General features: G+C 63.7%; 48 protein-coding genes (1 of these 48 running past the window's edge). 26 read left to right on the plus strand and 22 right to left on the minus strand.

Going from position 1 to position 57671, the window contains the following annotated elements; translation table 11 throughout:
- The 6 genes from hrpA to AWB72_RS05830 form a co-directional block, all read left to right on the plus strand.
- Positions 1–4445, plus strand: the 3' portion of a protein-coding gene (hrpA, locus tag AWB72_RS05805; RefSeq protein ID WP_084592723.1) for an ATP-dependent RNA helicase HrpA. It extends 280 nt beyond the left edge of the window; the window shows 4445 of its 4725 coding nt (coding positions 281–4725); its start codon lies off the left edge, out of view; the stop codon is at positions 4443–4445.
- A gap of 146 nt (positions 4446–4591) precedes the next feature.
- On the plus strand, positions 4592–5614 hold the full coding sequence (locus AWB72_RS05810; RefSeq protein WP_040048805.1) for a YVTN family beta-propeller repeat protein: 1023 nt from the start codon (positions 4592–4594) through the stop codon (positions 5612–5614).
- Positions 5615–5748: 134 nt separating this feature from the next.
- Positions 5749–6765 carry a sterol desaturase family protein gene (locus AWB72_RS05815; RefSeq protein WP_040048804.1) on the plus strand — a complete coding sequence of 339 codons (1017 nt, stop codon included), beginning with the start codon at positions 5749–5751 and terminating at the stop codon, positions 6763–6765.
- Positions 6766–6855: 90 nt separating this feature from the next.
- Entirely contained in the window at positions 6856–7713 is an 858-nt protein-coding gene (locus tag AWB72_RS05820; RefSeq protein ID WP_087127897.1) for an EI24 domain-containing protein, read from the plus strand.
- A 10-nt stretch (positions 7714–7723) separates the two neighbouring features.
- Positions 7724–8542 (plus strand): competence/damage-inducible protein A, encoded by an 819-nt coding sequence (locus tag AWB72_RS05825; protein ID WP_040048802.1) that lies wholly within the window; start codon positions 7724–7726, stop codon positions 8540–8542.
- Complete coding sequence (locus AWB72_RS05830) at positions 8539–9234, plus strand: copper homeostasis protein CutC (protein ID WP_040048801.1); 696 nt, start codon at positions 8539–8541, stop codon at positions 9232–9234. The genes AWB72_RS05825 and AWB72_RS05830 overlap by 4 nt, the downstream gene beginning before the upstream one ends.
- 15 nt (positions 9235–9249) lie before the next feature.
- On the opposite strand, the gene AWB72_RS05835 is transcribed toward AWB72_RS05830, so the two are convergent.
- The gene (locus tag AWB72_RS05835; protein WP_040048800.1) at positions 9250–9714 is read right to left on the minus strand and encodes a rhodanese-like domain-containing protein; all 465 of its coding nucleotides are present in this window, start codon (positions 9712–9714) and stop codon (positions 9250–9252) included.
- 370 nt (positions 9715–10084) lie between these two features.
- Between AWB72_RS05835 and glnA the strand changes: the two genes are divergently transcribed.
- The 3 genes from glnA (at position 10085) to ntrC (ending at position 14454) form a co-directional block, all read left to right on the plus strand.
- Positions 10085–11500, plus strand: a complete 1416-nt coding sequence (gene glnA / locus AWB72_RS05840; RefSeq protein WP_040048799.1) for a type I glutamate--ammonia ligase — start codon at positions 10085–10087, stop codon at positions 11498–11500.
- A 206-nt stretch (positions 11501–11706) separates the two neighbouring features.
- A complete protein-coding gene (gene glnL / locus AWB72_RS05845) occupies positions 11707–12849 on the plus strand; it encodes a nitrogen regulation protein NR(II) (protein ID WP_040048798.1) in 1143 nt (380 codons plus the stop codon).
- A gap of 120 nt (positions 12850–12969) precedes the next feature.
- Positions 12970–14454, plus strand: coding sequence for a nitrogen regulation protein NR(I) (ntrC, locus tag AWB72_RS05850; protein WP_040048797.1), 1485 nt, complete (start codon positions 12970–12972; stop codon positions 14452–14454).
- Between the two features lie 11 nt (positions 14455–14465).
- Here ntrC and xth read toward each other — a convergent pair whose 3' ends face one another.
- Positions 14466–15245, minus strand: a complete 780-nt coding sequence (xth, locus tag AWB72_RS05855; protein WP_040048796.1) for an exodeoxyribonuclease III — start codon at positions 15243–15245, stop codon at positions 14466–14468.
- A 367-nt stretch (positions 15246–15612) separates the two neighbouring features.
- On the opposite strand from xth, the gene AWB72_RS05860 reads away from it, so the two are divergent.
- The 3 genes from AWB72_RS05860 to AWB72_RS05870 all read left to right on the plus strand — a co-directional run bounded on the left by AWB72_RS05860 (position 15613) and on the right by AWB72_RS05870 (position 18803).
- Positions 15613–16767, plus strand: coding sequence for a polysaccharide deacetylase family protein (locus tag AWB72_RS05860; RefSeq protein WP_052449691.1), 1155 nt, complete (start codon positions 15613–15615; stop codon positions 16765–16767).
- Between the two features lie 51 nt (positions 16768–16818).
- Positions 16819–17457, plus strand: coding sequence for a YidX family protein (locus AWB72_RS05865; protein ID WP_143754579.1), 639 nt, complete (start codon positions 16819–16821; stop codon positions 17455–17457).
- Positions 17458–17528: 71 nt separating this feature from the next.
- Complete coding sequence (locus tag AWB72_RS05870) at positions 17529–18803, plus strand: amidohydrolase family protein (RefSeq protein WP_040048794.1); 1275 nt, start codon at positions 17529–17531, stop codon at positions 18801–18803.
- Positions 18804–18846: 43 nt separating this feature from the next.
- On the opposite strand, the gene AWB72_RS05875 is transcribed toward AWB72_RS05870, so the two are convergent.
- From AWB72_RS05875 to fixL, 6 genes are all read right to left on the minus strand, one after another.
- Complete coding sequence (locus tag AWB72_RS05875; RefSeq protein WP_040048793.1) at positions 18847–20964, minus strand: M3 family metallopeptidase; 2118 nt, start codon at positions 20962–20964, stop codon at positions 18847–18849.
- A 139-nt stretch (positions 20965–21103) separates the two neighbouring features.
- The gene (gene folD, locus AWB72_RS05880; protein WP_040048792.1) at positions 21104–21973 is read right to left on the minus strand and encodes a bifunctional methylenetetrahydrofolate dehydrogenase/methenyltetrahydrofolate cyclohydrolase FolD; all 870 of its coding nucleotides are present in this window, start codon (positions 21971–21973) and stop codon (positions 21104–21106) included.
- A 160-nt stretch (positions 21974–22133) separates the two neighbouring features.
- Positions 22134–23048 (minus strand): DUF2950 domain-containing protein, encoded by a 915-nt coding sequence (locus tag AWB72_RS05885; protein ID WP_143754580.1) that lies wholly within the window; start codon positions 23046–23048, stop codon positions 22134–22136.
- Between the two features lie 45 nt (positions 23049–23093).
- Complete coding sequence (locus AWB72_RS05890; RefSeq protein ID WP_084592729.1) at positions 23094–24317, minus strand: DUF3300 domain-containing protein; 1224 nt, start codon at positions 24315–24317, stop codon at positions 23094–23096.
- Positions 24318–24794: 477 nt separating this feature from the next.
- Positions 24795–25433 (minus strand): oxygen response regulator transcription factor FixJ, encoded by a 639-nt coding sequence (gene fixJ, locus AWB72_RS05895; protein WP_035961041.1) that lies wholly within the window; start codon positions 25431–25433, stop codon positions 24795–24797.
- A complete protein-coding gene (gene fixL, locus AWB72_RS05900) occupies positions 25430–27973 on the minus strand; it encodes an oxygen sensor histidine kinase FixL (RefSeq protein WP_040048791.1) in 2544 nt (847 codons plus the stop codon). Before fixL ends, fixJ begins: the two co-directional genes overlap by 4 nt.
- Positions 27974–28262: 289 nt before the next feature.
- Here fixL and aceE point away from each other — a divergent pair, with 289 nt between their 5' ends.
- The 3 genes from aceE (at position 28263) to lpdA (ending at position 34839) form a co-directional block, all read left to right on the plus strand.
- Positions 28263–30956 (plus strand): pyruvate dehydrogenase (acetyl-transferring), homodimeric type, encoded by a 2694-nt coding sequence (aceE, locus tag AWB72_RS05905; protein ID WP_040048790.1) that lies wholly within the window; start codon positions 28263–28265, stop codon positions 30954–30956.
- 80 nt (positions 30957–31036) lie between these two features.
- Positions 31037–32701: a dihydrolipoyllysine-residue acetyltransferase gene (aceF, locus tag AWB72_RS05910; RefSeq protein ID WP_040048789.1), complete on the plus strand. Its 1665-nt coding sequence runs from the start codon at positions 31037–31039 to the stop codon at positions 32699–32701.
- Between the two features lie 74 nt (positions 32702–32775).
- Positions 32776–34839: a dihydrolipoyl dehydrogenase gene (gene lpdA / locus AWB72_RS05915; protein WP_084592722.1), complete on the plus strand. Its 2064-nt coding sequence runs from the start codon at positions 32776–32778 to the stop codon at positions 34837–34839.
- A gap of 151 nt (positions 34840–34990) precedes the next feature.
- Here the strand turns inward: lpdA and AWB72_RS05920 are convergent, their stop codons facing one another.
- A complete protein-coding gene (locus tag AWB72_RS05920; protein WP_040048788.1) occupies positions 34991–35578 on the minus strand; it encodes a phasin family protein in 588 nt (195 codons plus the stop codon).
- A 688-nt stretch (positions 35579–36266) separates the two neighbouring features.
- On the opposite strand from AWB72_RS05920, the gene pbpG reads away from it, so the two are divergent.
- Positions 36267–37451, plus strand: coding sequence for a D-alanyl-D-alanine endopeptidase (pbpG, locus tag AWB72_RS05925; protein ID WP_040048787.1), 1185 nt, complete (start codon positions 36267–36269; stop codon positions 37449–37451).
- Between the two features lie 87 nt (positions 37452–37538).
- On the opposite strand, the gene AWB72_RS05930 is transcribed toward pbpG, so the two are convergent.
- Positions 37539–38357 carry an IclR family transcriptional regulator gene (locus AWB72_RS05930; RefSeq protein WP_040048786.1) on the minus strand — a complete coding sequence of 273 codons (819 nt, stop codon included), beginning with the start codon at positions 38355–38357 and terminating at the stop codon, positions 37539–37541.
- A 146-nt stretch (positions 38358–38503) separates the two neighbouring features.
- Here AWB72_RS05930 and AWB72_RS05935 point away from each other — a divergent pair, with 146 nt between their 5' ends.
- Positions 38504–39241: a (Fe-S)-binding protein gene (locus tag AWB72_RS05935; protein ID WP_040048785.1), complete on the plus strand. Its 738-nt coding sequence runs from the start codon at positions 38504–38506 to the stop codon at positions 39239–39241.
- 10 nt (positions 39242–39251) lie between these two features.
- The gene (locus AWB72_RS05940) at positions 39252–40664 is read left to right on the plus strand and encodes a lactate utilization protein B (protein WP_040048784.1); all 1413 of its coding nucleotides are present in this window, start codon (positions 39252–39254) and stop codon (positions 40662–40664) included.
- Positions 40665–40745: 81 nt separating this feature from the next.
- On the opposite strand, the gene AWB72_RS05945 is transcribed toward AWB72_RS05940, so the two are convergent.
- A complete protein-coding gene (locus AWB72_RS05945) occupies positions 40746–41258 on the minus strand; it encodes a hypothetical protein (protein ID WP_040048783.1) in 513 nt (170 codons plus the stop codon).
- Between the two features lie 261 nt (positions 41259–41519).
- On the opposite strand from AWB72_RS05945, the gene AWB72_RS05950 reads away from it, so the two are divergent.
- A complete protein-coding gene (locus AWB72_RS05950) occupies positions 41520–41741 on the plus strand; it encodes a hypothetical protein (protein WP_040048782.1) in 222 nt (73 codons plus the stop codon).
- Between the two features lie 100 nt (positions 41742–41841).
- Here AWB72_RS05950 and AWB72_RS05955 read toward each other — a convergent pair whose 3' ends face one another.
- Entirely contained in the window at positions 41842–43041 is a 1200-nt protein-coding gene (locus AWB72_RS05955; RefSeq protein ID WP_040048781.1) for an amino acid aminotransferase, read from the minus strand.
- Between the two features lie 419 nt (positions 43042–43460).
- On the opposite strand from AWB72_RS05955, the gene uvrB reads away from it, so the two are divergent.
- From uvrB to AWB72_RS05985, 6 genes are all read left to right on the plus strand, one after another.
- Positions 43461–45557: an excinuclease ABC subunit UvrB gene (uvrB, locus tag AWB72_RS05960; RefSeq protein ID WP_040048780.1), complete on the plus strand. Its 2097-nt coding sequence runs from the start codon at positions 43461–43463 to the stop codon at positions 45555–45557.
- Between the two features lie 344 nt (positions 45558–45901).
- Positions 45902–46447, plus strand: a complete 546-nt coding sequence (locus AWB72_RS05965; protein ID WP_040048779.1) for an iron transporter — start codon at positions 45902–45904, stop codon at positions 46445–46447.
- A gap of 74 nt (positions 46448–46521) precedes the next feature.
- Positions 46522–46860, plus strand: coding sequence for a cupredoxin domain-containing protein (locus tag AWB72_RS05970; RefSeq protein ID WP_040048911.1), 339 nt, complete (start codon positions 46522–46524; stop codon positions 46858–46860).
- 64 nt (positions 46861–46924) lie between these two features.
- Complete coding sequence (locus tag AWB72_RS05975) at positions 46925–47776, plus strand: FTR1 family iron permease (protein ID WP_040048778.1); 852 nt, start codon at positions 46925–46927, stop codon at positions 47774–47776.
- 8 nt (positions 47777–47784) lie between these two features.
- On the plus strand, positions 47785–49188 hold the full coding sequence (locus tag AWB72_RS05980) for a 4Fe-4S binding protein (protein ID WP_374728863.1): 1404 nt from the start codon (positions 47785–47787) through the stop codon (positions 49186–49188).
- Positions 49189–49208: 20 nt separating this feature from the next.
- Positions 49209–49622 carry a GlcG/HbpS family heme-binding protein gene (locus AWB72_RS05985; protein ID WP_040048776.1) on the plus strand — a complete coding sequence of 138 codons (414 nt, stop codon included), beginning with the start codon at positions 49209–49211 and terminating at the stop codon, positions 49620–49622.
- Between the two features lie 262 nt (positions 49623–49884).
- Here AWB72_RS05985 and hemP read toward each other — a convergent pair whose 3' ends face one another.
- The 4 genes from hemP to AWB72_RS06005 form a co-directional block, all read right to left on the minus strand.
- Entirely contained in the window at positions 49885–50124 is a 240-nt protein-coding gene (gene hemP, locus AWB72_RS05990) for a hemin uptake protein HemP (RefSeq protein WP_040048775.1), read from the minus strand.
- A gap of 117 nt (positions 50125–50241) precedes the next feature.
- The gene (locus tag AWB72_RS05995) at positions 50242–50730 is read right to left on the minus strand and encodes an SRPBCC family protein (RefSeq protein ID WP_040048910.1); all 489 of its coding nucleotides are present in this window, start codon (positions 50728–50730) and stop codon (positions 50242–50244) included.
- A gap of 43 nt (positions 50731–50773) precedes the next feature.
- The gene (locus AWB72_RS06000; protein ID WP_040048774.1) at positions 50774–51172 is read right to left on the minus strand and encodes an OsmC family protein; all 399 of its coding nucleotides are present in this window, start codon (positions 51170–51172) and stop codon (positions 50774–50776) included.
- 117 nt (positions 51173–51289) lie between these two features.
- Positions 51290–52156, minus strand: coding sequence for a pirin family protein (locus tag AWB72_RS06005; RefSeq protein WP_040048909.1), 867 nt, complete (start codon positions 52154–52156; stop codon positions 51290–51292).
- A gap of 174 nt (positions 52157–52330) precedes the next feature.
- On the opposite strand from AWB72_RS06005, the gene AWB72_RS06010 reads away from it, so the two are divergent.
- Positions 52331–53293: a LysR family transcriptional regulator gene (locus AWB72_RS06010; protein WP_040048773.1), complete on the plus strand. Its 963-nt coding sequence runs from the start codon at positions 52331–52333 to the stop codon at positions 53291–53293.
- A gap of 344 nt (positions 53294–53637) precedes the next feature.
- Here the strand turns inward: AWB72_RS06010 and AWB72_RS06015 are convergent, their stop codons facing one another.
- The 6 genes from AWB72_RS06015 to bfr form a co-directional block, all read right to left on the minus strand.
- Positions 53638–54060: an ExbD/TolR family protein gene (locus AWB72_RS06015; protein ID WP_040048772.1), complete on the minus strand. Its 423-nt coding sequence runs from the start codon at positions 54058–54060 to the stop codon at positions 53638–53640.
- A 12-nt stretch (positions 54061–54072) separates the two neighbouring features.
- Positions 54073–54819, minus strand: a complete 747-nt coding sequence (locus AWB72_RS06020) for a MotA/TolQ/ExbB proton channel family protein (protein WP_040048771.1) — start codon at positions 54817–54819, stop codon at positions 54073–54075.
- 26 nt (positions 54820–54845) lie between these two features.
- The gene (locus AWB72_RS06025) at positions 54846–55574 is read right to left on the minus strand and encodes an energy transducer TonB (protein ID WP_040048770.1); all 729 of its coding nucleotides are present in this window, start codon (positions 55572–55574) and stop codon (positions 54846–54848) included.
- A 289-nt stretch (positions 55575–55863) separates the two neighbouring features.
- Positions 55864–56106: a (2Fe-2S)-binding protein gene (locus tag AWB72_RS06030; RefSeq protein ID WP_040048769.1), complete on the minus strand. Its 243-nt coding sequence runs from the start codon at positions 56104–56106 to the stop codon at positions 55864–55866.
- A gap of 175 nt (positions 56107–56281) precedes the next feature.
- On the minus strand, positions 56282–57169 hold the full coding sequence (gene murI / locus AWB72_RS06035; RefSeq protein ID WP_040048768.1) for a glutamate racemase: 888 nt from the start codon (positions 57167–57169) through the stop codon (positions 56282–56284).
- Between the two features lie 13 nt (positions 57170–57182).
- Positions 57183–57656 carry a bacterioferritin gene (gene bfr, locus AWB72_RS06040; protein ID WP_040048767.1) on the minus strand — a complete coding sequence of 158 codons (474 nt, stop codon included), beginning with the start codon at positions 57654–57656 and terminating at the stop codon, positions 57183–57185.
- Positions 57657–57671 lie beyond the last annotated feature (15 nt).

Raw genomic sequence — 57671 nt, forward strand, 5'->3', positions numbered from 1 at the left:
TGATTCCCGGCGAGACGAGCGGACGCGCGCAGTCGCACGAAAGCCGTGGCAAGTCATCTGTGCAGAATCGCGATTCGCGCACCGATCGCAATGCGTCGCAAGCGAAAGATTCGTCACAGCGAAGCGCTGAAGTATCGAACCGCGATACGCGTAGCCAACCGACCCAAGCCGCCGACGCGCCGCGCACGCAAGCGAACGTCGATCGCAAGCAGGAAGCACCGCAACGACGCGACCGCAGCCAGCGTACTGCCAACTCCGCGCAGGAAACTTCCCGCGCGCCCAACCGCGATAAGCAATCGTCCGACGCGCGACGCACCGAGGCGAGCGTCGATCGCAACGATAAGGCTGACCGAAGCCCGCGCGCCCCACGCCCCGACGCCGCCGCGCAGCAAACTGCCCGCGCGCCGAACCGCGATACGCGCAGCGCGCAGGCGCATTCGTCCGAAGCGAGACGCTCGAAACCCGAAAACGACCGCAGCGAGCGCGCGGAACGTGTCGCGGTTCCGGGCCAGCGCCGTCAGCCACGCACCGACGACTCCACGCCGGAAAGGGCCCGCGCATCGAACCGCGATGCGCCCGCTCGCCGCCCCCGCGAGCCACGCGTCGTTACCCCGAACCCGATCCCGCCGATCAGCTTCCCGGAAGCGCTGCCCGTCTCTGGCCGACGCGAGGAAATCGCGCGCGCGATCGACGCGAATCAGGTCGTGATCGTCAGCGGTGAAACCGGCTCGGGCAAGACCACGCAGCTTCCGAAAATCTGCCTTGCGCTCGGACGCGGCCTCGGCGCGGGCGGCAGCGGCCTGATCGGTCATACGCAGCCGCGCCGCATCGCGGCATCGGCGACGGGCCGGCGCATCGCGGAAGAACTCGGCACGCCGTTCGGCGAAGTCGTCGGCTACAAGGTGCGTTTCACGGACAACCTCGCGCCGGGCGCATCGGTCAAGCTGATGACGGACGGCATCCTGCTCGCGGAAACGCAAACCGATCCGCTGCTGAACGCCTACGACACGATCATCATCGACGAGGCGCACGAACGCAGCCTCAACATCGACTTTCTGCTCGGCTATCTGAAGGAAATCCTGCCGAAGCGCCCCGATCTGAAGCTGATCGTCACGTCCGCGACCATCGACGCCGAGCGTTTCGCGCGCCATTTCGGCAGCGATGAAAAGCCCGCGCCGGTGATCGAGGTGAGCGGGCGGCTGTATCCGGTGGAAGTCCGCTACCGGCCGATCGAAGAGGAAAGCGAGGCCGTCAAGAACGCGCAGGGCACGGCGCAGAAACGCAACGACCGCAAGACGGACCGCGATCTGATGGAAGGCATCGTCGATGCCGTCGATGAACTCTGCCGCGTCGGTCCCGGCGATGTGCTCGTGTTCCTGCCCGGCGAGCGCGAAATTCGCGACGCGGCGGAAGCGCTGCGCAAGCATCATCCGCCGCACACGGAGATTCTGCCGCTCTTCGCGCGCCTCTCCGCGCAGGAGCAGGAGCGCGTGTTCAGGCCGTCGAACGCGCGGCGAATCGTGCTTGCTACCAACGTCGCGGAAACGTCGCTGACGGTGCCGGGCATCCGCTATGTCGTGGACACAGGCATGGCGCGCGTGAAGCGTTATTCGTATCGCAACAAGGTCGAGCAGTTGCAGATCGAGCCGGTGTCGCAGGCGGCGGCGAACCAGCGCGCGGGCCGCTGCGGGCGTGTGGCGGACGGCGTGTGCATCCGTCTCTACGACGAAGCCGATTTCCAGGCGCGGCCGCGCTTCACCGATCCCGAAATCTTGCGTTCGTCGCTCGCGGCGGTCATTCTGCGCATGAAGTCGCTGCATCTGACGGCGATCGAAACGTTCCCGTTCATCGAGCCGCCGCCGGGACGCGCGATCGCGGACGGCTATCAGTTGCTGAACGAACTCGGCGCCGTCGATGACGACAACGCGCTCACGCCGCTTGGCCGCGAACTCGCGCGCCTGCCGCTCGATCCGCGCGTCGGCCGCATGATTCTCGCCGCGCGCGATCATCACGCGCTCACCGAAGTGCTCGTGATCGCATCGGCGCTGTCGGTGCAGGATCCGCGCGACCGGCCGATCGAGGCGCAGGAGCAGGCGGATCAGGCGCATCGGCAGTTCGTCGACGAACGCTCAGAATTCCTGCAATGGACGCGCATCTGGAAGTGGTTCGAGGAAGCCGTCGCGCACAAGAAGTCGAACAAGCAACTCGCCGATGCCTGCCGCGCGAACTTCCTGTCGCATCTGCGGCTGCGCGAATGGCGCGACGTGCATTCGCAATTGCTGACGGTCGTGCGCGAACAGGGCTGGCGTCTGAACGAATCGGAAGCGACGTTCGAGCAGATTCATCTCTCGCTCCTGACGGGCCTGCTCGGCAATATCGGCCTCAAAGCCGACGACGAGCCGCACTACCTCGGCGCGCGCGGCATCAAGTTCCATCTGTGGCCCGGCTCCGCGCTGCTGAAGAAAGCGGGGCGCTGGGTGATGGCGGGCGAACTCGTCGAGACGAGCCGTCTGTATGCGCGGACCATCGCGAAGATCGAGCCGGAATGGCTTGAAACCGTCGGCGGGCATCTGCTGCGCAAGTCGCTGTCGGACGCGCACTGGGAGAAGAAGGCCGCACAGGTCGTCGCCTACGAGCGCGCGACGCTGTACGGGCTGACCGTGTACGCGCGCCGCCGCGTGAGTTTCGGCAAGCAGGACCCGAAATACGCGCGCGAGCTGTTCATCCGCGGCGCGCTCGTCGAAGGTGAATTCGACACGCGCCTGCCGTTCTTCGCGCACAACCGCAAGCTGGTCGCGGATATCGAGCAGCTGGAGCACAAGTCGCGCCGCCAGGACGTGCTCGTCGACGACGAACTCATCTACGGCTTCTACGATTCGCTGATTCCCGACGGCATCTGGACGGGCGCGGCGTTCGACCGCTGGTATCGCGACGAGCAGAAGAAAGAGGGCAACGAGAAGCTTCTCTTTCTCTCGCGCGACGACCTGATGCGCCACGAAGCCGCCGGCGTCACGACCGATCTCTTCCCGAAGCGCATGACGATGTCCGGCATCGAAATGACGCTGTCGTATCACTTCGAGCCGGGCGCGCCGCGCGATGGCGTCACGCTCACGGTGCCGCTGTACGGGCTGAATCAGATCGATGCGCGCCGCGTCGAATGGCTCGTGCCGGGCATGATCAAGGAAAAGACGCAACTGCTGCTGAAGTCGCTCCCGCAGAAGCTGCGCCGCCATGTCGTGCCGCTGCCGGAATACGCGGCGGGCTTCGCGGAACGTCATTCGGGGCCGAAGTTCGGCGCAGGCGGACTGGTCGATGCGCTCATCGCCGATATTCGCGAGGAAACGCAGATCGCCGTGAAAAGCGCGGATTTCAAGCTCGAAACGCTGCCCGCGCATCTTTTCATGAACTTCAAGGTGATCGACGAGCACGGCCGCCAGCTCGCGATGGGCCGCAATCTCGCGCAGTTGCGCGCGGAACTCGGTGGGCAGGCGCAGCAGCAGTTCCAGAAACTGACCTCGGCCGCGGCGTTCGATGCACTGTCCGGCGAATCGGAATCGGCGCCGCTGGCGGCGCAAGCTGGCGAGGGCACCGCGCTCTACGAAAACTTAACGACGTGGAATTTCGGCAAGCTGCCCGAACTGCTGGAGATTCGCCGTCGCGGGCAGACGCTCTTCGGCTATCCCGCGCTCGTGGATCGCCTCACGCATTGCGACGTCGAAGTGTTCGATTCGCCCGAGGAAGCGGCGCGGATTCATCGCGCGGGCTTGCGGCGGCTTTTCGCGCTGCAGTTGCGCGAGCCGATCCGCTATCTGGAGCGCAATCTGCCGGGCTTGCGCGAAATGTCGATGCAATACATGGCGCTCGGCACCGCCGATGAATTGCGCGATCAGATCGTCGAGACGGCGCTGGATCGCGCGTGCCTGCAAGACCCGCTGCCCGACGACGACGCAAGTTTCCACGCGCGCCGCGACGCGGCCAAGGGCCGGCTCACGCTGCTTGCGCAGGAAATCGCGCGGCTCGTGGGGACGATCCTCGCGGAATACGCGGCATTGACGAAAAAGCTCGCGCAGGCGAAGCCGTTTCCCGCCGCGTACGCCGACATGCAGGCGCAATTGAACGCGCTCATCGGCAAGCGTTTCGTGATCGACACGCCGTACGCGCAGCTCGCGCATTTCCCGCGCTATCTGAAGGGCATCGGGCTGCGCATCGACAAGCTGAAAGCCGATCCGTCCCGCGATGCGCGTCTCTCGGCCGATTTTCTGCCGCTCGCGCAGAACTATCTGCGGGCGATGTCGCAGCGCGGCGGTGTCGCGGATGCACGGCTCGCCGAATATCGATGGCTGCTCGAGGAACTGCGCGTGTCGCTATTCGCGCAGGAATTGCGCACGCCGATGCCGGTTTCGGTCAAGCGGCTTCACAAGGTCTGGGATTCGCTGCAGCGGTAGCCCCGCGCGCCGGATGTGCCAAAGCGCCGCGGAAAGCGGCATTTCTTGCGCCGGCGCATCCTATCGCGCAAAAAGAGCCGCAGAGTCAACGTGTTGCAGCATGCAAACGTTCTACAATGACGCCTGCTTTCCGACGTGAACAATTCATGCGCTCCAATTTCTTCTCCGGCCGCCTGCGCGCGGCCGCCGCGCGCGCCACGCGTCTCGTGGTTCCCGTGACCGCAGCGCTCGCCGCCACCGCGGCTTTCGCCAACAACGTCATCGTGCTCAATTCGGCGGAAGCCACGCTGAGCCTGATCGACGAAAACACGCATCAGGTCGTCGGCACCGTGCCGACGGGCAAGGAGCCGCATCACCTGATGCCGACGCCCGACAACTCGTCGCTGATCGTGGCGAATTCGGTGTCGAATAATCTGATGTTCGTCGATCCGAAAACCGGCGGCTTGCAGCGCTGGGTGCAGGACATCGAGGACCCGTATCAGATCGGCTTTTCGCCCGACCGCAAGTGGTTCGTCTCGACCGGGCTGCGGCTCGATCGCCTGGACATTTATCACTTCGACGGCAAGGCGCTGACGCTCGCCAAGCGCCTGCCGCTCGCGACCATGCCGAGCCACATCGCGTTCACGAACGACAGCAAGACGGCGTTCATTTCGCTGCAGGTGTCGGGCGAAATCGCGGCGATCGATCTGCCGACGCAGACGGTGAAATGGAAGATGAAGGTCGGTCCGGTGCCGGCCGGCGTCTGGCTCACGCCGGGCGACAAGAATCTGCTCGTCGGCATGACGGGCGCGGATTACGTGGCGGTGGTGGATCTCGCGACGCAGAAGGTCATCAAGACCATCCCGACCGGCAAGGGCGCGCACAACTTCCGTTCGCTCGTGGATGGCAGGCACGTGCTGATTTCGAATCGCGTGGCGAACACCATCAGCATTATCGACGAAGAGACGCTCACGAACGTCGGCAACATCACTGGTCTCTTGCCCGGACCGGATGACATGGAACTTTCCGCCGACAAGAAGTATCTCTGGGTGACGTTCCGCTTCGCGAAGCATGTCGGCGTGATCGACCTTGCAAACCGCAAGCTGATCGAGACCATCAAGGTCGGACGTTCGCCGCACGGCATCTACTTCTACAACCGCGCGCCGGTGACCGCGCCGAACGGCGCCTGACGCGTCGCGGCGAAGGCGGCGGCGACGGCGAATGGATAGGGCACAGGGCGCTCGGGGGCGCCCTGTACTACGATTGAGCCAAGGGCTGCAGTTTCGACGATTCACCCGGCCCCGTTTCTGTTCCACGGAGCACCATGTTTCAGTTCATTCTTTCGTCTCTCGACAGTTTCGTCTCCGCGCTGCAGACCACGCTTTACGTGGATGTGGTGCAGCCGCTGCTGTTCAAGCTCGGCATGATGGACTACGACGAGGACACTTACGACGCGCTGTACTGGGTGATCGTCGGCGTGCTTGAAGTGTTGGCGATGTACGCCGTCCTGCGTCCGCTCGAAGCCTTTCGGCCCGCCGAAACGTGGACGGATCGCAAGGGCGTGCGCGTGGACGTGCTGTACACGTGGATCGTCAAGCTCGGCATCCTGAACCTGTTCTTCTTCTTCACGTTCCAGCCGCTCTTCGATTCGCTGCAAAGCTGGCTGCGCATTCACAACGTGCCGACGCTGGAAATCGACAATCTCTGGCCCGGCGTCACCACGCAGCCGCTCGTCACGTTCGTCATCTACCTCGTGCTGCTGGATCTGGCGGGGTACTGGTATCACCGGCTGGAGCATCGCTTCGGCATCTGGTGGGAACTGCACGCGGTGCATCACAGCCAGCAGAAGATGTCGCTCTGGTCCGACGACCGCAACCATCTGCTCGACGACATTCTGCAGGCCGGCTTTTTCGCGACGGTCGCGCTCGTGATCGGCGTGGAGCCGTCGCAGTTCGTCGTGCTCGTGGCGATCACCAATCTGATGCAAAGCGTGCAGCACGCGAACATTCGCCTGCATTTCGGATGGCTCGGCGACCGGCTGATCGTGAGCCCGGCGTTTCATCGCCGGCATCACGCGATCGGCTACGGCCACGAAGGCACCGCGTACGGCTGCAACTTCGGCGTGCTGTTTTCGTTCTGGGACATCCTGTTCCGCTCGGCCTCGTTCGACCGCACTGTCGAGCCGACCGGCATCCGCGACCAGCTCGGCGCACCGGGCGTCGCGCCGGTCCACTACGGCGACGGCTTCATCGAACAGCACTGGCTGGCGTTCAAGCGCATCGGCGCGCGCCTCACAGCGCGTCGGGCCGCCGCTTCCGACAAGCGTTCCGCTGCGCTCTGACGTCCACATTTTCCGCACTTCCGCACCTGCCAGCGCGCATCCCGCGCGCTGGTTTATCCTGTCGTTTCCTCTCTTTTCGACGAATCACGCATGAATGATTTGCTGCGTTCGTTCGTGCGCGCGCTTGCGAACGTGTTTCACCCGCGCATGCTGTGGCTCACGCTGATGCCGTTCGGCGTCGCCACCATCGTGTGGGGCGCAATCCTCTGGTATTTCTGGCAGACGCTTACCGGAACGGCCAACGGCTTGCTCGACGGCTGGGCGCTGACGTCGACGATGTATCGCCTGTTCGATGCCGTCGGGTTCTCGTCGCTGCATGCGGTCATCGCGCCGTTTCTCGTTGTCATCGTGACAATTCCGCTGATCGTCGTGACCGTCCTGCTGCTGATCGCCACGCTCTCGATGCCCGGCGTCATCACGCTGCTCACGCGCCGTCCGACGGGGCATTACGCCACGCTCGAAGCGCGGCGCGGCGGCTCGTGGTACGGCAGCCTCGGGCACTCGGTGGTGACGACGATCGTCTGTCTCGTCGCGCTCGTCGTGACCTTGCCGCTTTGGCTCATTCCGCCGTTTTTCGCGCTGATTCCGCCGCTTCTGTGGGGCTGGCTCACGTATCGCGTGATGACTTATGACGCGCTTGCGCTGCACGCGAGCGCGGACGAGCGGCGCGCGATCGTGCGCGATTCGCGGTGGCCGCTGCTCGCCATCGGCATCGTGAGCGGCCTGCTCAGTTCCGTTCCGACGATGCTCTGGGCGTGGTCGGTCTGGCTGTTGCCGCTATTTCCCGTCGTCGCCGCCGTGACGATCTGGGCGTACGCGTTCATCCTGGTCTTTTCCGCGCTGTGGTTCGCGCATTACTGCCTACACGCGCTCGAGCGGCTGCGGGCCAACGAGGCGCGTTACGACGCGATCACGGTCGAGACCCGCGACGTATCACTGAAGCAATAAAGGGGCATTCATGGGCATTGGCGTCATCATCATCGGCGACGAAATCTTGTCCGGGCGGCGCACGGACAAGCATCTGCCGAAAATCATCGAATTGCTGGGCGCGCGCGGTTTGTCGCTCGACTGGGCTGAATACGTCGGCGACGATCCCGCGCGCATCACCGCGACGCTCGCGCGCACGTTCGCATCGGGCGATGTCGTGTTTTCGACCGGCGGCATCGGCGCGACGCCCGACGACCACACGCGCCAGTGCGCGGCGAAGGCGCTCGGCGTGCCGCTCGAACTGCATCCGGAGGCGGCGGAACTGATCCGCGCGCGTATCCGCGATACGGCCGAGCAGGCCGGCAAGCCCGTCGATCTGGAATCGCCTGAGAATCTACATCGGCTGAACATGGGCACGTTTCCGAAGGGTGCCGAGATCATTCCGAACAGCTACAACAAGATTCCGGGCTTTTCGGTCGGCGATCATCACTTCGTGCCGGGCTTTCCGGTGATGGCGTGGCCGATGATCGAGTGGGTGCTGGACACCAGGTACGCGCATCTGCATCACGCGACGCCTTACGTCGAACGTTCGCTGCTGGTGTTCGGGCTGCCGGAATCGCGCATCACGCCGCTGATGGTCGCGATCGAGCGCGGTTTTGAAGGCGTGCGCGCGTTCAGCCTGCCGAGCGTCGGCGATGCGGCCCGCGGCGCGCTCTATGCCCGCGCGCATATCGACCTGGGCGTGAAGGGCGATCCGGTGCACGCGAACGCCGCGTTCGACGTTCTGCGCGATGGCGTGATCGCGCTCGGCGGCGAAGTCGTCGAAGTGCCGGCGGAGGACGCGCAATGACCCTGCTGGAAGTCATCGCACTGACGGCGGCCGACGCGCGCGCCGCCGAGCGCGGCGGGGCGAACCGCATCGAACTCGTCACGGCGATGGGCGAGGGCGGTCTGACGCCGAGCATCGGGCTCATCGAATCCGTCGCGGAAGCGGTGCGGATTCCGGTGAACGTGATCGTGCGGCCCCACAGCCGCTCGTTCGTCTACGACGCCGACGACTATGCGGTCATGCTGCGCGACGTCCGCGCGATTGCGAAGACGGGCGCGAACGGGATCGTCGTGGGCATGCTGACGCCGAACGGCGATATCGATACCGACGGGCTGTCGCGCGTCATCGAAGCCACCGATGGCCTGCAGGTCACGTTTCACCGCGCATTCGACGAGGCGCGCGACCTGCACGCCGCGTTCGACACGCTGCTTAAGTTCGAAGCCGTGACGAACGTGTTGACGTCGGGCGGCAAATCGTCGGTGCTCGATGCGGCGGATACGGTGCGAACGCTCGCCGGACGCGCGGCGGGGACGCGTTGTACCGTGCTCGCGGGCGCGGGCTTCACGGTCGATGCCGTCGCGCCGTTCGTCGCGGCGACAGGCGTGCGCGCGGTGCATTTCGGGTCCGGCGTGCGCGTGGATGGCAAGTCGCTCGCGCCGGTCGATGAAGAACGCGTTCGGCGCGTGCGCCGCCTTTTGAACGAGGCCGATTGAGGCATTAGCGCGGACTCACGCGCCCATCCACGGCAAGCCCCGGAAGCACCATCCTGAGACGGTCTTCCTGTGGCCTTGTCCGTCCTTGTCGCCTTCGAAACCTTCCAGCAGATCGTAGGCCTTTTTGAAACCTTCCTTCTGTGCCGCGACAGCCGCGAGCTTGGACCGTGCGGCGCTTCGGCACAGGAAGAGAATCGGCGTATCCGGAGTGGCGATTTGTCGTAATTGTTCGATAAACTCAGCATTCGGCACGGAGCCGGGGTAGCGAATCCATTCTACGTGCGCGTATTGCTCGCCGTTGATGGCCGGACGGCCGACCCAGTCGAGTTCGGCGCGCGTGCGGACGTCCACGAGGCGCGCGTTCGGTTCGAGTTGCAGCAGTTCGAAGGCTTCGGCGGGCAGCAGCGCGCCGGCGTAGGAGAGGTGGTTTTCGGCGGCCCGGCGGGTTGCCTTGTCGTACAGTTGTTCGAGCGTGCTCATGGTTGATGTCTCCGCGAGGCAGAAATAATTCATTCTAGCTTGGCGGAAGACGGCGCAAACCTAGGCCGAATGGCTAACGCGCAGGCTCCAAATTGGTGCGAAGCGCGCCCGACGCACGCGAATGGTGCGCTCAAAGGGAGGGGCTAGCGGGGACGCACTATTTCGGTGCGAGCGACGTGGGCGATCTGTCACCCGCGCCGATCGAACCGCGCACGATGCAGCAAAAAAATGCACGCTGCTTCAAGCGCTTAGCGCAAAGTTGTTGCGCTTGGCACGGAAGCTGCTTTTTGATCCTCGATTGAAACGGAAGTGCAGAATTGGTCGAGGCGGCGGAGCGATTCGCCGACTTTTGTTAATCAGGAGATAGGTAATGAGTAAATCCGTGGCCGACGTCATGCAACTCGTCAAGGACGAGGACGTCAAGTTTGTCGATTTCCGCTTCACCGACACGCGCGGCAAAGAACAACACGTTTCCGTGCCGGTATCGGCATTCGACGATGACAAATTTGAAAGCGGCCACGCTTTCGACGGCTCGTCCATCGCCGGCTGGAAGGGCATCGAAGCGTCGGACATGCTGCTCGTCCCGGACGCGGACACCGCCTTCATCGACCCGTTCTACGAAGAATCGACCCTCGTGCTGACCTGCGACGTGGTCGAGCCCGCCGACGGCAAGGGCTACGAGCGCGATCCGCGTTCGCTCGCGAAGCGCGCGGAAGCCTATCTCAAGAGCTCGGGCCTCGGCGACACCGCGTTCTTCGGTCCGGAACCCGAGTTCTTCATTTTCGACTCGGTGCAGTGGAACACGGATCAGTCGGGCACGTTCGTGAAGATCGGTTCGGAAGAAGCGCCGTGGTCGTCGGCGAAGGAATTCGAAGGCGGCAACACCGGCCACCGTCCGGGCACGAAGGGCGGCTACTTCCCGGTCGCGCCGGTCGACACGTTCCAGGACATCCGCTCGGAAATGTGTCTGCTGCTCGAACAGATCGGCATTCCGGTCGAAGTGCACCACCACGAAGTGGCGGGCCAGGGCCAGAACGAAATCGGCACCAAGTTCTCGACGCTCGTTCAGCGCGCGGACTGGCTGCAGCAGATGAAGTACATCATCCACAACGTGGCGCACACGTACGGCAAGACGGCGACGTTCATGCCGAAGCCGATCGTCGGCGATAACGGCTCGGGCATGCACGTTCACCAGTCGATCTGGAAGGACGGTCAGAACCTGTTCGCGGGCAACGGTTACGCTGGTCTGTCGGAATTCGCGCTGTTCTATATCGGCGGGATCATCAAGCATGCGCGCGCGCTGAACGCGATCACGAACCCGGGTACGAACTCGTACAAGCGCCTCGTGCCGCACTTCGAAGCGCCGGTCAAGCTGGCTTACTCGGCTCGCAACCGTTCGGCATCGATCCGCATTCCGCACGTCTCCAACCCGAAGGGCCGCCGTATCGAAACGCGCTTCCCGGATCCGCTGGCGAACCCGTACCTGTGCTTCTCCGCGCTGATGATGGCGGGTCTCGACGGCGTGCAGAACAAGGTTCACCCGGGCGAAGCCGCGGACAAGAATCTGTACGACCTGCCGCCGGAAGAAGACAAGAAGATCCCGACCGTGTGCGCCGGCCTCGACCAGGCGCTGGACGCACTCGACGCGGATCGCGAGTTCCTGACGCGCGGCGGCGTGTTCACGGATTCGATGCTCGACGCATACATCGAACTGAAGACCAACGAGCTGCAGCGTTATCGTCAGGCGGTGCATCCGATCGAGTTCGAGATGTACTACTCGCTGTAAAGCATGACGGCAGCGCTTCATTCATGGCTGTTCGATGAAGCGCGCGCCGCGATGTGATGCGACAACGAAAAGGGACGGCGCGCCGTCCCTTTTTTTAATCGCCGTCGCGTCGCTGACGCATGTGACTCATGCGCGTTTGCGTCACTCAAGTAGAACAAGATCGAGTTTCAAGAAGCGACCTCGCTGGCCAACCCTTTTCCTGCTCGATGGTGCTAAAGAATCTGATCAAGGCCCGCAAGGGTCACGCCGATGCGCTCTCCGACGACGCCCAGCTCGCCGCGACCGGTCTCCTGCCCGGCCTCGAAGCGCTGCCGACCGTCGTGCTCGTGCTCGACAAGCGCACGCTCAGGATCGCGTATGCGAACCCGTCGGCGGAATCGATGCTCGAGCTGTCGCGCAAGCAATTGACGCAGACGCACTGGCCCGATCTCTTCGCCAACGCCGACGAACTCGCGACGACCATCGCGTCGATCGCGGAGAACCGCTTCAACGCGACGCGGCTCGACGCCGTGCTCGACCGCGCCGGACGCGAGTCGGTTCACGTTCACGCGATCGTTGCGTATCTCGAAGCCGCGACGGATTACGTGCTGCTCGAACTCTTCGAGAACGAGCGTCATCTGCGCACCGACCGCGAAGAGCGCATTCACGATCTCACGGCGGTCAACAAGCAGCTCATCCGAAATCTCGCGCACGAGATCAAGAATCCGCTCGGCGGCATTCGCGGCGCGGCGCAACTGCTCGAATTCGAACTCGGCGCGCTGGAGCGCGACGAGCTGCGCGAATACACGCAGGTCATCATCAAGGAGTCCGACCGGTTGCAGACGCTCGTCGACAGGCTGCTGGAGCCGCATCGGCATCCGCATATCGTCGGCGACGTGAATATCCACGAAGTGTGCGAACGCGTGCGCGCCGTGATTCTCGCGGAGTTTCCGCGCGGCCTCACGATCGAGCGCGATTACGACGTCAGCGTGCCCGACCTGCGCGGCGACAAGGAACAACTGATCCAGGCGGTGCTCAACATCGTGCGCAATGCGGCGGAAGCGCTCAAGGAGCGCATCTCGCAAGGCGACGCGAAGATCGAACTGCGCACGCGCATCGCGCGCAAGGTGACCATCGGCAAGCGGCTGCACAAACTGGCATTGGACTTGCATATCACTGACAACGGTCCCGGCATTCCCAGCGAAATTCGCGATCGCATCTTTTTTCCGCTCGTGTCCGGGCGCGAAGACGGCAGCGGTCTCGGTCTCACGCTGACGCAATCGTTCGTGCAGCAGCATGACGGGCTGATCGAAGTGGAAAGCAGGCCGGGCTGTACCGAGTTCACCATTCTGTTGCCCTTCGGGAACTGAGGGCACTCGCCGACATCGACCGACAAGGACCATCTACCTTTCACCGCCGCCGCGCAACCAGAAGCCTGACCGTTCCGACGGGCACACACCGAACCACACGAAGACTTCTCGCCGAACGATATGAAGCCGATCTGGATAGTAGACGACGACCAATCCATCCGCTGGGTGCTGGAAAAAGCCCTCGCACGAGAGAACTTCACGACGCGCAGTTTCTCCGGCGTCCGCGACGCGCTCGCCGCGCTCGAAACCGAAAGCCCGCAAGTGCTCGTCTCCGATATCCGCATGCCGGGCGGATCGGGGCTCGAACTGCTGCAAACCGTGCGCGACCGGCTGCCGGGGCTGCCGGTCATCATCATGACCGCGTTCTCCGATCTCGATAGCGCCGTCGCCGCGTTTCAGGGCGGCGCGTTCGAATATCTCGCGAAGCCGTTCGACGTGGACAAGGCGGTCGAGCTGATCCGCCGCGCCGTCGACGAAAGCATGCGCGGCGAGGCTGCCTACGACGAGCGCGTCACCGAGACGCCCGAGATGCTCGGCCAGGCGCCCGCGATGCAGGACATGTTCCGCGCGATCGGCCGCCTGTCGCATTCGGCGGCGACCGTGCTCATCACGGGCGAATCAGGCACCGGAAAGGAGCTTGTCGCGCGCGCCTTGCACCGACATAGCCCACGCGCGAACGGACCGTTCATCGCGCTGAACACCGCGGCGATTCCGAAGGATCTGCTGGAGTCCGAACTGTTCGGCCACGAGCGCGGCGCGTTCACGGGCGCGCAGGCGATGCGTCAGGGCCGCTTCGAGCAGGCGGAAAACGGCACGCTGTTTCTCGATGAAATCGGCGACATGCCGTTCGATCTGCAAACGCGGCTGTTGCGCGTGCTGTCGGACGGACAGTTTTATCGCGTGGGCGGGCACAATCCGCTGAAGGCGAACGTGCGGGTGATCGCGGCGACGCATCAGAATCTCGAATCGCGCGTGAGACAGGGCTTGTTTCGCGAGGACTTGTATCACCGCCTGAACGTGATTCGCCTGCGTCTGCCCGCGCTGCGCGAACGTAGCGAAGACATTCCGCTGCTCACGCGCCATTTCCTGCAAAAGAGCGCGCGCGATCTGGGTGTCGAGCCGAAGCGCGTATCGGACGATGCGCTCGCGTATCTCGCGTCGCTGCCGTTTCCCGGCAACGTGCGTCAGCTCGAGAATCTCTGCAACTGGCTGACGGTGATGGCGCCCGCGCAGGTCATCGAGCGGAAGGACTTGCCGCCCGATCTGACGGCGCGTCACGAGCACGCGCCCGAGGCGATCGCGGTATCGACCGATGGCGCCGTCGCGGTCAACGGGTCATCGACGGTCGGCGCGACGCCGACGGCAGCCGCGCCGGCTGGCGTGCCGGTGAGCGTGTGGGAAAGCGGACTGCGCACGGAAGTCGCGCGCCTGTTGCGCGAGAATTCCGCCGATGTCATGGATGAACTCGCGCGCCGCTTCGAAGCGGCGGTCATTCGCGAGGCGCTCGATTTCACGCGCGGGCGCAAGGTCGAGGCGGCGGAGCGGCTGGGCATCGGCCGCAACACGATCACGCGCAAGATTCAGGAATTGCATCTCGACGCGTGAGCCTGCAGGGATCAGCAGCCGATATTCGCGATGACCGGCGCGTGGTCGGACGGCTGGTCCCATTTGCGCGGCACTTTGTCGACTTCGCATGACGCGCACAGTTCGGCCAGATCCGCCGACAGCAGGATGTGATCGATGCGCAGCCCCGCGTTGCGCCGGAACGCCATCATCCGGTAATCCCACCACGTGAAGAGTTTCTCGGGCTGCTCGAACTTGCGGAAGGCATCGGTCAGGCCCAGTCCGACGAGCTGCAGAAAATGCGCGCGCTCTTCGGGCGACACGAGATTCTGGCCTTCCCATGCCTTGGGATCGTGCACGTCGCGGTCGTCGGGCGCGATGTTGTAGTCGCCGAGCAGGGCGAGCTTCGGGTACTGCCTCATTTCTTCGCGCAGCCATTCGCGCAGCGCATCCAGCCAGCGCATCTTGTAGGCGAACTTCTCGCTGCCGGGCGCCTGCCCGTTCGGGAAGTAGGCGGACACGATGCGCACGTCGTTGACCGTCGCGGCGATCACGCGCTGCTGCAAATCTTCGAAGCCGGGGATGTTGCGCACGACGGTCGCATCGTGAACGTCGATGCCGTCGCGCACCAGAATGCCGACGCCGTTATACGTCTTCTGTCCCGCGAACCAGCTCTTGTAGCCGGCGGCTTCGAGTTCGGCGCGCGGAAATTTCTCGTCGGGCAGTTTCAGTTCCTGAAGGCACAGGACATCGACTTGCGAAAGCTGCAGCCAGTCGATGACGTGCTGAAGACGGACCTTGAGAGAGTTGACGTTCCAGGTGGCGATTTTCATTGGACGGCGAGTGCGTGGTTCGTGAATGCGTGACTTCGAGCGAAGCACGAATGATAACGCCATGAGGCGTTCGGGCTTGCTGTGTCCGTCGATATGAAACATTTTGGCTTGGGCGGAGTGGGCGCAGCAGGGGCGGTGTAAAGTCTCGCGGCCGTTCTACGGCTACCTTGCTCGTCCGGCGTGGAGTGGTTTTGCGGTTTTGATGTCGACTGTGATGCATCGGAATGCTAAGTGTGTCCGGGAGCGAGCCGCAAGGCGATTGCGCTGGCAAGCGGGCCGAAGGTGGCGACGGTGAAGGCAAGCTCGCCCGTCAATAACCATTCGCAGCCTTGGCTTCGCGGCCGCGCGCCGGAAACCGTCATTTCCCATGCTCAAGAAAGCCCTCATAACGACGCTACTCGCCGCAGCCGCAGCATGTTCGCAAGCAGCCGGGCCGTCCGCCGTCGCGATCGGCGACCGTGCGACGTGGCCCGCGCCGTTCGCTTCCGGCGATGACTTCGATCGTGCCTCACGCGCCGAATTGCTCGCGTTCGGCAAGGCGCTCGCGGACACCGAACGACTCAGCGACAGCCAATTACAGGCGCGCCTGAAGGTGAAGTCTTTCGATCACGCGTCGGTGGATCGCATTCGCGCGCGGTATTGGCAGCGTCTGACGGCGAACTACATTGCGGCATCGGCGCATTGCGGCAACGATGCGGCGTTTTGCGAGACGGTGCGCGATCAGGCGGGTTTCATGCGCGCGGCGCGCTCATTCGATACACCGGAAAACAGCGCCTATCAAGCGTGGTTCTCGCAAGCCTCCGCGTTTCACGCGACGTACGTGAATGAACTGCTGCGATTGGCCGCGCTGTTTCCGCGTATCAGCAGTGAGATCGACACATACTCTTCGCGCGAAATCGACGGCAGCGGCTTGCCCGATCGCACGTTCCTTCTCACGTTCGACGATGGTCCTTCCGCTCGCGACGGTTCCACCGACAAGCTGCTGCAAACGCTGCGTGCATCGCGTTTGAATGGCGTGTTCTTCACGCTCGGCACGCAATTGCAGGCGCGCTTGCAGCAGTCGGGCGCACCGGTGACGAAGGATGCTTATCGCGGGATGTGCGTCGGCTCGCACGGATGGGAGCATCGCTCGCATAGCACATGGCCTGCGTGGCAGGAGTCGGTTGCGCGCAGCATCGGGCTCGTGCGGGCGAACCTGCCGGACAGCGTCGTGCCGCTTTTCCGTCCGCCGTATGGACAGCGCAAGGCCGACAGCGGTGACTTCTTCGCATCGCAGGGCTTGCATGTCGCGCTCTGGAACATCGATTCGCAAGACTGGAACGAGAAGGTCAGCGCCGATGAAGTCAAACAGCGCGTGATGACGCTGATGCTGCTTTGGCGGCACGGAATCGTTCTTTTCCATGACATTCACCCGAAGGCGCAAGTGGCGGTGCCGTGGCTGCAACAGCAGCTTGGCGGCGCGGGCGTTCAGTGGATGGACTGCAAGCGTTTCGTTGCGGCCAATATCAACAATCCGTATTGAGCAATCACAGAGCGGTGCTTGTCGCCGTTCCCTATCATCACGATGAAATCGATGAAAAGAAGAAACTTCCTTCTGGCCGCAGCGGCGGCGCCTTTACTCCTGTCGGGCTGCATAACCGAATCCTTGCGCGATGAAATTCGCGAAGGCGATTACCGGACTTACACGGAATCCATCGACAGCGTGCTGATCTCGGCAGACGGCGCGAAGCTCGTGTTCCTCGGCGCAAAGTATCACTACATTTTCGATGCGCCTGCCCACTTCGCTGAATTGCTCGATTCACCGTTGGATGCGAAGGTGAAGGTAGACATCAGACGATTCAATGCCGATGAACACGGCAGTGTCAGCGGGACCATCGAAATGGAACTGAACGACGCGACCGCCGACGAGATGGCGCTGGCAGCGCAACTCGGTTTCAGGTCAGACGGTCGATCGTCTGCGTATAGGTCGATCTACCTGACCGGAACGCGATACAGCGCCAAAGGCTTCGATGCGTCGAAGGTCGACAGAAAGCTGCTGCGCAAGACATATGCGGTCGAGATCAACGAACCGAATCCGTTGAACGGAAGAAAGGTGCTGTACTTGCTGACGCCGGTCACGGTAGCGGCCGATGGAGCGTTGTTGCTCCTTGGCTCGCCGCTCATCCTCGTGGTGCTCATCGCCTTCTCGAACTCTCACGTCTGCTGCTTCTAGCGCGCGAAAGACCTCGCGGCTTTTCTGTCTCGCTACAATCACCGAACAGCCACCGTCGGAGGGTTTCGCAGATGGATCTCATCATTCGCCGCGCGGCGCTCGTTCGCTCGGGCGCACTCGTCGATATCGGCATGGAGGCGGGACGCATCGCCGCGATCGAGCCGCATCTGGACGCGACCGCGCGTGAGGAAATCGATGCCGGCGGCTCGCTCGTTACCGCGCCTTTCGTCGACGCGCATTTCCACATGGACGCCACGCTCTCCTACGGCTTGCCGCGCGTGAACGCTTCGGGGACGCTGCTGGAAGGCATCGCGCTGTGGGGTGAACTGAAGCCCGAACTGACGCAGGAAGCGATCGTCGAGCGCGCGCTGCAATATTGCGACTGGGCCGTCGCGCGCGGTCTGCTCGCGATCCGCTCGCACGTCGATGTCTGCGACCCTCGTCTGCTCGCGGTCGAAGCGCTCGTCGAAGTGAAGCGGCGCGTGAAGCCGTATCTCGACCTGCAACTGGTCGCGTTCCCGCAGGACGGCGTGCTGCGCAGCGCCGGCGCGTTCGACAACCTGAAGCGGGCGATCGAGCTGGGCGTCGATGTCGTCGGCGGCATTCCGCACTTCGAACGCACGATGGCCGACGGCGCGGCATCGGTGAAGCTGCTGTGCGAATTCGCGGCGGAAAAGGGCTTGCGCGTGGACATGCACTGCGACGAATCCGACGATCCGATGTCCCGCCACATCGAAACGCTCGCGGCGGAAACGCATCGGCTCGGGCTGCATGGACGCGTGACCGGCTCGCATCTCACGTCCATGCATTCGATGGACAACTACTACGTCAGCAAGCTGATCCCGCTGATGCGCGAAGCCGGCGTCGCGGCGATCGCGAATCCGCTCATCAATATCACGCTGCAAGGGCGTTCGGACACCTACCCGAAGCGGCGCGGCATGACGCGCGTGCCGGAACTGATGGCGGCGGGCATCGACGTGGCGTTCGGCCACGACTGCGCGATGGACCCGTGGTACAGCTTGGGCTCCGGCGACATGCTCGAAGTCGCGCATATGGGGCTGCACGTCGCGCAGATGACCGGCGTCGACGCGATGCGCGCCTGCTTCGACGCGGTGACGATCAATCCCGCGAAGATCCTCGGTCTGGAAGGCTACGGCATCGAAGTGGGATGCAATGCGGATTGCGTGATTCTCGACGCACGCGATTCGATCGAAGCGATCCGCCTGCGCGCGGCGCGCACAGCCGTGATCCGAAGAGGGAAGGTGGTGAGCCGAAGCCCGGCCGTGCGCGCGACGCTCGCGCTCGAAGGCCGGCCTTCGGAAGTGGACTTCAAAATCAAACGCTGAACGAAAAACCCCGGCGCGTGGCCGGGGTTTGAAGCATCGAAGGTCAGTGCAGCGTCTGCCCGGCCATGCCGTTATGACGCAAGAGCGCGTCGATGTTCGGCTCGCGTCCGCGGAACGCCTTGAACGAATCCATCGCGGGACGGCTGCCGCCGACTTCGAGAATCTCCCGGCGATAACGCGTGCCCGTTTCCGCATCCAGCACCGAGCCGTTCGCGGCCTTCGCGGCTTCTTCGAACGCGGCGTAGGCATCGGCGGACAGCACTTCGGCCCACTTGTAGCTGTAATAGCCCGCCGCATAGCCGCCCGCGAAGATATGGCTGAACGTGTTCGGCCAGCGCGAGAACGGCGTCTGCGGAATGACGTGGAACTTCTCGTTGATCTCGCGCGCGAGGTCGTTCACGTTTTGCGTGGCGTTTGCCGGATAGTAGGACGTGTGCAGCACCATGTCGAACATCGAGAAGACGATCTGGCGCAGCGTGCCGAGACCGCTCTGGAAGTTCTTCGCGGCGAGCATCTTGTCGAAGAGTTCACGCGGCAGCAGCGCACCGGTGTCGACGTGCGCGGACATGTCGGTCAGCACGTCCCACTCCCAGCAGAAGTTCTCCATGAATTGCGAAGGCAATTCGACTGCATCCCACTCGACGCCGTTGATGCCCGACACGCCCAGTTCATCGACGCGCGTCAGCATGTGATGCAGCCCGTGCCCGAACTCGTGGAACAGCGTGATGACTTCATCGTGCGTGAAGCACGCGGGCTTGCCGCCGACCGGCGCGGAAAAGTTGCACGTGAGATACGCGACCGGCGTCTGCACGCCGCCTTCGCTGCGCTTGTGGCGCGCGCGGGCGTCATCCATCCAGGCGCCGCCGCGCTTGCCTTCGCGCGCGTACAGGTCCAGATAGAACTGCGCGACGAGCGAGCCGTCTTTGTTTTCCACGCGGAAAAATCGCACATCGGGATTCCACACGGCGGCTTCATCGCGACGAATGGACACGTTGAAAAGCGTTTCGGTGACCTTGAACAAACCCTTCAGCACGGCTTCCTGCGGGAAGTACTGCTTCACTTCGTTCTCGGAGAACGAATAGCGCTTCTGACGCAGACGTTCCGCCGCGAACGCGACATCCCACGGCTGAAGCTCGGGCATGCCGAGTTCGGTGGCGGCGAATGCGCGCAGTTCCATCCAGTCGTTCTCGGCGTAGGGACGTGCGCGCACGGCGAGGTCTTCCAGGAACGCGATGACCTGCGCCGGCGACTCCGCCATCTTCGGCGCAAGCGACACTTCCGCGAAGTTCTGATAGCCCAGCGTGCGCGCTTCTTCGAGACGCAGCTTCAGATGCTCGACGATGTTCTCCGTGTTGTCCCACTCGGCCTTGCCGTGACCGTACGTTTCGCCAAGTTCCGACGCACGCGTGACGTACGCGCGATACATCGCCTCACGCATCGGCCGATGCTCCGCGTATTGCAGCACCGGGAAATACGACGGAAAGTGCAGCGTGAACTTCCAGCCTTCCTTGCCGTCGCGTTGAGCGGCTTCGCGCGCCGCTTCGATCACGTCGTCGGGCAGGCCGGCGAGATCGCTTTGCTGCGTGACGATGTATGCGTACGCATTGGTCGAATCCAGCACGTGATCCGAGAACGCCTTCGACAACGCGGCTTGCTCTTCCTGTAATTGCGCGAAACGCGGCTTGCGGTCTTCGGGCAATTCGGCGCCGGACAGACGAAAATCGCGCAGCGAGTTTTCGAGAATCTTCTTGCGTTCCGGCGAGAGACCGGCGAACTCGTCGCTCGCGGCGATCGCCTTGTACTTCTCGTAAAGCGCGAGATTCTGGCCGACGCTCGCGGAGAATTCGGTGACGCGCGGCAGATTTTCGGCATGGGCGGCGCGCAGTTCGGGCGTGTCGGCAACCGCGTTCAGATGTCCGATGATGCCCCATGCACGCGAGAGCTTTTCCGATTCGCGCTCGACCGTCTCGACGACATCCGTCCACGTGGCGGGCGTCGCGGGCGCGCTCGCGCGATCGACGGCGTCCTTGGCCGCGGCGAGCAGCACGTCGAGCGCCGGGGTGACATGCTCGGGCTTGATGTCGCCGAAGCGCGGCAAGTCGGAAAAATCGAGCAGCGGATTGGATGCTGCGGTCGGCGTGGCTGCGGTGGTATCGCTCATGGCTCTCCCAGTTCGTGTTCAGTGAAGCGCGGGACGGGCCAGCAATGCCGAGGCCCGCGCCGCTTGGTGTCCCAATGCTTCTCAGGACATTATTGGGGCGGCGGGGCCAAAATCCAATCGATTGTTTTTAAGGAGATGATTAAGCCGTCGCGCTTAAGGCCGATGCGGCGCGCTCGGCGGCTTCGATCGTGTTGACGAGCAGCATCGTGATGGTCATCGGGCCGACGCCGCCCGGCACCGGCGTGATGTAGCCGGCCACTTCCTCCACGCCCGCGAAATCCACGTCGCCGCACAGCTTGCCCGCGTCGTCGCGGTTCATGCCGACGTCGATGACCGTCGCGCCCGGCTTCACCATGTCGGCGGTCAGGATGTTGCGGCGGCCGACCGCGGCCACGACGACATCGGCGTCGCGCGTGTGCTTCGCGAGATCGCGCGTCTTGCTGTGACAAATGGTGACGGTCGCGCCGGCTTCGAGCAGCAGGAGCGCCATCGGCTTGCCGACGATATTCGAGCGGCCGATGACCACCGCGTTCGCGCCAACGAGATCGATCTTGTGCGCCTCGAACATCTTCATTACGCCATACGGCGTGCACGGGCGAAAGAGCGGCTTGCCGGTCATCAGCGCGCCCGCGTTCGCGACGTGAAAGCCGTCGACGTCCTTCTCCGGCGCGATCGCTTCGATGACCTTGTGGCTGTCGATATGCGCCGGCAGCGGCAGTTGCACGAGAATGCCGTGAATGGCGGGATCGGCGTTCAGCTTGTCGATGTGCGCGAGCAGTTCGCCTTCGGACAGCGACGCGGGGAAGCGGTCCATCACCGAGTGCAGGCCGTTGTCCTGACACGCCTTGACCTTGTTGCGCACATAGACTTCGCTCGCCGGATTGTCGCCGACGAGCACGACCGCGAGGCCCGGCTTGTGTCCGCGAGCGGCGAGGGCGGCGGCGCGCGCGGCGACATCGGTGCGGAGAGTCTTGGAAAGGGCGTTGCCGTCGATGAGTTGGGCAGTCATGGCGAATCAGTGAGGATGGCCGGGTGGCGTGAATTGGCGAGGCCGCATGCGCAGGCGGGCTGCGGGCGGACATCGTGGGCGCACGGTTGCGCCCTTGGGGAAGGGCGAGATTATACCGCCGGGCGCTTTTCAGCGTCCGGCGGCCGGGGAGTGACCCGGTTCAGGGAGAAACGGGCTGCCAGGAGGCGTCCGGATCGAAGGACTTGATCGATGCCGCGATGCGCGACGTCGCCGGGCCGAGGTTTTTCTCGTACACCTGACCGTCCTGGTTGACCATGAACGTCATCACGCCGGTTTCACCGACCTTCGCCGGCCACGCGATCATGCCGAAGCCCTGCGTGAGCGCGCCGCCTTCGGCGTAGTTCTTCGCGCCGCCCTTCGCCTTCGGGCCCTGCGCGGTGAGGATGCGGTAGTGATAGCCGTAGTAGGCGTCGCCCGGGTGCGTCTTGTTGGGCATCGTCGCCGCGAGGGGCCCGAGCGGGCTTTCCGGTTCGCCGGGCGCGGTGTCCCAGTAGAGGCCGTCGCGCTTGCCGGGCGTGCTCACGAAGCGGTCGGCGTAGCGGTTCATCAGCTTGCGATAGTCGTTCTGCGCATCGACGTAGGCGAGCGCGACGTGCATCACCGATCGCTCGTTGCGGCCGATTCGCCGCGTCAGCAGTTCATCGCGCGCGGCGGGCATGTCAAAGCGCCAGCCCTTGCCGGTATCGACGAGCGGAATCGGCAGCGTCCAGCCGCTGTCGCCGGTTTCGATACGTGCGCTTTTGTGCCCGTCGATCGGCTTCGCATCTTCGATGATGCGATGTCCCTTCGCCCACGAGCCAAGGTATTGGTAAATGTCGTCCTCGCCGATGTTGCCGGTCGGCACGTAGCGCGCGTGGTCCTTGCCGAGCACTTTGGAGAGCGCGGTTTCGTTGTTGGACGCGATGGCGTCGGTCAACGCCTGTGCGGCAGCTTCGGGCGTCGGATAAAGGGCCTGCGCCTGCGTGAGCGAGGCGGTAAGGGAAAGCGCTGCAGCGGCGAGCGCCGCGCGCAGCAAAGGCTTCCTGGATGAGGCGAGCGTTCTGTTCTGATTCATCTCGTGCTCCTGAGTCGGGCGTGTTCTGGGAAAGAGGTGAAGGGATCAGCGGCGACGAAATCCGCCGCCGCCGCCATGAAAGCCGCCTCCCGCACCGCCGCCCTGGAAGCCTCCGCCGCTGTGCTGCACGCCGCCGCCTCCGGCGCCCAGGCCGCCGCCCGCGTTCGGATGCGCGCTTGCGAGCGACTGCCGGCTCGCCTGTCCGCGCTGCATGTCCTGCCGCGCGACATTGCCGTCGCCGGCGCCGCGCAGCGCGTTGTCGCGATTGACGTTCTGCGCGCGCTGATGCACGTCGTTGTTGCCGCCCACGCGGTCGGCGCCGCCTTGGCGCATGTTCTGCACGCGCTGGTTCGCCGATTGATTCATGTTCTGCCCCGTGCGCTGCTGCAAGGTTTGCGCGGCCTGCGCGCGCCCCTGATCGCGCCCGCGGAACTGATCGCGATTCACCCCAGCGAGATTCTGGTTGTTCACGCGGTTCTGCCGGTTCACGGTGTTCCGGTTGAACTGCGGATCGTTGCGGTTCCAGCGCACGTTGTTGTTGTTCGTCGTGATGCGGTTATTGACGTTGATGTTGTTGTAGCGATTCACGTTCACGTTGACGTCGCGATGATTCCAGTCGCAGCCGCCCCACAGCGAGTTGGCGACGGCGATGCCCGCGCCGAACGCGAGGCCGGTGGCGAAGCCGGTCGCGATCGCATAGCCGGGCGGCGGCGGCACGTAGACCGGCGGATACGCCGGATAAGGCCACGCGCCGTACACGACGGTCGGGTTGTACGTCGGCACGTACACGACTTGCGGATTGGCCGGCACGATCTGAATGGTGCTCTGCTCGACGACGACCTTCTGCTGCTCGGTCGTCTTGAGGTTGCCCGCGGTCTGGGCCGCGCGGCGCAGGCGCTGCACCGAGTCCATCACGTCGCCCGATTGCGCGATGAACGCGTTGCCGAGCTGCGTCGTCCAGTCGAGCTTCGAGGCCATCGTCGCCAGGGCTTGCGGGAACGCAACGAGCGATTGCACGCTCGGGTCCCACGGCTCGGACTGCACGGCTTTCACGGCGTCGTCGCCCTTCACGTTCGCATTCGCCTTCGACCATTGCGCGGCAGCTTCGATGTCCTGCGGATAGGTAGCGGCCATCAGCACTTGCGCGAGCAGCGCGTCCGGATACAGCGCGATGGGCGCGACGAGCGCATCGATCTGCTGGTTCGTCAGGCGCTGGCCGGTCGCGGCGTTGTTCGGCGTCTGGGCGGCGGCGGTGGGCGCGTGAAGCATCGCGAGCGGCGCGGCGGCGAGCGTCGCGGCGATCGCAAGCACGCGCGCCGCGCGCAGGCGGTTCGCAAGCCGGAGGGTGGGTGTGTTGTTCAAGGCTGAGTCTCCTGTACGTGATGCCTGACGCGCGAAAGCGATAACGGAACGCGGGCCGCCGGTCAAGGAGGCTCGCGCGACGCCAACAGAGGAGCAACGGGAAAGCGAGGCGCGGCAACGAAGCCAGGCAGATGGCCGACGCTCGCGAGACGGAATCGGCGCTTTGCCTGTGAAACGTTTGCGCGACCGGCTCCGTTGTTGGGGCACGATCAACTTACGAGGCGCGCTTGTAAGGTGTCAACGCGAAAGACGAAATGTCACGTTTCGCGCTTGCGTCACTCGCGTGTATCGGAGGGGAAGGGAAGAAACCGGAGAGCAATGACGAGCGTGGCCGGTTGGATCAACCGGCCACGTCGGGGGACAGCGCACGAAGCGCAGAAAGCGTTACTGCTGGGGCTTGTTCGACAGCGCGAGGCGCAGAAGATCGGCGACCGTGTTCACCGACAGCTTCTCCATGATGTTCGCGCGATGCGCTTCCACCGTCTTGATGCTGATGCCGAGGTCGTCGGCGATCTGCTTGTTGAGCCGCCCGGCGATGATCCGCTCGAGCACCTGATGCTCGCGCGCCGTCAGCTTGCCGAGCCGCTCGGCGGCCGCGCGCTGCTGCTGCACGCTGGTGCTTTCGCTGCGCGCCTTCTCCAGCATGCGCTCGACGAGCTTGCGCAGTTCGGCTTCGTCGAACGGCTTCTCGATGAAGTCCATCGCGCCCTTCTTCATCGTGGAGACGGCCATCGGGACATCGCCGTGGCCGGTCACGAAGATGATCGGCAACAGCGAATTCTCGGCGATGAGCTTCTCCTGCAGTTCGAGGCCGGTCATGCCGGCCATGCGCACGTCGAGAATCAGGCAGGCGATGGCGCCGGAATGAGCGATCGGCAGGTAGACATCGAGGAACGATTCCGCGCTGGAAAAGCATTGCACGCGATAGCCGTTCGCCTCGAGCAGCCAGCGCAAAGAATCACGCACGGCCTCGTCATCGTCGACGACAAAGACGGTTTCCTGAGTGGTGACTGGACTGCTCATAGTTCTCCCGTAACTGTTTGTTGTCTCGTATTGGTGTGTTCTTCGTCCGCATCGTCGCCGGAACCCGAACCGTGCGAGCCGTCCACCTCGCCGATCGGCAGGCTGCAATGGAACGTCGCACCCGTCACATGGCCGTCCGGATCGACATTGTTGACCACCCACAGGCGGCCCCGATGCGATTCGATGATCGAGCGGCAGATGTTCAGACCCATGCCCATGCCGTCCGATTTGGTGCTGTAGAACGGCTCGAACAGGCGCTCGGCGGTGGCTTCGTCCACGCCCGGACCCTGATCGACGACGCTGATGCACACCGAGCCGCCGTCCGTGCGCAGCACGACCACACGGATGACCGGATCGACGGCGTTCGGTTTCGCATCATGCATCGCTTCGGCCGCGTTTTTCAACAGGTTGACCAACACTTGTTCGATCAAAACGGGATCGACGTAGATCACCGGCATGCGCGAGCGGATCTCGGTGACGATGCGTATCTTGCGTTTGCGCGCCTCGATCTCCGCGAGACCGACCGCATCCGCGACGATATCGGCGACGCGCGTCGCCTGGCGCTTCGGCTCCGAGCGCTTCACGAACTCGCGGATGCGCTTGATGATCATCCCCGCGCGCACCGCCTGCTGCGCGGTCTTTTCGAGCACCGGCAAGAGCGTTTCCTGCGTCATGCGGCCGGACTTCACGAGCGCGACGCAGCCCGAGCAGTAGTTGTTGATCGCGGCGAGCGGCTGATTCAGCTCGTGCGCGAGCGACGACGCCATTTCGCCCATCGTCATCAGGCGGCTCGTGAACTGGAGCTTCTCTTCCTGCTGATGCGCGAGTTCCTGCGCCTGCTTGCGCTGCGTGATGTCGGTCGCGATCTGCATCTGCGCGAGATGGCCGTCCACCCACTGAATGTACTGGCGGCGCACTTCGAACCACTTCTGGATGCCTTCGACATAGACCTCCTGCGCGTCCGCCGAGCTTTCGGTGAGCGCGGCGGCGGGCAGGCCCGCGTAGGTATCGATCATGTCGATAGTGTCGGACGAACTGTGGCTGCTGCCGTCGAAGGCCGCGCCCGCGAGTTGCAGATGGCCGTCCGGCCGGATGCCGAACAGATGCCGGTAATAGCGGTTCGCGAAGAGCAGCTCGGCTTCGTCGGCGGCGAGCACGGACACGGCCGCGTCGAGGCTTTCGAGCACGGTGGTGAAGCGCTCGTGCGCGGCGGCGAGCTCTTCGCGCGCGCGCTTGGGCTCGGTGATGTCCGTCATCGACGACATCCAGCCCGTCTGACGCCCGGAACTGTCGATCAGCGGCGAAACGTAGAGCCGCGCGTGGAAGAACGAGCCGTCCTTGCGGCGCACGCGCAGTTCGAAGCCGGAAGAGGGCGCCTTGCCGCGCAAGGTCATGTCGAGCTGACGCTGCATTTCGGGATACGCGTCGCGCGGCCAGTACGGGAACGGCGCGTTCTTGCCGACGAGATCGCTTTCGTCCCAGCCCGTCATGCGGCAGAACGCCGGATTCACGTGCGTGATGCGCCCGTGCATGTCGAGCACGCGCATGCCGATCAGCACGGAGTTTTCCATCGCGCGACGGAAAAACGCTTCGGCGTAAAGCGCCTGTTGCGCCTCGAAGCGCTGGCGCGTGTGCTTCCACAGGCTCCAGAGACTCCACAGCACGAAGCACGACAAGCCCGCGACGAGCCACACCAATGTGTTATTCGTGAAGTTCGTGAGCTGCGGATACGAGTACACGCGCACCGACAGCCCTTGCCCCGGCGGATCGAGCGGCAGGTCGTAGAACATGTCGCGCGGCAGGCGCGGCCGGCTCGATGTGGTGGCGAGTTCGCGATTGTTCAGATCGGTGATCGAGATCTTGTATTTCGCCGACAGTTCGCCCGGAATGTCATGCTTGAGAATGCCTTCGATCGAAAAGACGGCGGCGATCGATCCGAGGAATTCGCGGTCGCGGAAAACCGGCGTCTGCAGCGTGATGTAGCCGTTGCCGAGGTCGTCGTAAAGAAGGGGGGAATAGACCTGGCGGCGCGTGCTGCGGGCTTCGTCGAACGCGGCCTGGACGGCTTCGTCCATCTGCGTGTCGTTCGGCTTGGCGAGACGCGATCCGAGCACGGGCAGCGGCGTGTTGGGCCAGCGCGGCTTGTGCTCGCTCGTGTACCAGTTCATGTAGAGGATCTCGGGATGCCCCTGCATGATGTCGGTCGATGCCGTCTGGAAGTTCTGCGGATCGCCGTGGCCGCCCGCGATGTCGCGCGACAAGGCCTGGATTTGTTCTTGCGCAGCGGTCATCGAAAGACGAATCTGCTGTTGAGCCCACGCGACGTTGCGATACAGCGTGTCTTCCTGCTGCTGCTGCTCGCGCCGGTTCAAACTCCAGAGAATCAGACTCATCACGACCAGAAAGACGAGGATCGAAATGAGCGGCGTGAGTAAATAGGAATTCGACCACCACGGTCCGTGGTGCCAGCGGGAGGGCGACGAGTCGGTAGGTTTCTTTACGACGCGCGCCGAGCGTTTGATCAGCCGGTCGGTCAACATGGAAGCGATTGTAACGCAGCACCCGATTGTTAATTGGCGTAAAAAAGCGCTAACAATGAGGGATTTGCAGGAAAAGGAGGAGAAACATCTGAGCTTAAAACCTATATCGGACGGTGCAATGCAGCAATTTTCCGCATTGTGAGATAGCCTCTCATGATTCGAAAAATTCCTTGCTTCAAGCTCTGGACCCTCTTTAGAATTGCCGGCACGCGGCCAGCGCCCGCTTTTGTGCTTTCGCGCGGGCGTGTGTTGGCGGTTTAAGGAGCGTTCCTCACATCAGGAGACGAGCATGTCCGCTGTACCCGACGAAGTTCTCAAATATGTCGCCAACGCAAAAGACGACGATCCGCAGGAAACCGCCGAATGGCTCGAAGCGCTCGATGGCGTGATTTCCGCGGTCGGCCCTGACCGCGCGCACTACCTGATCGAGAAACAAATCGAGTTCGCTCGCGTGCATGGCGAGCACCTGCCGTTCTCGGCGAACACGCCGTACATCAATACCATCCCCGTCGCCGCGCAGTCGAAGATTCCGGGCGACCAGGACATCGAACACCGCATCCGCTCGTACACGCGCTGGAACGCCATCGCGATGGTCCTGCGCGCGGGCAAGGACACCAACGTCGGCGGCCACATCGCATCGTTCGCATCGGCGGCGACGCTGTATGACGTCGGCTTCAATCACTTCTGGCATGCGCCGTCGAAAGAACACGGCGGCGATCTCGTGTTCGTGCAGGGCCACTCGTCGCCGGGCGTCTACTCGCGCGCGTTCCTGCTCGGCCGCCTGACCGAGAAGCAACTGAACAACTTCCGCCAGGAAGTGGGCGGCGAGGGCATCTCGTCGTATCCGCATCCGTGGCTGATGCCGGATTTCTGGCAATTCCCGACCGTCTCGATGGGCTTGGGCCCGATCATGGCGATCTACCAGGCGCGCTTCATGAAGTACATGCAGGCGCGCGGCATCGCGAAGACGGACGGCCGCAAGGTCTGGGCGTTCCTCGGCGACGGCGAGACGGACGAGCCGGAATCGCTCGGCGCGATCGGCATGGCCGGGCGCGAGCGTCTCGACAACCTCGTGTTCGTCATCAACTGCAATCTGCAGCGTCTGGACGGCCCGGTGCGCGGCAACGGCAAGATCATTCAGGAACTGGAAAGCGAATTCCGTGGCGCGGGCTGGAACGTCATCAAGGTCATCTGGGGCAGCCGCTGGGACGCGCTCTTCGCACGCGACAAGACCGGCGCGCTCATGCGCCGCATGATGGAAGTCGTCGACGGCGAATACCAGACGTACAAGTCGGAGTCGGGCGCGTTCGTGCGCGAGCACTTCTTCAACACGCCGGAACTGAAGGCGCTCGTCGCCGACTGGTCCGATGACGACATCTGGAATCTGAATCGCGGCGGCCACGATCCGCACAAGATCTACGCCGCGTTCGACGCCGCGACCAAGACGAAGGGCGCGCCGACCGTCATCCTCGCCAAGACCATCAAGGGCTATGGCATGGGCGAGCACGGCCAGGCGATGAACATCACGCACCAGCAGAAGAAGCTGCCGATCGACACGCTGAAGAAATTCCGCGACCAGTTCCGTCTGCCGCTGACCGACGAGCAAATCGCCGACGTGCCGTATCTCACGTTCGAAGAAGGCTCGAAGGAACTGGAGTACATGCGTCAGAAGCGCATGGACCTGGGCGGCTATCTGCCGTCGCGCCGCGAGAAGGCGGAATCGCTGCCGGTGCCGGCGCTCGCCGCGTTCGAACCGTTGCTCAAGGGCACGGGCGAAGGCCGCGAAATCTCCACGACGATGGCCTTCGTGCGGATTCTGAACATCCTGCTGAAGGACAAGGCGCTCGGCAAGCGCATCGTGCCGATCGTCCCGGACGAATCGCGTACGTTCGGCATGGAAGGCCTCTTCCGCCAGATCGGCATCTGGAATCAGGACGGCCAGAAGTACATTCCGGAAGACTCCGACCAGCTGATGTTCTACAAGGAATCGGAGACCGGCCAGATTCTGCAGGAAGGCATCAACGAAGCCGGTGGCATGTGTGACTGGATCGCGGCCGCGACGTCGTACTCGACGCACGGCGAGATCATGATCCCGTTCTACATCTTCTACTCGATGTTCGGCTTTCAGCGCATCGGCGATCTGGCGTGGGCCGCGGGCGACATGCGTTCGCGCGGCTTCCTCCTGGGCGGCACCGCGGGCCGCACGACGCTCAACGGCGAGGGCCTGCAGCACGAAGACGGCCACTCGCTGCTGTGGGCGGCGTCCGTCCCGAACTGCGTGAGCTACGACCCGACGTTCGGCTACGAACTCGCGGTCATCATGCAGGACGGCCTGCGCCGCATGGTGGCGGATCAGGAAGACGTGTACTACTACATCACCGTGATGAACGAGAACTACGAACATCCGGCGATCCCGCAAGGCGATGCCGTTGCCTCGGACATCATCAAGGGCATGTACGCGTTCAAGAAGGCCGACGCAGCGGGCAAGGCGCACGTCCAGCTCATGGGCGCGGGCACGATCTTCAACGAAGTCATCGCCGCGGCTCAACTGTTGAAGGACGACTGGGGCGTTTCCGCCGACCTGTGGAGCGTGCCGAGCTTCACCGAACTGGCCCGCGACGGTCAGGCGTGCGAGCGCTGGAACCTGCTGCATCCGACGGACGAGAAGCGCGTGCCGCACGTGACGAAGCTGCTCGACGGCGCGAAGGGTCCGGTGATCGCATCGACGGACTACATCCGCGCGCTCGTCGACCAGATTCGCGGCTATGTTCCGAACAAGTTCGTGGTGCTCGGCACCGACGGCTACGGCCGCTCGGACACGCGCGAGGCGCTGCGCCACTTCTTCGAAGTCGACCGCTATTGGGTGACGCTGGCCGCGCTGAACGCGCTGGCCGACGAAGGCACGATCGAGCGCAAGGTCGTCGCCGAGGCGATCAAGAAGTACAACCTCGACCCGTCCAAACCCAACCCGATGACCGTCTAAAGGCATCGCCCCCGAGCGTTGTGACGCGGCCTCTTTCCGAAGCGGAAGGAGGCCCGCGTGCAACCCAGGAGACACTAATAATGAGTCAAGCGATCGAAGTCAAAGTGCCGGACATCGGCGATTTCAAGGACATCCCCGTGATCGAAGTGCTGGTCAAGGTGGGTGATACGGTCGAGCCCGAGCAGTCGCTCGTCACGCTCGAATCCGACAAGGCGACGATGGACGTGCCCAGTTCCGCGGCGGGCACCGTCAAGGAAGTGAGGGTCAAGGTCGGCGACAACGTGTCGGAAGGCACGCTCATCGTCGTGCTGGAAGGCGGCGCGAACGGCGCGGCCTCGCCCGCTGCGCCCGCGAAGCAGGAAGCGCCCGCGCAGACGCAAACCCAAGCCCAAGCGCAGCCCGCGCAGGCGTCGGGCGGCGGCGGATCGGTCGAAGTGAAGGTGCCGGATATCGGCGACTTCAAGGACATTCCGATCATCGAGATCGGCGTCAAGGTCGGCGACAAGGTGGAGAAGGAGCAGTCGCTCGTCACGCTGGAATCCGACAAGGCGACGATGGACGTGCCGAGCCCCGCATCGGGCACGGTCAAGGAACTGAAAGTCAAGGTCGGCGATACGGTCTCCGAAGGATCGCTGATTCTCGTGCTGGAAGGCGGCGACGGCGCGCCTGCTGCAGCAGCGGCTCCGAAGCAGGAACCCGCGAAGCCGGTCGAAGCGCCGTCCGATGCGCCCGCGAAGCCCGCGCCCGCATCGGCCGCAAAGGAAGCGCCGTCCGCGCTCGCGCAGGCGCCCGTGATGCCCGCCGGCGACGGCTTGCGCACGTCGAGCCACGCGTCGCCGTCGGTGCGCAAGTTCGCGCGCGAGCTGGGCGTCGATGTCACGCGCGTGAAGGGCACCGGTCCGAAGGGCCGCATCACGCAGGGCGACGTCACCGCGTTCGTGAAGGGCGTGATGACGGGTCAGGGCGCGGCGCCCGCCGCGGCGGCTGCACCGGCTGGCGGTGGCGGCGGCGAGTTGGGTCTGCTGCCGTGGCCGAAGATCGACTTCACGAAGTTCGGTCCGGTCGATCCGAAGCCGCTGTCGCGCATCAAGAAGATTTCGGGCGCGAACCTGCATCGCAACTGGGTGATGATCCCGCACGTCACGAACAACGACGAAGCGGACATCACCGAGCTGGAAGCGTTGCGCGTGAAGCTCAACAAGGAAAACGAGAAGGCCGGCGTGAAGATCACGATGCTGGCGTTCGTCATCAAGGCGGTCGTGTCGGCGCTGAAGAAGTTCCCGACCTTCAATGCGAGCCTCGACGGCGACAACCTCGTCTTCAAGCAGTACTACCACGTCGGTTTCGCGGCCGATACGCCGAACGGCCTCGTCGTTCCGGTCATCCGCGATGCGGACAAGAAGGGCTTGATCGATATCGCGAAGGAGATGGCGGATCTGTCGAAGCTCGCGCGCGAAGGCAAGCTGAAGCCGGATCAGATGCAGGGCGGCTGCTTCTCGATTTCGTCGCTGGGCGGCATCGGCGGAACGAACTTCACGCCGATCATCAACGCGCCCGAAGTGGCCATTCTCGGCCTGTCGCGCGGCCAGATGAAGCCCGTGTGGGACGGCAAGCAGTTCGTGCCGCGCCTCACGCTGCCGCTGTCGCTGTCGTACGACCATCGCGTCATCGACGGCGCCGAGGCCGCGCGCTTCAACGCGTATCTGTCGGGGATTCTGGCGGACTTCCGTCGCGTGATTCTTTGATCTTCTGATCTGACCGACGGCGGAACCTCGGGCGTTGCCATGAGGTTCCATCCGCACATCTCTTAGGGGACAACATGAGTCTCGTCGAACTAAAAGTACCCGATATCGGCGACTTCTCCGATGTCGATGTCATCGAAGTCAATATCAAGCCCGGCGACGTCATCGAAAAGGAACAGGGCGTCATCACGCTCGAAACCGACAAGGCGACGATGGAAGTGCCCGCCGATGTCGCTGGCACCATCAAGGAAGTGAAGGTCAAGCAGGGCGACAAGGTCAGCCAGGGCTCGGTCATCGCGATGATCGAAACCGAAGGCGCCGCAGCCGCTCCTTCGCCTGCACCGGCACCCGCCGCTGCGCCTGCGCCGGCTGCTGCTTCGGGCGGCGCAGCGCAAGACGTGAAGGTGCCGGATATCGGCGACTTCAAGGACATTCCGGTCATCGAAGTCCACGTGAAGCCGGGCGATACCGTCGAGAAGGAGCAATCGCTCGTCACGCTCGAATCCGACAAGGCGACGATGGACGTGCCGTCGCCCGCCGCGGGCACGGTCAAGGAAGTGAAGATCAAGGTCGGCGACAACGTGTCGGAAGGCACGCTGATCCTGACGCTCGAAGCGCAGGGCGGCGGCACGACGCAAACGCCGACGAAACCGGCCGCCGCGCAGCCGCAGCCGGCGGAAAAGGCGAGCGCCGCGCCCGCGCCGCAGGCGGGCAGCTACTCGGGCAGCGCGGATGTCGAATGCGACATGCTCGTGCTCGGCGCGGGCCCCGGCGGTTATTCCGCTGCGTTCCGTTCCGCCGACCTCGGCATGAACACCGTGCTCGTCGAACGTTATTCGACGCTCGGCGGCGTGTGTCTGAACGTCGGCTGCATTCCGTCGAAGGCGCTGCTGCATACCGCGCTCGTGATGGACGAAACGAAGGAACTGGCTGCGCACGGCATCAGCTTCGGCGAGCCGAAGATCGATCTCGACAAGCTGCGCGGCTTCAAGGAAGGCGTCGTCAAGAAGCTGACCGGCGGTCTCGCGGGCATGGCGAAGGCGCGCAAGGTGCAAGTGGTGACGGGCGTCGGCACGTTCGTCGATCCGCATCACATGGAAGTGCAGGGCGAGGGCGGCAAGAAGGTCGTGAAGTTCAAGCAGGCGATCATCGCGGCGGGCTCGCAGTCGGTGAAGCTGCCGTTCTTCCCGGACGATCCGCGCGTCGTCGATTCGACCGGCGCGCTCGAATTGCGTCAGTTGCCCAAGCGCATGCTGGTGGTGGGCGGCGGCATCATCGGGCTGGAAATGGCGACCGTGTATTCGACGCTCGGTGCGGAAATCGATGTCGTCGAAATGCTCGATGGCCTGATGGTCGGCGCGGACCGCGATCTCGTGAAGGTCTGGGAGAAATTCAACGCCAAGCGCTTCGCCAACGTCATGCTCAAGACGAAGACCACGAAGGCCGAAGCGAAGGACGACGGCATCTACGTCACGTTCGAAGGCGAGAAGGCGCCGGCCGAGCCGCAACGCTACGACCTCGTGCTGCTGGCGGTCGGCCGCAGCCCGAACGGCGGAAAGATCGGCGCGGACAAGGCGGGCGTCGCGGTGACGGATCGCGGCTTCATCAACGTCGACAAGCAGATGCGCACCAACGTGCCGCACATTTTCGCGATCGGCGATCTCGTCGGCCAGCCGATGCTCGCGCACAAGGCTGTGCACGAAGGCCACGTCGCGGCGGAAGCGGCACACGGCGAGAAGGCGTATTTCGACGCGTTGCAGATTCCGTCGGTGGCTTACACCGATCCGGAAGTGGCGTGGGCCGGCAAGACCGAGGAGCAGTGCAAGGCCGAAGGCGTCAAGTACGGCAAAGCGGTGTTCCCGTGGGCCGCGTCGGGCCGCGCGATCGCCAATGGCCGCGACGAAGGCTTCACGAAGCTGATCTTCGACGAAGAGACGCATCGCGTGATCGGCGGCGGGATCGTCGGCTTGAATGCGGGCGATCTGATCAGCGAAGTGTGCCTCGCGATCGAGATGGGCGCGGACGCGACGGATATCGGCAAGACGATTCACCCGCACCCGACGCTCGGCGAATCGGTCGGCATGGCCGCCGAGTTGTACGAAGGCGTGTGTACGGATCTGCCGCCGCAGCGCAAGAAGTAATCGCGGCGCCCGTATGCGCAAAAGGCGCGTTCCCGAAAGGGGACGCGCCTTTTTTTCAACTCATTTTCTCGCGATAAACGAAAAACCCGGCCGGAGCCGGGTTTCTTGCTTCATCCATCGCATGCAGCGTCCAAAGGACGCCGGCGAAGACTTAGGCGACGGTGCGCTTGGCCGAGACCGAAGCGGTGCGGGCAGCTTGCTCGGTCGCTTGCGTGGCAGCCTTCGTCGCGGCCGTGGCGGCGGCGTTGAAGTTGCTTTCCGCGATTTCGACGGCTTGCTTCGTTGCCTTATGAACCGTTTCGTACGTCGTGTTGGCGGCGGTGATGGCCGACTTCATCACGGCGACGGCCGTTTCCGAACCGGCGGGCGCATTCTTCGCGACGTTGTCGACGAGCGTTTGAACCTTGCGGTTCTGCTCTTCGTATTGCGCTTCAGCGACGCGGGCGAATTCGGCTTGCGTAGCCGATGCGATTTCATACAGGTGACGGCCGTACGACAGCACCTTTTCCGCGACCGGCTGGGACAGGCTGGCTTGCAGCGCGAGGAGTTCCTGCGCGTCCTTGACGGACAGCGCGCGTTGCGTGTTTTCCTGGCTTTCGGCAAGCGTCGACTTCACGACTTGCAGATTCAGTTCGACCAGCTTTTCGATGCCTTCGAACGCCTTGTTCGTCAGACCGAACAGCGTGTCGAAGTTGGCTTTTTGCGCAGCGGCGATTTGCTCGGGGGTCAACAACGTCATCTCAGGCTCCTGATAGCCGACCCATCGATGCGGGTCGTGGTTTGGTGGGTGCAGCAGCTTGCTGCCAGATGGTGCAGCTCCGATTGGTGCGTCGCAACATGGAACCCATTTTAGAGATATTCTTATCGATGTCAAGCGGTTTTTGTGCATTGCACAAATAGTGGAAAACCCTTGCCAAACAATATGTTAAGTAAGCGCTGATGGTGTGAGGAAACAAGCAGCGTGCGCGGCGTGCACCGGCGTGGCTCGCAGCCCAGAGGAAGCGGACGGCGAATGGTGATAGGAAAATTCGCGTGATCGTCTTACTTTTCGGACGATGCCGTACACCAAATTGTCAAAGAACCGTTAACATTTCGGCTGACGACTCAACGCTTCTCACAGCACGTCGACGGGTAATAGGTTATTGGTCAAGCCAGCAAAGCCCGGCAGCGTCGTTCTTAAAGTTACCTCTCAAGTTCGAGAAAGTTTTGCCGATAACGCGTAGGCGACGAAGTCGAAAGCGTGTTTTTCGCAGAACCGGTTGCGCGGGGCCCGATCGTTTTTTCCGATCAATGCGCGCAATGTTTCAGAATCAAGCAATCGCCGCTTACAAATCGGTTTAACGTGCGTCGATAAGTGCTTAATATTGCTTAAATTTCGCAGCTTCACTACACTTGGCGGTACTCTCCAGCCGCCCTATAGAACACTAATGAAAACCGAAATGTTTTCGTCGCTGAAGGTGGTGCATGGCGTGGCATTGCGCTCCGCATTGTCGATCGCCGTTTCGCTCGCCGTCGCGACATCCTTCGCAGTGGCTCCGGCTGAAGCCCTCGCCAAAACCACCAGCAGCAAAACCGTCAAACACACCGCCAAACCGGCCGCCGAAAGCAAGACCGCCAAGCCCGCCCGCGTGGCGAAGGCGGCTAAAGGTGCGCGCGCAGCCAAGGTCGCGGCCGCCAATGAGGACGACGACGCGCCCAAGGCATCGCGCAAGCATCGCGTGAACTATCGGATGGACCCGCGTGCGCGCCGCGCCGCAGTGCATTCGGTGGCGTATCAGCCGCGCGCGACGTCGGTCGGACAGGCGTTCGGCCTGCATGACACGCCCGACAGCCTCGCGTTGCGTTCGAGCGTCGCCTACGTCGTCGATCAGGGCACGTCCGAGACGCTCTTCGACAAGAACTCGCGCGCCGTGGTGCCGATCGCGTCCATCACCAAGCTGATGACGGCAATGGTCACGCTCGACGCGCACTTGCCGCTCACCGAAGAAATGACGGTGACGGACGAAGACCGCGACTACGAGAAGTACACGGGCTCGCGGCTCGCGGTGGGATCGGTGCTGAATCGCGAAGACATGCTGCATATCGCGCTGATGGCGTCGGAAAACCGTGCGGCGGCGGCGTTGTCGCGCTACTACCCGGGCGGGCGTCCGGCGTTCATCGCCGCGATGAACGCGAAGGCGAAGGCGCTCGGCATGACCGACACGCACTTCGAGAATTCCACCGGCCTCACGAGCCTGAACGTATCGAGCGCGCGCGATCTCGTGAAGATGGTCAACGCGGCGTATCAATATCCGCTGATCCGCAAGTTCTCGACGGATCGCAGCTACGAAGTCTTCACCGGCAAGCGCACGCTTGCGTACAACAGCACGAATGCGCTGGTACGCAATGCGTCGTGGGATATCGGCTTGCAGAAGACCGGGTTCATCAACGAGGCGGGCGAATGCCTCGTGATGCAGGCGAACGTGCATGGCCGGCCGGTCATCATCGTGCTGCTGGATTCCTACGGCAAGTACTCGCGTTTCGCCGATGCAGGCCGCCTGCGCTCGTATCTCGATACGCTCGGCGAGCCGCGCATCATGAGTGCGGACATGGGCGGCGGCGCGAATCCCTGAGCGGATTTCCGGAAAGCTTTAGCCGAAAAGAAAGCCGGATGCGTCGCGAGACGCATCCGGCTTTTTCATTCAAGCGCGAGCGGCGCTTCAGCGCTGGGCTTCTCGTTGAGCTTCTCGCTGTCCTTGCGCGGACAGTTCCGGGTGATAGCCGAGCGATCGCGATATTTCGAGCGCGGTATGGCTCAACTGCTTGAGCCACGCGTCCTGCAGACGATCCGCCGGCGCGGAAAGCGACAGCCCCGCGACGAGCCGACCGGTGTCGTCGTAGATGCCTGCCGCGATGCAGCGCACGCCGAGTTCCAGTTCCTCGTTGTCGCGCGCGCACGATTGCTGGCGCACGAACGACAGCTCGCGTTCGAGCTTCGCCAGATCCGTGATGCTGTTCTGCGTGTGCCCCGACAAGCCGGTGCGCATCGCGTAGGCGCGCACGCGGGCGGCTTCGTCGGCGGCGAGAAAGAGCTTGCCGACCGACGTGAGATGCAGCGGCGCGCGTCCGCCGATCGCCCGCACGACCTGCATGCCGGATCGCTCCGAATACGCGCGCTCGATGTACACGATCTCGTCGCCCTGGCGCACCGAGAGGTTCACCGTCTGTCCCGTCTGCCGATGCAGCTCGCGCATCGGCGGCATCGCGGCTTCGCGCACCGAAAGGCGCGCCTTCACCAGATTGCCGAGTTCGAGCAGGCGCATCCCGAGCCGGTATGTGCCCGGATCGGACCGGTCCACGAGCCGGCAGAGCACCATGTCGTTCAGGATGCGGTGCGCGGTGGACGGATGCAGGCCAGTGCTATGCGAGAGTTCCTTCAGGCTGACGGGATCGGTGTGATCGGCGAGCGCGTCGAGCAGGCTCATCATGCGTTCGATCACCTGAATGGATGTCTTGGAGTCCGGGTTCGTATCGCTCATCGTGAAAAATCGGTTGATGCGTCAAACAGCGGAATATCGATTGTATCTCATAATGTGAAAAGAAAAGTCGATGGCGTTCGAAGCCGCCGCGCTTTCGCGGATAATCGACGTGCCCTGCAATACACGAACAACAAAGGAACGCCCTCATGCGAGTCGGTTTATTCGTCACGTGTCTGATCGACATGATGCGCCCGGAAATCGGCTTCTCGGTCATCAAGCTGATCGAGCGCGCCGGCTTCGAAGTGACCGTGCCGCCCGCGCAGACGTGCTGCGGCCAGCCGGCGTACAACTCGGGTGATCGGCGGCTGGCGCGCGATCTCGCCGAGAAGACGCTGCGCGAATTCGAGCAGTTCGATTATGTGGTCGTGCCGTCCGGCTCGTGCGGCGGCATGATTCGCGCGCATTACGGCGATCTTTTTCGCGACGATCCCGAACTGATGAACCGCTTCGCGCGGCTGCAACCGCTTGTGTTCGAGCTGACCGATTTTCTCGTCAACGTGGCGAAGGCGCGCATGGAGCCGGGCGTTTTCGACGGCATGGTGACGTATCACGATTCCTGTTCCGGCCTGCGCGAGCTCGGCGTGAAGACGCAGCCGCGCGAGCTGCTCGCGCAAGCCGGCGTGCCGGTGACGGAGATGGCCGGCTGCGAGCATTGCTGCGGTTTCGGTGGCACGTTCGCGGTGAAGTACGGTGATATCTCGACGGCGATCGTCGATGAGAAATGCGCGAACATCAAGGCGAGCGGGGCGCAAGCGGTGGTGCTGGGCGATCTCGGCTGCATGCTGAACATCGAAGGGCGGCTGCGCCGCACGGGCGATACCGCGACGCGCGTGCTGCATATCGCGCAAGTGCTCGCCGGCGACGCGCAGCGCAACGCATCATAAGAGGGCGCACATGCAAGTCCAGACGATGCACTTCAAGGCGCGAGCCGGCAGCAAGCTCGCCGACGAACGGCTGCAGCAGAACCTCACCAAACTCTCGACCAAGTTCGTGAGCGCGCGCGCAACCGCCGTGCGCGACATCGACTTCGAAGCGACGCGCGCCGCGCTCAAGGAACGCCGCAATCGCGCGCTCGACAATCTCGACGTGTGGCTCGAAACCTTCGAGCGCGAAGCGACGCGGCGCGGGGCCACCGTGCTGTACGCGGAATCGACGCAGGACGCGGCGCGGCTCGTCGCGGAGATTGCGCGCGAACACGGCGTGAAGAAGGTCATCAAGACCAAGTCGATGGTATCGGAAGAGATGCAGCTGAACCGCGTGCTCGGCGAGATGGGCGTGCAGTCCATCGAGACGGACCTCGGCGAATACATCCTGCAGATCAACGATAACGAACCGCCGAGCCACATCATCGCGCCCGTCGTTCACAAGGACAAGGAGCAGATCGCCGACCTCTTCGCGAAGACGCACGGCAAGCCGCGCCTGACCGACATCCCCGCGATGACGCGCGAGGCGCGCGAAGTGTTGCGGCCGCATTTCATGTCGGCGGACATGGGCGTGACGGGCGGCAACTTTCTGATCGCGGAGACGGGGTCGGTGGCCGTCGTCACGAACGAGGGCAACGAAGGCATGTGCACGGTGATGCCGCGCGTCCATGTGGCCGTGACGGGCATCGAGAAAGTGCTGCCGACGCTCGAAGATCTCGCCACCGCCATGCGCCTCTTGCCGCGTTCGGCGACCGGGCAGACCATCTCGAACTATTTCTCGCTGCTCACGGGTCCGCGCGCGCCGGGCGAGACGGACGGTCCGGAGCACATGTATTTCGTCCTCGTCGATGGCGGGCGCACCGGGCTCATCGGCGGCGAGTTCCAGGAAATGCTGCGCTGCATTCGCTGCGGCGCGTGCATGAATCACTGCCCGGTGTATCAGAAGATCGGCGGACACGCGTATGGCTGGGTGTATCCCGGCCCGATGGGTTCCGTGCTGACGCCGGCTTATGTCGGCATCGAGAAGGCGCTCGACCTGCCGCAAGCCGCCACGCTCTGCGGCGAGTGCAATAGCGTGTGTCCCGTGGGCATTCCGCTCTCCGACTTGCTGCGCAAGCTGCGCGAGAAGCAGATGGAGCGGCGTCTGCGTCCGTGGACGGAACGTGCGGCGCTCGCCGCGTGGGGTTATCTGGCGATGCGCCCGACCGCGTATGCGCTCTTCACGAAACTGGCCGTGCGGGTCATGGAGCGCATCGGCGGCAAGCGAAAGGCGATTTCGCGACTGCCGTTTGGCGCCGGATGGACCGCCACGCGCGATATGCCCGCGCCCGTCGGCCGCACGTTCCGCGAGTTATACAAGGCGCAGCAGTCGCATATCGGATGAAAACGCCTCGCCCAAAGGAAAGGCCGCGCCGGATCGTGTGATCCGGCGCGGCCTGTCTTCATTGCAGCGGCCTGTCGGCGATCAGCCGCCGGTCCGCCCGAGAAAGCCGCGGTCGTTGCCGCCGTGATTGCTGGCACCGCCACCGCCACCACCGCCTCGCGCTGGAGCCTGCTGCGGTTGACCTTGCGGCTGCGCTTGCGGCGGATGCGGCCGCACGCCGCCGACCGCCTGAGGCATCGGCGCGCCGCCGCCTGCTTGCGGGGGCGGGCCGCCGTGTTGCGGTGGGCCACCTGCCTGGCCGCCGTGGCCCGGCTCGCCGTGCGGCCGATTGTTCCAGCCGCCAGGCGGCGGGCGGCGATATCCAGGGCTGTCGTCCCAATAACGGCGTGGTCCCGAGTAATACCCGCCATTGATGACGACGCCCGGCTGCACGACCGGCCCGCCGTAGTAAGCAGGATAGGCCGGGTAGGCGGCGTAGCCCGGATCGTCGTACGTAGCGGGGTAACCGCCGCCATACATCGGACCATCGGGATAGGCCGCGCATCCGCCGAGCAGCAGCGCCGAGGAAACCATCACTAAACCAGCGACTTTCATGACCGTTGAATTATGGGTTGTGCGTATAAGCATTAAGACACCGGCGCAGGGACATTGTCCCCAACAACTTTGTAAGCCTTTATGACGGCGTGACGCGGGGTTTCGTCAGGCAGCGAGACAGGCCGAGAACTTGCTTGTTGCCATTAACGCAACGAACCTTCCCTGTTCGACGACTTTTTCAGTAACGGCCGATTGCGTACCATCCAAACGTCGACAAGTGGGCGAGCGCGCCTGCAACGGCATCGAACTGAAGGCAGTCCCATGAAAAAGACAATATCGACTTACTGGCCTCTCGCCATCCTGTTAATCGCCGTGCTGACCTTCTGCATGCATGCGGAAGAGCGCGAATCGGCGGCGCTTCGCCGTCAGCAAGTGGACGTCGGAAGCGTGAGCGCGGAACTGGCGCGCGCGATCTCATACGGTCTCGTCGATTCCGACGACGCGACAGCGCCTGTCGCGCATCCCGCGCCGCGCACGCTCTGACGAAAGCGCGCGCCTGCCGCCGAGGCGGCGCTTGCATCGAGCACAAAAAATGGCGTCCTTCCACGCGAAGGACGCCATTTCTGTTTGCAGCGAACGAAGCTTAACGCAGCACGCTGGCGACCGCGTTGGCGACGACATCCAGATTGCGCGTATTCAGCGCGGCCACGCAGATGCGGCCCGTGCTCACGGCGTAGATGCCGAACTCTTCACGCAGACGATCTACTTGCGCGGCGGTCAGCCCGGAGTAGGAGAACATGCCGCGCTGCGCATCGACGAACGAGAAATCGCGATCGACGCCCGCCGCCTTCAGACGCTGCACGAGGCCGTTGCGCATCGCGCGGATACGGTCGCGCATTTCGCCGAGTTCCTGCTCCCACGTCGCGCGCAATTCGGGCGACGCCAGCACCGCCGCGACGACCGAGCCGCCGTGCGTCGGCGGGTTCGAGTAGTTCGTGCGGATCACGCGCTTCAGTTGCGACAGCACGCGCGCCGATTCTTCCTTCGCGGCCGTGATGATGGACAGCGCGCCGACGCGCTCGCCGTACAGCGAGAACGACTTCGAGAACGACGACGACACGAACACGTTCAGATCGGACGCGGCGAAAAGGCGCACGGCGGCGGCATCGGCGTCGATGCTTTCGCCGAAACCCTGATACGCGATGTCGAGGAACGGCACGAGGTTGCGCGCCTTCACGACTTCGACGACCTGGCGCCATTGCGCCTCCGTCAGGTCGACGCCCGTGGGGTTATGGCAGCACGCGTGCAGCACGACGATCGTGCCCGGCGCATAGCCGTTCAGCGCGGCGAGCATGCCCTCGAAGTTCACGCCGTGCGTGGCGGCGTCGTAGTACGGATAGTTGACGACTTCGAAGCCCGCGCCTTCGAAAAGCGCGCGATGGTTTTCCCAGCTCGGATCGCTGATCGCGACCTTCGCGTTCGGGTTCACGCGCTTCAGGAAATCCGCGCCGATCTTCAGCGCGCCGGTGCCGCCCAGCGCCTGCGCGGTGACGACGCGGCCCGCGGCGATCAGCGGCGAATCCTTGCCGAGCAGCAGCGTTTGCACGGCGGCGTCATAAGCGGCGATGCCCTCGATCGGCAGATAGCCGCGCGGCAGCGCGGCGTCGACGCGGGCTTTCTCGGCTTCGCGCACGGCGCGCAGCAGCGGAATCTTGCCTTCTTCGTTGGTGTACACGCCGACGCCCAGATTGACCTTGGTCGGGCGCGGATCGGCGTTGAAGGCTTCGTTGAGGCCCAGAATCGGGTCGCGGGGGGCGAGTTCGACGGCAGAGAAAAGAGACATGGTCTATCGGCAGTGAGGAAAGGACATGCGGCAGGAGTGCGGACGGCGGAGCTTCTCGACCGCGTCGCGCCTCGATGGCCGGAAAGCTGGCTCGGCGCGCGGGCGTCATCGGCATGAAAGAGGCGTTTCGAACGCCGTCTTGCCGGTGAGCGCAGTCGATCATTGTAACGAATCCCGCCGATGTTTCGTCGGTGGCTGACGCGAATCCGCGTGCTTTTTACCGGTATCGTCGCGGAAGATCGACACATGCCGCCGCGCCGCGCTTGAGATATCGAGCGGGAGCCCAATGTGCTGGAAACGACGCGCGGCATGCGGAGAACTTCCGGATGCCGCCCCATTCCGCCCACCGTCCGGGCGCTGCGGCAGTTCCGCGGCAGCCGTTAAAATGGATGTTTGCCCTGGCGAAGACTCTCGTTCCCATGTCCGATACCCTCATCGAAGCGCCCGACGCTCTGGACGAGTCGAAGTTCGTCACGTTCGACGGCTCGCCGTTTCAGCTCTATCAGCCTTATCCGCCCGCCGGCGACCAGCCCGGCGCGATCGCCACGCTCGTCGAAGGCGTGGAAGACGGCCTCTCGTTCCAGACGCTGCTCGGCGTCACCGGCTCGGGCAAGACGTTCACCATGGCGAACGTCATCGCGCGGCTCGGCCGCCCGGCGATCGTGTTCGCGCCGAACAAGACGCTCGCCGCGCAGCTCTACGCCGAATTCCGCGAGTTCTTTCCGCGCAATGCCGTCGAGTATTTCGTCTCGTACTACGACTATTACCAGCCAGAAGCGTACGTGCCGCAGCGCGATCTTTTCATCGAGAAGGATTCGTCGATCAACGAGCACATCGAACAGATGCGGCTTTCGGCCACCAAGAGCCTGCTGGAGCGGCGCGACGTGGTGATCGTGGCGACCGTGTCGGCGATCTACGGTATCGGCAATCCGTCCGAGTATCACAAGATGATTCTCACGCTGCGCACGGGCGACAAGCTCGGCCAGCGCGACGTCATCGCGCGCCTGATCGCGATGCAGTACACGCGCAACGAAGCCGATTTCCAGCGCGGCACGTTCCGCGTGCGCGGCGACACCATCGACATTTTTCCGGCGGAACACGCCGAAATGGCCGTGCGCGTGGAATTGTTCGACGACGAGATCGAAGCGATGCAGCTCTTCGATCCGCTCACCGGCCGCGTGCGCAACAAGATTCCGCGCTTCACCGTGTATCCGTCGTCGCATTACGTGACGCCGCGCGACACGGTCATGCGCGCCATCGAGACGATCAAGGAAGAACTGCGCGATCGGCTCGAATTTTTTCATCGCGACGGCAAGCTCGTCGAAGCGCAGCGGCTCGAGCAGCGCACGCGCTTCGACCTGGAAATGCTGCAGGAACTCGGATTCTGCAAGGGCATCGAGAATTACTCACGGCACTTCTCGGGCGCGGCGCCCGGCGAGCCGCCGCCGACGCTCGTGGACTATCTGCCGCCCGACGCGCTCATGCTGCTCGATGAATCGCACGTTTTGATCGGCCAGTTGAACGGCATGTACAACGGCGACCGCGCGCGCAAGGAAAATCTCGTCGATTACGGCTTCCGCATGCCGTCCGCGCTCGACAACCGGCCGCTCAAGTTCAACGAGTTCGAGCGCAAGATGCGCCAGGCGATCTTCGTTTCCGCGACGCCCGCCGATTACGAAAAAGCGAAAGCGGGGCAGGTGGCCGAGCAGCTCGTGCGTCCGACCGGTCTGGTCGATCCGGAAATCGAAGTGCGGCCCGCGCGCTCGCAGGTGGACGACGTGCTCTCGGAAATCAATGCGCGCGTCGCGGCAGGCGAGCGCGTGCTCGTCACCGTGCTCACCAAGCGCATGGCCGAGCAGCTGACCGAATTCCTCGCCGATCACGGCGTGAAGGTGCGCTATCTGCATAGCGACATCGACACGGTGGAGCGCGTGGAAATCATCCGCGACTTGCGGCTCGGTACGTTCGATGTGCTCGTCGGCATCAACCTGCTGCGCGAGGGGCTGGATATTCCGGAAGTGTCGCTCGTCGCGATTCTCGACGCCGACAAGGAAGGCTTCCTGCGCGCCGAGCGCTCGCTGATCCAGACCATCGGCCGGGCGGCGCGGAACGTGAACGGCAAGGCGATTCTCTACGCCGACAACATGACCGACTCGATGACTCGCGCCATCGGCGAAACCGAGCGGCGGCGCGCCAAGCAGATCGCGCATAACGAAAAGATGGGCATCACGCCGCGCGGGGTCGAGAAGCGCATCAAGGACATCATCGACGGCGTCTACAGCGCCGACGACGCGCGCGCCGAGCTCAAGGAAGCGCAGGCGCGCGCGAAGTTCGAGGACATGACCGAGAAGCAGCTCGCGAAGGAAATCAAGCGGCTCGAAAAGCAGATGATGGATCACGCCAAGAATCTGGAATTCGAGAAGGCCGCGCAAACCCGCGACCAATTGGCGCTCCTGCGCCAGCGCGTCTTCGGCGCGAACGTGGGCGATCACGTGAGCGGCGTCGGCGGGAAGTAAGTGCGGACAAGCGGCTACAGGCGGCGGACAGGCGATCCGCCGCTTTCTTGATCGCGATGCCGCGCGTCGTCCGGCGCCCGAAAAGCCTTACTGCGTCTAGGTTGTAAGCTCCGTCAAATTGTTGTGCTCATCGAACGATGCTAAACTGGCGAAAATTGAGAATGGTTCGTATTAACGTTCGCGATGACCGTGCGAGTGGACGTCGCGTACCGGTGCGAATCGTCTCGGCGGGAGGTTGTCCCGACCTGCGCGGCGAGAAGCGCCGTTTCGGCCGGGCTGTCCTGTAGCGTGGCCGCGCGGCAGCACTGCGCCGCGAGCCGATCCATAAAAACAAGGAGTATCTGATGGGTTCTACGTTGATGCGCGGCCTTGTCGCCGCCGCTGGCCTCACGGCGATGATGGCGGCTTCCGCTGCCGAATATCCGATCGGAAAGCAGCATATCGAAGGCGGCATGGAAACCGGCGCCGTCTATCTGCAGCCGATCACGATGGCGCCGGAAGGCATGATGCGCAAGGCGTCGGATTCGGACATCCATCTGGAAGCGGACATTCACGCGGTCAAGAACAATCCGAACGGTTTCGCCGAAGGCGACTGGATGCCGTACCTGAACGTCACGTACGAACTGAACAAAGTGGGCACGACGCAGTCCGTCAAGGGCGACCTGATGCCGATGGTCGCAAGCGACGGCCCGCACTACGGCGACAACGTCAAGCTCTTCGGGCCGGGCAAGTATCACCTGAAGCTGCATGTCTCGCCGCCGTCGGAAACGGGCCACATGGCGTTCGGCCGTCACACCGACAAGGAAACGGGCGTCGGTCCGTGGTTCAAGCCGTTCACGATCGAATACGACTTCCCGTTCGCGGGCATCGGCAAGAAGGGCGGGTATTGAGCATCAAGCGCCCGCGCGCATGATTCGCGCGCCCGGCAGTCGCGTTGCCGGGCGCGTTCATTCAGGAAGTACCCATGAAATCAAGAAGGCAGTTGATTGCGCTCGCGGCGTTCGCATTCGGCGCATGCTTCGGCAGTGCGCAGGCCGCCGATCTGCCGACGTTCAAGCTCGAAATGAACGACGGCAAGCTCAATCCGGCGCGCATCGAAGTGCCGGCGGGACAGCGCATCAAGATCGAGGTGCATAACGTCGGCAAGGGCGCAGCGGAATTCGAAAGCGTGCAATTGCGCAAGGAAAAGGTGCTGGCTCCCGGCGCGGATTCGTTCGTCGTCATCGCGCCGCTCGATCCGGGCGAGTACAAGTTCTTCGACGATTTTCATCAGACGGCGCAAGGCGTCATCGTTGCGAAGTGATGTGCCGGGCGCGCGGGACTGCTCCGCGCGGCCGAAGTGAAGCAGAACTGCGGGAGGTTCGGTAATGGGGCAGGTCCTTTTCATCGTTTGGCGGGAAAGCGTCGAGGCGCTGCTGGTCGTCGGCATCCTGCATGCGTGGCTGAAAAACGGCGACCATCAGGCGCGGCGCGGCCTCCCTTACCTGTGGTTCGGCGTCGCCGCCGGGCTAGTGGCGGCGATCGCGCTGGGTGCGGCGCTCATCGGGTTCACCGAAGTGCTGTCGGGCAACGCGCAGGATTACTTCCAGACCGCGATGGTGCTGATCGCCTGCGTGCTGATCGTGCAGATGGTGCTGTGGATGAAACGGCACGGCCGCACGCTCAAACGCGACATGGAAACCTCGCTCCAGAAGAGCACGCAGGACGGGCACTGGTGGGGCATCGCGGTGCTCGTCGCGCTCGCCATCGCGCGTGAGGGCAGCGAAACGGCGGTGTTCCTCTACGGCGTCGGCTTCGGGCAGTCGGGGCACGTGCCGGCGTCGCAATATGCGGCGATCATCATCGGCTTCGGACTCGCGCTGCTGACGTTCTACGTGCTTCAGCTCGGCGGCAAGTTCTTTTCGTGGCGCTCGTTCTTCCGCGTCACCGAAATCATGCTGCTTTTCCTCGCGGCGGGTCTCTTCGAAACGGGCGTCGACAAGCTGATCGACATGGAAGTGCTGCCGGTCATCGTCAATCAGGTGTGGAACACGTCCGCGCTGCTCGACGATTCCAGCACGTTCGGCTCGCTCGTCGCGGCGCTCACCGGCTATCGCGCGCATCCGGCCGGCATGAATCTCGTCGCTTATGCGGTGTACTGGATCGTCATCTATCTGCTGATGCGCCGCTCCAATAACCAGATGGCGCAAAAACAGAAGGCGGCCAGCCGCCCAGCATGAGCTCCATGATGCAACAAGGTGTGCAAGCCCCGAGCCGGCTTCAGCAAGCCGGCCAATGGATGCAACGTCATGGCAGCACGATCCGCGCAATTCAGTGGGTCGTGGTTGCCGTGTATGCATTTCTGATCCTCGTTCCCGCCGTGATGCCGCTGCCCGATGGCTCCGCGCATCTCTGGAACAACCTGACGCTCGCCGCGCAGTTCGTGTTCTGGGGCATCTGGTGGCCGTTCGTGCTGCTGTCGATGGTGATGCTCGGCCGCGTCTGGTGCGGCGTGCTATGTCCCGAAGGCGCGCTGACCGAGTTCGCGAGCCGCTTCGGTCGCGGCCGCGCGATTCCGCACTGGATGCGCTGGGGCGGCTGGCCGTTCGTCGCGTTCGGCCTCACCACGATCTACGGCCAGATGGTCAGCGTCTATCAATATCCGAAGGCCGTGCTGCTCGTGCTCGGCGGATCGACGGTCGCGGCGATGATCATCGGCGCGCTGTATGGCCGCGAGAAGCGCGTGTGGTGCAAGTACCTGTGCCCGGTGAACGGCGTGTTCTCGCTGCTCGCGCGCCTCGCGCCGTTCCACTACAAGGTCAACGAGGACGCCTGGCGGCGCTCGTACACCAAGGGCGAGCACGGGCATCGCGTGATTCCGATCAACTGCGCGCCGCTCGTGCCGCTGCGCAACATGAAGGGCGCGTCCGACTGCCATATGTGCGGACGATGCAGCGGCCACCGTGATGCCATCGCGCTGTCGTGGCGCTCCCCCGCCGAGGAAGTCGTGAATCTCGGCGACAAGGCGGCGAATCCGTGGGACACCGCGCTCATTCTGTACGGTCTGCTCGGCGTCGCAATCGGCGCGTTCCACTGGACCGTGAGCACGTGGTTCGTCGATCTGAAGCAGATTTTCGCGGGCTGGCTGATCGATCACGATATCCTGTGGCCGCTCGACGCCACCGCGCCGTGGTTCCTCTTCACGCATTATCCGGAGCAGAACGACGTCTTCTCGTGGCTCGACGGCACGATGGTAATCGGCTACATCATCGCGACGGGGCTCGTGTACGGCACGGCGCTCCTTGCGCTGCTCGCGGCGGGCGCGGGCATGCTCGGCGCGTGGGACACGAAGCGGCTGCATCATCTGGCGCTCGCGCTGATTCCCATTGCGGGCGTCGGCGTGTTCCTCGGCCTTTCCGCGACGACGGTTTCGCTGCTGCGCGCCGAACACGTGCCGCTCGGATGGGTCACGGGCTTGCGCCTGGGGCTGCTGGCCGGCGCGAACGTGTGGAGCGCATGGCTTGCGTGGCGCGTGACCGGCCGCTATGCGACGAATCTTGGCCCTCGCGCGCTCTCGATGCTATGGTTTGTGGCAGCGCTGGCCGTTGCGGACAGCGCGTGGTACCTGATGTTCTGGGGCTTTTCCCGCTAACCGGACCGCGAGCGAGCCAAATGAGAACGAAACCCGTATTGACCGACGATGACGTCAAGGCAATGGCCGCCGCCGCCGAGGCGTTCGCGAAGGGCCATCAATGGAACGTGACGATCGCTATCGTCGATGACGGCGCGCATCTGCTGCATCTGCACCGCCTGGAAGGGGCGGGCGCGAGCACCGTCGACATGGCCATCGGCAAGGCGCGCACCGCCGCGCTCGGTCGGCGCGAGACGAAGGCGTACGAAGACACGATCAAGCAGGGGCGCACCGCGTTCCTGTCGGCGCCGATGAACGCCATGCTCGAAGGCGGCGTGCCCATTCTCGTGGGCGCGGAGATGGTCGGGGCGGTGGGGGTGTCGGGCGTGAAGTCGGACCAGGATGCGCAGATCGCGCGCGCGGGCATCGCGGCGCTGGGAATCGAGAACGTCTAGAAGCGTCTGACGCGCTTCAAAACAACGGCACGCCTTCGCGATGGAGGCGTGCCGTTTTGCTATCGAGATGATGGTGCGCATACGCGCGCATCGCATCGCGCGGGAACCAAAAAAAGCGGCTTCGCTGGCTATCGACGACTGGCTGGTGTTTGCACGAAGGGGTCTAAATTCTTGCGTGCAAGTCGTCCTCGCTGGCTAAGGCCAAACACCTCTTGGCGAGGTGGTCCCCACAATACCCGGTACGTACTGCTGTTCTTTCTGGCTACTTCGTCAGGATGAGCTTGCCCAGACGGGTTGCGCGCAACTGATAGGTCTCCCCGTTATGCACGATGGCGATATGGCTGCGGCCTTGCAGCAGCGTATCGCTGCGAAGCGTCCGCTCGCCGTTCGTCTGGACCGTGGCGGCCGCGGCAGGCGTGGCGGCCTTCGGGCGGGTGATGGCCGCATCGCGGACAGCCGGGCGGCGCAGCCTGAGCGTGGAGGATCGCAGCGTGTCGGTCATGTCGGTCGGAAAGTGCGTTCGTTGATTCGATGGATCTATAGTAAATGATAACCATTCCTATTCGCAACCAAGACTTTCCGATGAAAGCGCGACTTCCGATAGCCGCGCTTGATGCCTTCAGTGCAGCGGACTTTCACCCGTGCGCCCGTGCGCGTATTGGCGGATCAGGCGCACCGTATCGATATCCGATTCGCGATACGCCGACTTCACGATCTCGTGCGTCTGCCGCTCGTCCTGCGTCGCGTTGTCGTTTTCCGGCAGCGTGGTGCGGTACGTGAAGCGCAGGAAAAGCTGGAGCGCGTCGGGCTGCTCGATCGCCATCGTCAGCGAGCCGCCGACGTGTTCGGCGGTCGGCAGAATGTCGTAGCGGACGCTGTCGTTGGGGAAGAGCGTCACGCGATCGCGCACGACGGCCTGGCCGTAGTGCAACTCGCGCTCCATCACGTCGCCGTCGCGCGAAAGGATGGCGCAGCTGTCGAGGCCCAGCACGAAAAGTTGCGGCTGTTCGGCGCGCAGCACGAGCCCTTCCCACAACTGTTCGCGCGTGAGCGACGCGACGAGCGGGTTGTGCGGATCGTTGATCTGGATAAGGTGTTCAAAATTCAAGACGACGTTTCCTTGGACGTTCGTGGTTCCGATGCGCGCCGCTTCAGGCGTCTGCGAGCCCGGAGTCGATGCGTATCGCACCGGACAGCACTTTGTGCATCGGACACGCATTGGCAATTTGCAAGAGCCGTTCCCGCTGCTCGCCGTCAAGCGAGCCCGCCACGGCAATTCGGCGATCGATGATCGTGCCTTCCGCCGTGCTCTTCATCGACAACTCGACGTTCACCGATTCCAGCGCCCAGCCCTTGCGTTTCGCGTACATGCGCAGCGTGATCGACGTGCATGCGCCCAGGCTCGCCAGCAGCAGCGCGGCGGGTTGCGGCGCGGAGTCGGCGCCGCCGAGGCTCGCGGGTTCGTCGGCGAACCAGGTGTGCGTGCCGTCGTCGAGACGGGTTCGAAAATCAGTCTCGCCGATGCTGGCGGTCACGACAGGAACGGACATGCGCTTTTTCCGTAAAAGAGTGAGCGGACGCGCGAAAGCGGCGCGGGACGAACGGCCATTGTGACGCAATGTGCTCGTTCGTGCCGCGCCGCTTTGCGCAGTTGCATCAGTGGACGATCAGTGCGTGATCGCGCCCATCCGGCCAGCTTGATAATCAGCGACGGCCTGACGGATCTCGTCTTCCGTGTTCATCACGAACGGGCCGTAGCGCACGACCGGCTCCTTCAGCGGCACGCCGCCGAACAGCAGCACTTCGACGGGCTCGTCGCCGGCGGCGAGCGTGATGGTATCGGCATCGTCCTTGAAGATGACCATCTGTTGCGCGCGCACCGGCTGAGCCTGCGGACCGTGCAGCGCGGTGCCCGACAATCCGTAGGCGAACACGCGGAAGTCGCGCGGCACGCGATGCTCGATCTTCGCGCCCGGCTGCAGCGAGAAGTGCTGATAGAGAATCGGCGTGCGCGTGTCGATTGCGGCCTTCACGCCGAGCGCCTCGCCCGCGATGACCTTCACGCGCACCTTGCCGTCATCGCTCGTGGCGACGGGAATTTGCGCCGACGGAATCTCCTGATAGTGCGGCGCGATCATCTTGTCGCGCTGCGGCAGGTTCACCCACAGCTGCAGGCCGTGGACGCGTCCCCCGCGCCGCGCGAATTCTTCACCCGGCATCTCGCTATGCAGGACGCCCGCGCCGGCCGTCATCCATTGCACGTCGCCCGGGCGCAGCGTGCCCGCGTGTCCGGCGGAGTCCTTGTGGCCGAACTCGCCTTCGAGCATGTACGTGACGGTTTCGAAGCCTCGGTGCGGATGGTCGGGCGCGCCTTTGGCCTCGCCGGGCGCATAGTCGACAGGACCCATCTCGTCGAGGAGCAGGAACGGATCGAAGTCCATCAGGAGGCGCGTCGGAAACGGGCGATGCACGACGAATCCGCCGCCTTCGACGGTCCGGATCGCGGGAATGATGCTCGAAATGGTGCGGCTCATGATGTCCTTGCCTCGCGTCGCCATTAGGGGAATAGCGCTAAATTTGAAACGATGAGGCTATTATATGGCCCGTATTTGCCGGTAAAAGACGCCCGAGTGCAATGCATTGTCCCGCTGCGATAAACAAACGGGCAACGAACCATCCCGCCGACGACAAAGAGCGACGCACGAAACATGAAAGCCGATTCGCACGACCTCAATGATCTGATGTACTTCTCGCACGTGGTCGAGCACGGCGGGTTCTCCGCCGCCGAACGCGTGCTCGGGATTTCGAAGTCGCGGCTGTCGCGGCGCGTGTCTGAGCTGGAGGCGTCGCTCGGGGTGCGGCTGTTGCAGCGCTCCACGCGCAAGCTCGCGCTCACCGAGGCGGGTCAGCTTTTCTACCAGCATTGCCAGGCGATGCTCGCCGAGGCGCAGGCGGCCGTGAACGTCGTGCAAAGCCTGCGCGATTCGCCGCGCGGCACGGTGCGCGTGAGCGTGCCGGTGACCATCGCGCAGACGTTTCTTGCGTCCGTGATGCCGGAATTCATGCATCGCTATCCCGAAGTGCGCGTCGTGCTGCGCGTGACGAACCGCGTGGTGGATCTGTTCGAAGACGCGATCGATGTCGCGCTGCGCGTGCGGTCCGAGGCGCCCGCCAGCTCGAACGTCGTCGCGCGGCCGCTGTGGCGCACGCAGCAGATGCTGGTCGCCGCGCCGTCGCTCTTGAAGCCCAATGCGCCGCCGATGACCGTCGCCGATCTCGCGCAATACGACACGCTCGACATGCCGTCGTCGGACGGGCGGCACGTGTATCGCCTGATCGCGCCCGACGGCACGCGCCACGAATACGAGCACGAGCCGCGGCTCGTCACCGCCGATCTCTCGATGATCCGCGAGGCCGTGATGCGCGGCGTCGGCATCGCGGCGTTGCCCGAGATGATGTACGGCGCGCCGTTGCGCAGCGGCCAGCTGTCGCCGGTGATGCCGGGCTGGACGTTCCCGACGCCGCAACTCTACGCGGTGTTTCTGTCGCGGCAGGGCATGGTGCCTGCAGTTCGCGCGTTCGTCGATTTTCTCGTGGAGTCGATCGAAGACGGCAAGCGCTTTCCCGGAGAATGTCCTGTCATCGAGCGGCCGGAACGCGAAACGGTTTGATCGATCGGGCGCGCTGCATCGTCTATGACATTCGGCCGCGCGCTTGCGATGGACAGATTCAATCGCCGCAAATCTTGTCCCGCGAAATCGTCGGCGTTATATTGGGGCTCCTTTCGCTAAGGAGCTTCTTATGCGAAAACTGACGGCTACTCTGATAGTTAGCCTGATAGGGCTGATCGCGCTGTCCGTGTCGAACACGGCTGCTGCATGCGGCGATTCAGCGGGTTCGGATTATTCGAGCCCCAAGTAATTGCCTCGCCCGAATGCGCTGAGTGCGCAATAAAAAGGCCTTCATCTGGCGATGAAGGCCTTTTACTTTGTTGCTTGCGAAGCGACGCGCGGATTTATTTGCCGCCCTTCGGCTCGGTGACGAAACCGATCTTCGTCAAGCCGCCCGCCTGCGCCGCCGACATGAGATCGGCGACACGCTCGTACGCCACCTTGCGATCCGCACGCAAGTGCAGTTCCGGCTGCGGCGTCTGCTGCGACGCCTGCGCGATGCGCGCGTTGAGCGTCGCGTCGTCGATTTTCTGGTCGTCCCAGAGAATCGAGCCGTCGGCCTGAATCGCGACGTTCACGTGCGCGGGCTTCTCGTCCTGCGGCTGGCTGCTCGCGTGCGGCAGGTCGATCTTCACCGCGTGATGCATCGCCGGAATCGTCACCAGGAAAATGATCAGCAGAACCAGCATGACGTCGACGAGCGGCGTCATGTTGATCTCGCTCATCATGCCGTCGTCTTCGTCGCCGGCGAATGGGCTCATGGCCATGCGAACCTCCGCTTAGCTGGCGCGCGTCGCGAGACGCAAGCTGTCGGCTTGCCCGTTCGCGGCGGGCTTTCGCGACGAGAGCTTCGCGCCCGTCACGAAGAATGCGTGCAGGCCGTGCGCGAAACGGTTCAGCTTGGTCACGATGCTCTTGTTCGCGCGGGTCAGCGCGTTGTAGCCGAGCACCGCCGGAATCGCGACGAAAAGGCCGAAGGCGGTCATGATGAGCGATTCGCCGACCGGGCCCGCCACTTGATCGATCGACGTCTGACCCGTCGCGCCGATGGTCAGGAGCGCATGATAGATGCCCCACACCGTGCCGAAGAGGCCGACGAACGGCGCCGTGCTGCCGATGGACGCGAGCACGGCAAGACCAGCCTGCATGCGGCCGACGCTTTCGTCCATCACGTCTTTCAGGCAGCGCGTGATCCAGTCCGACACGTCCATGCGGTCATGCAGATGCGGCTGCGTCTGAGTGTGATGCTCGGCCGCTTCCTGACCGGCGAGCGCGAGCGCGAGGAACGGGTTGTCGGCAGGGCTCGACGACTGGCCGCCGAGCTTCTGAATGCCGTCGTTGAAGTCGTCGGAGTGCCAGAACGCCTGCTCGGCGTTCTTCGTCAGACGCTTCAGACGCACGACGTTCCACGCCTTCACGACGATCACCGTCCACGAAAGCACCGACATGATGACGAGTGCGAGCGCGATGCCGCGCGTCACGAAATCGCCTTGCGCCCACACGTGCGCAATTCCGTAGTTTTGCATTTCCAGTTCCTGTATCTAAAAAGCGGTCAGTCGTTCAAGCTGAAAACGAACGGCACCGTCGCGGTGGCGCGAATGGCTTCGCCGTTTTCCTTATACGGCTTGCAGGCGCTCGATCGAACGGCTTCGAGCGCCGCGTCGTCGAGGCGCGACGAGCCGCTGCTCTTCTGCAATTTCACATCTTCGATCTTGCCGGAAAGCCCGACCGTCAGCTTTACCATCGTCGTGCCCGTCTCGCCGCGGCGGCGCGACATCGCCGGATAGTCCGGCTGCGCGATGTTGCATGACAGGCGCGCGACGTTCTTCGGCGCGGCGAGATCCATCGTCGGCTTGCCAAGAGCCGGCGCGGCGGGCGGCCGCGGCGCGGGCTGCGGCGGGGCAGGCGGCGCGGGATCGGGCGCGGGCGCGGCGATCTGCGACGGCGCTTCGGTCACCGGCATCGGCGTGGGCTTCGGCTCGACCTTGGGCTTGACCTTCGGCTTGGGCTGCGGCTTCGGAACGGGCTTCGGCGGCTGCGGTGTCGGCGGCGATTCGACCGCGACAGGCTGCGGCGCCGGCTGAGGCGTCTCGCTGACCAGTTGCGCGGTGATCGTCTTCGTTTCGATGGGACGCGGCGGCGGTTCGTGGCGCATCGTCAGCGCGACGCCGAGCAGGGCGGCATGGATCGCCAGCACGAGCGCGCAAGCCGCCATCACGCGCGGATTCAGGCTCGATGCGGGCGCCGGCGGAAATGCGGCAGTGGAAGTCGGGGACTGCATTCTTATTTGCTGCGTGTGTGGCTGCGGATCACACAGTCATGCGAAACCGATAGGGCGCATGCGGCGCGGAACGAACCGGACGACATCATTTTCGAAAGATAACCAGGGAAATAAACAGGGTAGTCACGAAACCAATCAGCAATTCCATCTTTCCCTCCTCGGGGCAAGCGTTGCTTGGCTGGCTGAACGACCCGGGGAGGCCCCAAGGTACCTGGCTCGCGAAAAGCAGACATGCGACTGAACGGCGCGCGCGATGCGCGTCCAGCCGCTCGATGATACTCGGGCTGTTTCAGGCAGCCTGGCGCTCGTAGAACGTCAGCGGCGCCGTTTGCGGACGCTCACGCTGAACCGAGCCGCAGCGCGACGCGCAGACGCCGCTTTCGGCCATGACATCTCGAACGCTTTCCTCACACTTGCCACAGCACATGGCGACGCCGAGTTCGAATTGCAGTTCGTCGAAGGAGTCCATTCCATCGGCGATGGCGGCGCGGATCTTCCGGTCGGACACTGACTTGCAGACACACACGATCATGATTGCTCGCGATAGCTTCAGTTAATGGGAATTATTATCATTCAGTGTGTCCGCCTTTGCAAGCGAGTGACTGTGTTTTTTGTAACACGTCACAGAATTCAGCGGACTTGTTGCCGGGAGCCTTGCGGGGCGGGGGAAAGCGGCTCGCGACGACGCGCGCGCCGCAAAGAAACCCTCACGCGAGGGGGGATTCGGCGAGCGCGGATGCAAGCCGGGACGGGATGTCGACATGCTCGACGGCTGCGTCGAGCTGAAGGAGGGATGCGGCGAGTTGCCGCTGGGATTCGCCGTCTGCGGTCGAGCAGAAGCGGGGCATCAGTTCGAGCGATGCGTCGCTATTTTTGAGCGCGTTCGCATCCAGGAGGCGCGCGAGCTGGCGCGCGACCGCCACGCTCGTATCGACGATCTGCAGGCGCTCGCCCGCGATATCGCGAATGGCGCGGTCGAGAAACGGATAGTGCGTGCAGCCGAGCACGAGCGTATCGGCGCCGGCGTCGAGCATCGGCTTCAGATAGCTTTCGAGCAGCGCCATGAGTTCGGGCGACGACGTATCGCAGCGTTCCACCGCCTGCACGAGTCCGTGCCCCGGCTGGCAGATGAAGCGGCAATCGCCGGCATAGCGGTCGAGCAGCGACTGAAAGCGCGTGCTTCGAAGCGTGACCTGCGTGGCCAGCACGCCGACGACGCGCGACTTCGATACCGCCGCCGCCGGTTTCACGCCCGGCTCGACGCCGACGAGCGGGATCGCGAGCCGCTCGCGCACGAAGGCGATGGACTGTGCCGTCGCCGTATTGCACGCGACGACGAGCGCCTTGGCGCCTTGCGAGACGAGCCATTCGCCGATGGCCATCGTGCGCGCGGTGATGAACGCGTCGTCGCGTTCGCCGTAAGGCGCGTGGAGGGAATCGGCGACGTAAATCAGCCGTTCGTGCGGCAACACGGCGCGCACGGCGCGCAAGACCGAGAGACCGCCCAGGCCGGAATCGAAAATGCCGACCGGCGCGCCGGCATCGGGCACGGTGCGCACGTCAGGCGTAGCGGTAGGTACGGCGACAACGGACATTGCGATTCGCGGATTACTCGTCGCCCATCATGCTTTGCTGGTAGTTCTGGATGCCGACCTTGTCGATCAGGTCCAGTTGCGTTTCCAGCCAGTCGATGTGCTCTTCGGTGTCGTTCAGAATCTTGTCGAAGATATCGCGCGAAACGTAATCGCGCACGGATTCGCAATACGCAATCGCTTCCTTGCAGGTGGACTGCGAAATCTGCTCGAGCTTCAGGTCGCACTCGAGAATTTCCTTCGTTTCCTCGCCGATCAGGAGCTTGTGCAGGTCTTGCAGATTCGGCAGGCCGTCGAGCATGAACACGCGCTGGATGAGCCAGTCGGCGTGCTTCATTTCGCCGATGGATTCGTCGTATTCGTGCTTGTTCAGCTTTTCCAGGCCCCAGTGCTTGTACATCCGGGCGTGCAGGAAGTATTGATTGATCGCGGTCAGTTCGTTCTTCAACTGCGCGTTCAGATATTCGATGACTTTTGCGTCGCCTTGCATGGTTATTCCTTGTTG

It is taken from the genome of Caballeronia concitans (genome assembly GCF_001544615.1).
GTDB classification, from domain to species: domain Bacteria; phylum Pseudomonadota; class Gammaproteobacteria; order Burkholderiales; family Burkholderiaceae; genus Caballeronia; species Caballeronia concitans.

Coding starts and splice junctions, on each gene's coding strand:
- AWB72_RS06005 (WP_040048909.1), bottom strand. CDS start 52,156: ATGAGCCGCACCATTTCGAGCATCATTCCCGCGATCCGGACCGTCGAA.
- folD (WP_040048792.1), bottom strand. CDS start 21,973: ATGACTGCCCAACTCATCGACGGCAACGCCCTTTCCAAGACTCTCCGC.
- aceF (WP_040048789.1), top strand. CDS start 31,037: ATGAGTCAAGCGATCGAAGTCAAAGTGCCGGACATCGGCGATTTCAAG.
- uvrB (WP_040048780.1), top strand. CDS start 43,461: ATGTCCGATACCCTCATCGAAGCGCCCGACGCTCTGGACGAGTCGAAG.
- fixL (WP_040048791.1), bottom strand. CDS start 27,973: ATGTTGACCGACCGGCTGATCAAACGCTCGGCGCGCGTCGTAAAGAAA.
- AWB72_RS05890 (WP_084592729.1), bottom strand. CDS start 24,317: ATGCTTCACGCGCCCACCGCCGCCGCCCAGACGCCGAACAACGCCGCG.
- AWB72_RS06020 (WP_040048771.1), bottom strand. CDS start 54,819: ATGCAAAACTACGGAATTGCGCACGTGTGGGCGCAAGGCGATTTCGTG.
- AWB72_RS05975 (WP_040048778.1), top strand. CDS start 46,925: ATGGGGCAGGTCCTTTTCATCGTTTGGCGGGAAAGCGTCGAGGCGCTG.
- AWB72_RS06015 (WP_040048772.1), bottom strand. CDS start 54,060: ATGGCCATGAGCCCATTCGCCGGCGACGAAGACGACGGCATGATGAGC.
- glnL (WP_040048798.1), top strand. CDS start 11,707: ATGGTGCTAAAGAATCTGATCAAGGCCCGCAAGGGTCACGCCGATGCG.
- AWB72_RS05970 (WP_040048911.1), top strand. CDS start 46,522: ATGAAATCAAGAAGGCAGTTGATTGCGCTCGCGGCGTTCGCATTCGGC.
- AWB72_RS05825 (WP_040048802.1), top strand. CDS start 7,724: ATGGGCATTGGCGTCATCATCATCGGCGACGAAATCTTGTCCGGGCGG.
- AWB72_RS06010 (WP_040048773.1), top strand. CDS start 52,331: ATGAAAGCCGATTCGCACGACCTCAATGATCTGATGTACTTCTCGCAC.
- AWB72_RS05875 (WP_040048793.1), bottom strand. CDS start 20,964: ATGAGCGATACCACCGCAGCCACGCCGACCGCAGCATCCAATCCGCTG.
- fixJ (WP_035961041.1), bottom strand. CDS start 25,433: ATGAGCAGTCCAGTCACCACTCAGGAAACCGTCTTTGTCGTCGACGAT.
- AWB72_RS05930 (WP_040048786.1), bottom strand. CDS start 38,357: ATGAGCGATACGAACCCGGACTCCAAGACATCCATTCAGGTGATCGAA.
- glnA (WP_040048799.1), top strand. CDS start 10,085: ATGAGTAAATCCGTGGCCGACGTCATGCAACTCGTCAAGGACGAGGAC.
- AWB72_RS05830 (WP_040048801.1), top strand. CDS start 8,539: ATGACCCTGCTGGAAGTCATCGCACTGACGGCGGCCGACGCGCGCGCC.
- xth (WP_040048796.1), bottom strand. CDS start 15,245: ATGAAAATCGCCACCTGGAACGTCAACTCTCTCAAGGTCCGTCTTCAG.
- AWB72_RS06025 (WP_040048770.1), bottom strand. CDS start 55,574: ATGCAGTCCCCGACTTCCACTGCCGCATTTCCGCCGGCGCCCGCATCG.
- AWB72_RS05920 (WP_040048788.1), bottom strand. CDS start 35,578: ATGACGTTGTTGACCCCCGAGCAAATCGCCGCTGCGCAAAAAGCCAAC.
- AWB72_RS05860 (WP_052449691.1), top strand. CDS start 15,613: ATGCTCAAGAAAGCCCTCATAACGACGCTACTCGCCGCAGCCGCAGCA.
- lpdA (WP_084592722.1), top strand. CDS start 32,776: ATGAGTCTCGTCGAACTAAAAGTACCCGATATCGGCGACTTCTCCGAT.
- AWB72_RS05980 (WP_374728863.1), top strand. CDS start 47,785: ATGCAACAAGGTGTGCAAGCCCCGAGCCGGCTTCAGCAAGCCGGCCAA.
- AWB72_RS05815 (WP_040048804.1), top strand. CDS start 5,749: ATGTTTCAGTTCATTCTTTCGTCTCTCGACAGTTTCGTCTCCGCGCTG.
- ntrC (WP_040048797.1), top strand. CDS start 12,970: ATGAAGCCGATCTGGATAGTAGACGACGACCAATCCATCCGCTGGGTG.
- AWB72_RS05835 (WP_040048800.1), bottom strand. CDS start 9,714: ATGAGCACGCTCGAACAACTGTACGACAAGGCAACCCGCCGGGCCGCC.
- pbpG (WP_040048787.1), top strand. CDS start 36,267: ATGAAAACCGAAATGTTTTCGTCGCTGAAGGTGGTGCATGGCGTGGCA.
- bfr (WP_040048767.1), bottom strand. CDS start 57,656: ATGCAAGGCGACGCAAAAGTCATCGAATATCTGAACGCGCAGTTGAAG.
- AWB72_RS05935 (WP_040048785.1), top strand. CDS start 38,504: ATGCGAGTCGGTTTATTCGTCACGTGTCTGATCGACATGATGCGCCCG.
- AWB72_RS06030 (WP_040048769.1), bottom strand. CDS start 56,106: ATGATCGTGTGTGTCTGCAAGTCAGTGTCCGACCGGAAGATCCGCGCC.
- AWB72_RS05810 (WP_040048805.1), top strand. CDS start 4,592: ATGCGCTCCAATTTCTTCTCCGGCCGCCTGCGCGCGGCCGCCGCGCGC.
- AWB72_RS05870 (WP_040048794.1), top strand. CDS start 17,529: ATGGATCTCATCATTCGCCGCGCGGCGCTCGTTCGCTCGGGCGCACTC.
- hemP (WP_040048775.1), bottom strand. CDS start 50,124: ATGACCGACACGCTGCGATCCTCCACGCTCAGGCTGCGCCGCCCGGCT.
- AWB72_RS05820 (WP_087127897.1), top strand. CDS start 6,856: ATGAATGATTTGCTGCGTTCGTTCGTGCGCGCGCTTGCGAACGTGTTT.
- aceE (WP_040048790.1), top strand. CDS start 28,263: ATGTCCGCTGTACCCGACGAAGTTCTCAAATATGTCGCCAACGCAAAA.
- AWB72_RS05885 (WP_143754580.1), bottom strand. CDS start 23,048: ATGAATCAGAACAGAACGCTCGCCTCATCCAGGAAGCCTTTGCTGCGC.
- AWB72_RS05965 (WP_040048779.1), top strand. CDS start 45,902: ATGGGTTCTACGTTGATGCGCGGCCTTGTCGCCGCCGCTGGCCTCACG.
- murI (WP_040048768.1), bottom strand. CDS start 57,169: ATGTCCGTTGTCGCCGTACCTACCGCTACGCCTGACGTGCGCACCGTG.
- AWB72_RS05950 (WP_040048782.1), top strand. CDS start 41,520: ATGAAAAAGACAATATCGACTTACTGGCCTCTCGCCATCCTGTTAATC.
- AWB72_RS05940 (WP_040048784.1), top strand. CDS start 39,252: ATGCAAGTCCAGACGATGCACTTCAAGGCGCGAGCCGGCAGCAAGCTC.
- AWB72_RS05865 (WP_143754579.1), top strand. CDS start 16,819: ATGAAAAGAAGAAACTTCCTTCTGGCCGCAGCGGCGGCGCCTTTACTC.
- AWB72_RS05955 (WP_040048781.1), bottom strand. CDS start 43,041: ATGTCTCTTTTCTCTGCCGTCGAACTCGCCCCCCGCGACCCGATTCTG.
- AWB72_RS05985 (WP_040048776.1), top strand. CDS start 49,209: ATGAGAACGAAACCCGTATTGACCGACGATGACGTCAAGGCAATGGCC.
- AWB72_RS05945 (WP_040048783.1), bottom strand. CDS start 41,258: ATGAAAGTCGCTGGTTTAGTGATGGTTTCCTCGGCGCTGCTGCTCGGC.
- AWB72_RS06000 (WP_040048774.1), bottom strand. CDS start 51,172: ATGTCCGTTCCTGTCGTGACCGCCAGCATCGGCGAGACTGATTTTCGA.